This is a genomic window from Pseudomonas salomonii (assembly GCF_900107155.1).
Classification (GTDB): domain Bacteria; phylum Pseudomonadota; class Gammaproteobacteria; order Pseudomonadales; family Pseudomonadaceae; genus Aquipseudomonas; species Aquipseudomonas salomonii.
The window spans coordinates 57,554-115,224 of record NZ_FNOX01000006.1 but is presented as its reverse complement, the minus strand read 5'-3'; the positions used below and the strand labels follow the sequence as shown (position 1 = coordinate 115,224).

The window sequence follows — 57,671 nt, the reverse complement described above, 5'->3', positions numbered from 1 at the left end:
AGCAAAGCATTGGTCGGGCCGCCAATGGAGACTTGTCGTGCCCAAAAAACACCCTGCCATCCCTCGTCCCCAGGCCTTGACCGAGGGCGCACTGTCGGCTCTTGAGCGGTTTTCACGCATCGAGGCGGTCAGCGGCATCGTCCTGCTGCTGGCGGCCATTGCTGCGCTGATCTGGGCCAACAGCCCCGCCGCCGCGTCCTATGAACACTTCTGGAACACCCCGATCACCCTCGGGCTGGGCGACTTCAGTGTGTCGCGATCACTGCACTTTCTGGTCAACGACGGCCTGATGACCATCTTCTTCCTGGTGGTTGGCGCCGAGATACGCCAGGAAATAAAGGACGGCGCACTCGCCAACCTGAAACTTGCGACCCTGCCGCTGGGCGCCGCACTGGGTGGCGTATTGATGCCCGCCATCCTCTACACTGCGCTCAATCATGGCACCGCCGCCGCCAGTGGCTGGGCCGTGCCTACCGCCACCGACATTGCCTTTGCCGTCGGCGTGCTGGCGCTGTTGGGCAAATCGATCCCCAGCGGTGTGCGTGTGTTGCTGCTGGCACTGGCCATCATCGATGACATCGTGGCGATCCTGATCATTGCCGTGTTCTTCACTGCCAGCCTGGACTACATGGGCCTGGTGGTGGCCGCAGGCGGTTTGGCCTTAGTGCTGGTGTTCCAGCGGATGGGCATCAGCAAGGCGGCGATCTATCTGCTGCCGGGGGCGATTGTCTGGTTCGGCCTGCTCAAGACCGGCGTGCACCCGACCCTCGCCGGGGTGATCCTGGGCCTGATGACGCCGGTGAGTTCCAAACCGACCACCGAACGCCCCCTGGACACCATCGGACGTACCTTCAACGAGCTGATGGATCGCCTTTCGCAACCGTCCGACGACGCGCACCAGGTCGCCAGGCCGCTCAAGCAACTGCGCGAAGCCCAACGTGAGCTGATGCCGCCGGTGCAGCGCGTGCAATCGGCGTTGCACCCGTGGGTCGCGTTCGGCGTGATGCCGCTGTTCGCCCTGGCCAATGCCGGTGTGAGCCTACAGGGCTTGAACCTTGAGCACCCGCTGCCCCACGGCGTGTTTATGGGCGTGATCGTCGCCTTGGTGATCGGCAAGCCGTTGGGCGTGATGCTGGCGAGTGTCACGCTGGTCAAACTCAATATCTGCAAGCTGCCCGACGGTGTCACCTGGAGCGGTGTCGGCCTGGTCGGCCTGCTGGCGGGGATTGGTTTTACCATGTCGATCTTTATCTCGTCCCTGGCCTTCTCCGACCCGGAACTCCTGGCAGCGGCCAAACTGAGTGTGCTGACGGCGTCGACCGTGGCAGCGGTGATTGGGTTGAGCTGGGGCAAACTGAAGTTCTGAGCCGGTCTGCGCGGCCCGCTTTCTGCACTTGCGTGCGGGTGACGCAGAGCGTCACGGGATGCATTACCACGCAGAGCGTGGGAACGATCAGTTCTGAGCTGGACATTGCGCAAAAAAAAGCCCCCGGTCTTTCGGACCGGGGGCTTTTCTATTCAAACCAACATCAGAACTTCTTGATGTCAGCCTTGGTTTCCAACTGCTTGCGGTAGGCAGCAAAGTCCTGCTGGCCAATACGCGAGGCGAGGAAGCGGCGGTATTGCGCCTTTTCGTCGTCGGTAGGGGCTGCAGCTTCGTTGACGCCGTTCAAGCGCACGATCACCAGGCTACCGTCAGCCAGGGTCACGGTGGTGAAGGTCGGCTTGTCCTTGGCCGCAGGCTTTGGCATGCGGAACAGGGCTTGCAGCACGGCCGGCTCGATCGCTTCAGCGTTACGGGTCGCCGCTTCAGTCACCTTCCAGGCCTGGCCGTCGATCGGCTGGTTCAACGGGGTCTTGCTGTCACGCAGGCTGGCGATCAACTCGTCGGCATGGGTTTTGGCAGCCGCGATGGCGCGCTCTTTGGTCATCTGGGTGCGGATCGCAGCCGACACGCTTTCCAGCGGCAGTTGCGCAGGCTTCAGATGCTCTTTGGCACGCAGCACGATGACGGTTTCCGGGTCCAGCTCGATAGCGCCGCTGTTGGCACCTTCATCCAGCACTTCCGGGCTGAACGCAGCAGTGACCACGGCACGGTTGGCCGCAACACCTTCGCCACCTTCACGGCCAAACGGCGCGGACGTGTGCACGGTCAGCTTCAGGTCGGACGCCGGCTGAGCCAGGTCGGAGGCTTCGAATGCCGCGTCTTCCAATTGCTTGGTCGCCTCGACATAACGCTGCTCGACCTGCTGGGTCTTGAGTTCACGGGTCAGCTTGTCTTTCAGGCTGGCAAACGATGGCACTTCTGGTGCTTCAACGCCCAACAGCTTGATCAAGTGCCAACCGAAGGTGGTTCGCACCGGCGCCGACACCTGGTCCTTGTTCAAGGCATACAGGGCGGTTTCGAAGTCCGGGTCGTAGACGCCAGGGCCGGCAAAGCCCAAGTCACCGCCATTGTTGGCCGAACCTGGATCCTGGGAGAACTCCTTGGCCAGGGCTTCGAACTTCTCACCCTTGGCCAGGCGTGCCTGGATGTCTTCGATCTTGGCCTTGGCTTGCGCGTCGGTGGTCTTGTCGTTGACTTCAATCAGGATGTGCGCGGCACGACGCTGTTCAGCGAGGTTGGCGGTTTCTTTCTGATAGGCCGCCTGCAGCTCTTCGTCCTTGACGGTGACCTGGTCGAAGAAGGACGACTTCTTCAGTTCCAGGTAATCGATGACCACTTGATCGGGAGTCATGAACTCTTTGGCGTGCTGGTCGTAGTAAGCCTTGACCTCATCGTCGGTAAGCTTCACCGCCGCAGGGTCGGTCTTGATCTTGACGGTGGCAAAATCGCGGGTCTGTTTTTCCAGACGGGCGAAAGCCAGCACTTCGGCGTCGGTGACGAAACCGCTGCCGGCGATGCCTGCGCGAACCTGGCCGATCAGCATTTCCTGGGTCAGCATCTGACGGAATTGCATACGGGTGTAGCCCAGCTGACGGATCACCTGGTCAAAGCGTTCGGCACTGAACTTGCCGTCCACCTGGAATTCCGGCGTCTGCAGGATCACTTGGTCCAGCGCAGCTTCAGAGAAGCCGAACTTGGAATCCGCGGCGCCTTGCAGCAACAGCTTGCGATCGATCAGGCCCTTCAGAGCGGCTTCGCGCAGCAGTTTTTCGTGCAGCAGCGAAGCATCGAAATCCTTGCCCAACTGTTGCATCAGCTGGCGACGTTGCATATCGACGGCCTGGCCCAGTTCGGTCTGGGTGATTTCTTCACCGTTGACCTTGGCCACGTCCTGCTTGTTGTTACCCGAAGCCTGGAAAATGGCCTCGATACCGGTGAACGCCATCAATGCGACGATGATCCCGATAATGGTCTTGGCAATCCAGCCTTGTGAATTGTCCCTGATATTTTGCAGCATGCGTCCCCCAGAAACGGTTGATCTTCAAAAATTAGGCAACCGTGGAGCGTGGGTAGAGTCCGGATAGAAGAAAGGCGCATCCGAGGATGCGCCTTCTCGTAACTGGCGGAGCGGACGGGGTTTTGAACCACACCCCAGGCCCTGGCGACCCGATGGATACGCGGGTCAGCTGCCGCTCCGCTGCCAGGTCAGACCTGCGTCTGACCCGGGTAAGCAAGGCTTGAACGAAGCTTAGTTAACCGCTTCTTTCAGGGCTTTACCGGCTTTGAAACCTGGTTTTTTGGCAGCAGCGATTTGCAGTGCTTTGCCAGTCTGTGGGTTACGGCCAGTGCGAGCTGGGCGGTCAGTCACAGAGAAAGTACCGAAGCCTACCAGTACCACGGAGTCGCCGGCCTTCAGAGCGCCAGTGACGGATTCGATTACTGCGTCCAGCGCACGGCCGGCAGCAGCTTTCGGGATATCAGCGGATGCGGCGATAGCATCAATCAGTTCCGACTTGTTCACTCTAAGTCCCCTTATATATCTATTGAGTATGATTCTAAGTTTTTTGGTGAAAGCAAAAACCAGTGCTGAATGGCCTACAGACACTTAAGAGCCGCTTTATAACAAGGGCTCTAAAAAGCTGTCAAGGAAGCCCCCAGGCTTAATCGCATTAATGCGTGCTAATTCTTTCCTTGGAATCGGACTCGCGTTTTTCGTCCTTCGCGACAATCTCCGGAGCCACATCCGGCAAGGGCTCCGGCGCGTATTGCAGCGCAATTTGCAGGACCTCGTCAATCCATTTAACCGGTTTAATCTGAAGATCCTGCTTGATATTGTCCGGAATTTCCTTTAAGTCGCGAACATTCTCTTCAGGAATGATCACGGTCTTGATACCACCCCGGTGTGCAGCGAGCAATTTCTCTTTCAGACCACCGATGGCCAATACCTGACCACGCAGGGTAATTTCCCCGGTCATCGCCACATCGGCACGCACAGGAATGCCAGTCAGAGCCGACACCAGTGCCGTGCACATGCCTACACCCGCGCTAGGCCCGTCTTTGGGGGTCGCCCCTTCCGGCATGTGGATGTGGGTGTCGTGCTTCTCGTGGAAGTCCAGGGGGATCCCCAGGCTCTTGGCGCGGCTGCGCACTACGGTCTGCGCGGCGGTGATCGATTCGACCATCACATCACCCAGCGAACCCGTCTTGATAAGCTGGCCTTTGCCCGGGATCACCGCAGCTTCGATGGTCAGCAGTTCGCCGCCCACCTGGGTCCACGCCAGGCCAGTTACCTGCCCTACCTGATCCTGCTGCTCAGCCAGGCCGTAACGGAATTTCTTCACGCCCAGGAAGTGCTCCAGGGAATCGGCAACCACCTTCACCGAGAAGCGTTTTTCCAGCGAGTGCTCCTTGACCGCTTTGCGGCAGATCTTCGCAATCTGACGCTCAAGGCCACGCACACCGGCTTCGCGGGTGTAGTAACGCACGATGTCGCGGATCGCTTCGACCTCAAATTCGATCTCGCCTTTTTTCAGGCCATTGGCCGAAATCTGCTTGGGCGCGAGGTATTTGACGGCGATGTTGATCTTTTCGTCTTCGGTGTAACCCGGCAGACGAATCACCTCCATCCGGTCCAGCAGGGCTGGCGGGATGTTCATGGAGTTGGAGGTGCACAGGAACATTACGTCGGACAAGTCGTAGTCGACTTCCAGGTAATGGTCGTTGAAATTGTGGTTTTGCTCGGGGTCGAGCACTTCGAGCAACGCCGAGGCCGGATCGCCACGCATGTCGCTGCCCATTTTGTCGATTTCATCGAGCAGGAACAGCGGGTTGCGCACACCCACCTTTGTCATTTTTTGAATCAATCTTCCTGGCATCGAACCGATGTAAGTACGGCGATGGCCACGAATTTCCGCTTCATCACGCACACCGCCAAGGGCCATGCGCACAAATTTACGGTTGGTCGCACTGGCAATCGACTCGGCCAGGGAGGTTTTACCCACACCCGGAGGCCCGACCAGGCACAACACCGGGCCACGAATTTTCTTCACGCGCTTTTGCACGGCGAGGTATTCGAGGATGCGTTCTTTAACTTCTTCGAGGCCGTAGTGGTCGGCGTCAAGGATCTCTTCGGCACGGGCCAGGTCCAGGCGCACCTTGGTCTGAGCCTTCCACGGCACCTGCACGAGCCAGTCGATGTAGGAACGCACCACGGTGGCTTCGGCCGACATTGGCGACATTTGCTTGAGCTTGTTCAGCTCAGCCATGGCCTTGGTCAGGGCGTCTTTAGGCAGGCCGGCGGCGTCGATGCGCTTTTTCAGCTCTTCGACTTCGTTGTGGCCTTCTTCGCTGTCGCCGAGTTCTTTCTGAATGGCCTTCATCTGCTCATTCAGGTAGTACTCGCGCTGGCTGCGCTCCATTTGTTTCTTCACGCGGCCACGGATGCGCTTCTCAACCTGCAGCAGGTCGATTTCACCATCCAGCAGCGCCAGCACGTGTTCGACACGGGCCGGCAGGTCGATGATTTCGAGGATGTCCTGCTTCTGCTCGATCTTGAGCGCCATGTGCGCGGCCATGGTGTCGACCAGGCGGCTTGGCTCATCGATGCTGTTGAGAGAAGACAGCACTTCAGCCGGGACTTTCTTGCCCAACTGCACATACTGCTCGAACTGCGAGAGCAGGCTGCGCACAAACACTTCGGATTCGCGCTCAGGGGCTTCGACTTCATCGATCAGCGCCACTTCGGCGCGCAGATGCCCGTCCACCTCCATGAAGCGCTCGACCGCACCACGTTGCTCGCCTTCGACCAGCACCTTGACGGTGCCATCGGGCAACTTGAGCAATTGCAGAACAGTCGCAACGGTGCCGACGCGATACAGGGCGTCTTCGCCTGGATCATCATCAGCAGGATTCTTCTGGGCCAACAGCAGGATTTGCTTGTCGCCCGTCATCGCAGCCTCGAGGGCTTCGATAGACTTCTCGCGCCCCACGAACAGCGGGATAACCATGTGCGGATAGACGACGACATCACGCAACGGCAGGAGAGGCAATTCAATGGTTGTCTTCATGATTTCGCCTCTATGACAGTTGAAAAATTAGCTTGAAACCAAGATGGGGGCTGTACGCAAAAAAAACAAGCTCAATGCCAGCAGTTAAACGCATGAATAAACGCGAATTTAACCGCAGAACACAAACCGCCCCGAAAAACCGCCACATAAAAAGAAAGGGCCTCGAAAGGCCCTTGCTTGTACTGCGACGGCTTGACGCTTACGCGTCAGGTGCAGCCTTGGCAGCCGGCTCACTGTTTTCGTAGATATACAGTGGCTTGGACTTGCCTTCGATAACGCTTTCGTCGATCACCACCTTGCTCACCTCGGATTGCGAGGGGATTTCGTACATGGTGTCGAGCAACACGCCTTCGAGGATCGAACGCAGGCCACGTGCACCGGTCTTGCGCTCCAGTGCCCGCTTGGCCACTGATTTGAGCGCGTCGGTACGGAACTCGAGGTCTACACCTTCCATCTCGAACAGCTTGGCGTATTGCTTGGTCAGGGCGTTTTTCGGCTCGGTGAGGATCTGAATCAAAGCCGCCTCATCCAGTTCGTCCAACGTGGCCAGGACCGGCAGACGGCCAACGAATTCCGGGATCAGACCGAACTTGACCAAATCGTCAGGTTCGACTTCACGCAGGGACTCGCCCACCTTCTTGCCTTCTTCCTTGCTGCGCACTTCTGCACCAAAGCCGATGCCGCCACGGGTGGAACGTTGCTGAATAACCTTTTCCAGCCCCGAGAATGCACCGCCACAGATGAACAGGATGTTGCGCGTATCAACCTGAAGGAATTCCTGCTGCGGGTGCTTGCGGCCGCCTTGTGGCGGTACGGAAGCAACCGTGCCTTCGATCAGTTTCAACAGGGCTTGCTGCACGCCTTCACCGGAAACGTCCCGAGTGATCGACGGGTTGTCGGACTTGCGCGAAATCTTGTCGATTTCGTCGATGTAGACAATACCCATCTGGGCCTTCTCTACGTCGTAGTCGCACTTCTGCAGCAGTTTCTGAATGATGTTCTCGACATCTTCACCCACGTAGCCAGCCTCGGTGAGGGTGGTGGCGTCGGCGATGGTGAACGGAACGTTCAGCAGGCGAGCGAGGGTTTCTGCAAGCAGGGTTTTACCCGAGCCTGTAGGACCAATCAGCAAGATGTTGCTCTTGCCGAGTTCGACTTCGTCGCCTTTCTTGTCACGCTGGTTCAAGCGCTTGTAGTGGTTGTACACCGCTACCGCCAGAACCTTTTTTGCACGCTCTTGACCAATCACATACTGATCAAGGATGCCGCTGATTTCTTTAGGCGAAGGCAATTTATGCGCGCTGCTCTCGGCCTGGGCTTCCTGCACCTCCTCGCGGATGATGTCATTGCACAGGTCGACGCACTCGTCGCAGATAAACACCGAGGGGCCGGCAATCAATTTGCGTACTTCATGCTGGCTTTTGCCGCAGAAGGAGCAATAGAGCAGCTTGCCGTTGTCCTCGCCGTTGCGGGTGTCAGTCATTCGTTCGATCCAAATCCGATAGGCTTGCAACACAAGATGAAGGCTTATGCGGGCTTTTTCAAGCCCGCCGGTGGTCGGACATGCCGACCAGCCTTATTTTGAGGTGCTTATATTAAGCGGGGCGCTTTTCGATCACTGCGTCGATCAACCCGTATTCACGAGCAGCTTCAGCGCTCATGAAATTGTCGCGGTTGGTGTCACGCTCGATTTCTTCCAGGGTGTGCCCGCTGTGCTTGGCCATCAGCGTGTTCAGACGCTCACGAATAAACAGGATTTCCTTGGCGTGGATTTCGATGTCCGATGCCTGGCCCTGGAAACCGCCCAACGGCTGGTGAATCATCACGCGCGAGTTCGGCAGGCAGTAACGCTTGCCCTCGGCACCTGCGGTCAGCAGGAACGCGCCCATGCTGCAGGCCTGGCCGATGCACGTGGTCGACACGTTTGGCTTGATGAACTGCATGGTGTCGTAAATCGACATGCCTGCAGTGACCGAGCCGCCCGGGGAGTTGATGTAAAGATGGATGTCCTTGTCCGGGTTTTCCGCTTCAAGGAACAGCAGTTGCGCGCAGATCAGGTTGGCCATGTAGTCCTCTACCGGGCCGACCAGAAAAATCACTCGTTCCTTGAGCAGGCGCGAGTAGATGTCATAGGCGCGTTCGCCACGAGCAGATTGCTCGACAACCATCGGGACCAGGCCGCCGGCGGCCTGGATATCAGAGTTCTGCTGAATATAGGAATTACGGAACATGCTCTGCAGTTACTCCCAAATAGTCATGTCTTGAAAACGCATAAGCCAGCGCGAGGCTGGCTTATGGTTATATTTCGAACGAGTTGGACAATCAGTCGGCTTGTGCTGCTTCCGCCGGTTTGACTGCTTCTTCGTAAGAGACCGCTTTGTCGGTCACCTTAGCCTTCTGCAGAACAGTATCCACAACTTGTTCTTCCAGCACAACCGAACGTACTTCGTTCAGTTGCTGGTCGTTCTTGTAGTACCAAGCCACGACCTGCTCAGGCTCCTGGTAGGCCGAAGCCATTTCCTGGATCATCTCGCGAACGCGATCTTCGTCAGGCTTGAGGTCGAATTGCTTGACCACTTCAGCCACGACCAGACCCAGTACAACGCGGCGCTTGGCTTGCTCTTCGAACAGCTCGGCCGGCAGTTGGTCAGGCTTGATGTTGCCACCGAACTGCTGAACCGCTTGAACGCGCAGGCGATCCACTTCGTTGGACAGCAGGGCCTTGGGCACTTCGATCGGGTTGGCGGCCAGCAGACCATCCATTACCTGGTTCTTGACCTTGGACTTGATGGCCTGACGCAGTTCACGCTCCATGTTCTTGCGAACTTCGGTGCGGAAACCGTCGATGCCGGTTTCCTTGATACCGAACTGGGCGAAGAACTCTTCGTTCAGCTCAGGCAGCTTAGGCTCGGAAACGCTGTTGACGGTCACGGTGAACTCGGCGGCTTTGCCGGCCAGGTCCAGGTTCTGGTAGTCAGCCGGGAAAGTCAGGCTCAGAACGCGTTCTTCACCGGCCTTGGCGCCAACCAGGCCGTCTTCGAAGCCCGGGATCATGCGGTTGGAACCCAGTACCAACTGGGTGCCCTTGGCGGAGCCGCCAGCGAATGCTTCGCCGTCAACCTTGCCAACGAAATCGATGTTCAGCTGGTCTTCGTTCTGGGCGGCACGCTCGGCCACTTCGAAACGAGTGTTCTGCTTGCGCAGGATTTCCAGCATGTTGTCCAGGTCGGCATCCGCCACGTCAGCGCTCAGGCGCTCAACGGCGATGTCTTCGAAACCGGCAACGGTGAATTCCGGGAACACTTCGAATACGGCAACGTATTCCAGGTCTTTACCGGCTTCCAGGGATTTAGGCTCGATCGAAGGCGAACCCGCCGGGTTCAGCTTGTGCTCGACAACAGCTTCGTAGAAGGAAGCCTGGATCACGTCACCCACAGCTTCCTGACGCGCATCGGCACCAAAACGACGCTTGATTTCGCTCATCGGCACTTTGCCTGGACGGAAACCAGCGATCTTGGCCTTTTGGGCAGTCTGCTGCAGACGCTTGTTGACCGCAGTCTCAATACGCTCTGCCGGAACGGTGATGCTCAGGCGGCGCTCGATGGCAGTAGTATTTTCAACAGAAACTTGCATGGATATTCCTCGTTGCACAGACGTTAGCCGGCCGTTTCCGACCCCAGAATCAAGGGCATGCATTCTAGTGGGTCAAACTCAAGAAGTCACCCTACTGAAAACGGGTGGAAAAACAGCAGGCCATTTATAGGTTCAAGTGCACGCATGCACCTCATCCCGTTAGCAAATACAGCGCATCCCGCCAGGGCTCTAGGCCAGCCCTTCTATATATAGAAGAGCCGGATGCACACCCCGGCGAGCGACCCTGCAAGCAAGGTCGAAGGGTGTGGCGGCAGCATCGAGAAACACAAATACGATGAAACGCCCTACCCCGGAAACTCAAAACACTCAAACAAAAACGGCACAGCCCTTTTTCAGGTACTGCGCCGTTATTCGCTATTAAATAGCTGTACTGACCCTTATATAGCCGCGGATCAGTTCTACACGCTCAAAACCGGCAACGATTCTAACGCCAAGGCATTGAGAATGCTTGTTTTTTCTTGACGTCAATCAAGGCCGCAGGCCTGGTGCCGGTCGATGGCGGCAAAAACCCGACTGCGCGCCCGGTGCAGCAGCACCCGCGCGTTGCACAGACTCACGCCCAGCAACTCGGCAATTTCCTCAAGCTCAAGCCCTACACGCTCACGCAGCACAAGCGCGGCGCTCTGAAGCGTCGACAGTTCCTGCAGCGTGCGCTCGATACAGGCACGCAGCTCATCCTCACTGGCCAGCGCCTCGGGCGTATCTTCATGCCAGCCCACCGGCACCGACAACCACTGGCCGCTGGCGGCGCAAAAGCGCTCCTGACCCAGCGCGTCGTCGAAAAACACTTCGCGCCGATTCCGACCATAGCGGCCCTTGGCTTTATTGGCCGTAATGGTCAGCACCCAGGTCTTGAGGCTGGAGCGCCCCTGAAAACCACTCAACCCGCGCACAATCGCCAACCAGGCATCCTGCACCACGTCATCGACATGCCGATGCCCGGCAATCGCCGAAGCCACCGCGCGCATGGCGCCCTGATGGGTGTTGACCAGGTCGCAATAGGCCGCTTGCTCCCCCAACAGCAGGCGCCCGAGCAAGTATGCTTCGCCAACCGCCATTCCCTGATTGCGATCCTGCTGTTGTGCCAACATTTTTCAGACCCTCCACGTAGCAGCGGATGAGGATCCAGGCCCGTCCACGGCCATCCTCGTCAATACATACGCGGCCGGGCATTGTTCGGATGCAAAAAAAAGCGCCAGATCATTGATCTGGCGCTTTTTAGAATATGGGGTGGACGAAGGGGATCGAACCCTCGACAACGGGAGTCACAATCCCGTGCTCTACCAACTGAGCTACGCCCACCATATTGCATCAACAAGGAACTCGAACACCTTCCTTGTCTGGCCTCACCCTGCCTGATGGCCGGATGACGCTTAATTGGTGCGGATGAAGAGACTCGAACTCTTACGCCTCGCGGCGCTGGAACCTAAATCCAGTGTGTCTACCAATTCCACCACATCCGCGCTTGAAGCTCTTAAAGCAAAGGCGCCAGACGATTAATCTGGCGCCTTTTTTAAATATGGGGTGGACGAAGGGGATCGAACCCTCGACAACGGGAGTCACAATCCCGTGCTCTACCAACTGAGCTACGCCCACCATCTAGCGCTACTTGTGCCAAAGCTGCCTAATGGCGCACCCGGCAGGACTCGAACCTGCGACCATCCGCTTAGAAGGCGGATGCTCTATCCAGCTGAGCTACGGGCGCCTTATTAATCTGTACTCGTTGAAGATTACAAACTAAGTGCTTCCAGCCTTGCAGAACAGCTCTATCTGCTCGACCTTCTTAACCAGTGCTAGGCTGTGCCCGACAAGTGCGACGAATAGTATAGACGGCCTTGATACCCGTCAAATCTTTTTTGAAAAAAACTGATTTTATTTAAGGGGTTAGGGCAATTTGCAGACCAAGCGCCTTTGCCCTCACGTCATGGCGTGCGAGAATGCGCGCACTTTTCTTCCCCCTCTCGATGGTTAATCACGCGTAATGACTGCACAACTTATCGACGGCAAATCAATCGCCGCCAGCCTGCGCCAGCAGATCGCCAAACGAGTCACCGAGCGCCGCCTGCAAGGCCTGCGCACGCCTGGCCTCGCGGTGATCCTGGTCGGCAGCGATCCTGCCTCTCAGGTTTATGTCTCGCACAAGCGTAAAGACTGTGAAGAGGTCGGCTTTATTTCCAAGGCCTACGACTTGCCTTCCGAGACCACCCAGCAGGCGCTTACCGACCTGATCGACGGCCTCAACGACGACCCGGCCATCGACGGCATCCTGCTGCAATTGCCGCTGCCCGAGCACCTGGACGCCTCCAAACTGCTGGAGCGCATCCGCCCGGACAAAGACGTCGACGGTTTCCACCCGTATAACGTCGGCCGCCTGGCCCAGCGTATTCCGCTGCTGCGCCCGTGCACCCCGAAGGGCATCATGACCCTGCTGGAAAGCACCGGCGTCGATCTGTACGGCCTCGATGCGGTAGTGGTCGGTGCCTCCAACATCGTCGGTCGCCCGATGGCCATGGAACTGCTGCTGGCCGGCTGTACCGTGACTGTCACCCACCGTTTCACCAAGGACCTCGCCGGCCACGTCGGCCGCGCAGACCTGGTGGTGGTTGCCGCCGGCAAGCCGGGCCTGGTCAAGGGCGAGTGGATCAAGGAAGGCGCCATCGTCATCGACGTAGGCATCAACCGTCAGGATGACGGCAAGCTGGTCGGCGACGTGGTGTACGAAACCGCCCTGCCCCGCGCCGGCTGGATCACCCCGGTACCCGGCGGTGTCGGCCCGATGACCCGTGCGTGCCTGCTGGAAAATACCCTGTACGCAGCAGAAACCCTGCACGACTAATAACCAGCGGTACTGAAAAAGCCCTGCCTTATCGCAGGGCTTTTTATTGCGCGGCTAAAAACCCTTTTTTTCTTAGTTTTTAAGTACTTTCGTCTGGTTCTAGAAGAACATTCGACAGTTCTTCGTCCATACTCCTAAAATGTAACGGCATTTATCAAAAAACCGTTCTCGAACGGCATTTTCCTTACTTTTTTAGCGAGTTCACCCGCGTGAAAATTCGTCTCTCTCTTGTCAGCCTATTGTTTGCATTTACAGGCACCTTCGCGCACGCCAGCGAAACCACTATCGCCCCGCGTGATACTTCCAAACTGCAGATCGCTTCCGGCAGCGCCATCCTGGTCGACCTGCAGACCAATAAAGTGATCTACGCCAGCAACCCCGATGTGGTGGTGCCGATTGCCTCCGTCAGCAAGCTGATGACCGGCCTGATCGTGCTCGAAGCCAAACAGAACATGGATGAGTACATCGACATCAACATCAAGGACACGCCGGAAATGAAAGGCGTGTTCTCCCGGGTGAAAATCGGCAGCGAAATGCCGCGCAAGGAAATGCTGCTGATCGCCCTGATGTCCTCGGAAAACCGCGCCGCCGCCAGCCTGGCCCACCACTACCCGGGCGGCTACCCGGCGTTTATTGCAGCAATGAATGCCAAAGCCAAGGCGCTGGGCATGACCAGCACGCATTACGTGGAACCTACCGGCCTGTCGATTCACAACGTGTCCACCGCCCGCGACCTGAGCAAGCTGCTGGCCGCTGCGCGTAAATACCCGATGCTGAGCCAACTGAGCACCACCAAGGAAAAGACCGTGGCGTTCCGCAAGCCCAACTACACCTTGGGTTTCTCCAACACCGATCACCTGATCAACCGCGCCAACTGGGATATCAAGCTGACCAAGACCGGCTTCACCAACCAGGCCGGCCATTGCCTGGTGCTGGTGACCAGCATGGGCAACCGCCCAGTCTCGCTGGTGATCCTTGATGCGTTCGGCAAGTTCACCCACTTCGCCGATGCCACGCGTATCCGCAACTGGGTCGAAACCGGCCGCAGTGGCTCGGTGCCGGATGTGGCGTTGCGTTACAAGGCCGACAAGAACCTGAAGAGTCGCCCGAACGCGGCTGAAGTACGCCGCTGAATAGTGTGGGAGCCAGCTCCCACACTAGCAAGCTCCCACAGGCATTGACCTTCAGTGCCTTCTACTTTCTTTCCGCCAGCACCTTGAGTGCCTGCGCCGCCGCCTGTTCCTGCCCGGCCTGCGCCGTGGCATTGGCAGAATCACGCCAGCGCTGCACATCCACATTCGCCGGCAACTGGCTAGGGCGCTGGGTCAAAATCGCCCAGTGCCCTGCACTCTTCCACGCCGATTCAAAATCACTGAAGCTCATCAACAACCGCCGGTCCATGCCCGAGCGCAGCAACACCGTGCTCTTCTGCTGATTGAACCCCACCACCACCACATAACGCGTCCCCGACCACATGCTCGGATTAATCCGCGCCATCACCGGGTAACCCGCCGCCACTTGCGCCAGCACGGCCGTCAACTGGCTGTCCAGCGGGTACACCATCAGCCCGTATTCACGCGCCAGCACCTGCATGTTGCGCTCAAGGTTCGCCTCGCCGCCCGGCAAGTGCAGCGGTTTGTCGAGCAAGCCGGGTGTCATGACAATGCCTTGTTGCGACAGCATGCTGGCTAATGCTGAAGGACCGCTCTGATAGGCCTCGCTGCGATACGCCGGCACGCCCGTGAGTTCAACGCGCTCCGGCAAGCCCGCCAGTTTCGACGGGTGCCCGGAGCACGCCGCCAACCCGAGGGCGCACGCCAGCAACAAGGAGGTTTTAACGTTCGAGCGTAAGCGCAATTTTTTACTCTCTTGATCAACGGCCGGTAAGGGCCCAGATCATAGCCCAATCGCATTCAGGGAGCAGTGACGGCGCGCTGATATAGCCAACAAGTTGGACCGATTCGACCATTGGTCAATAGCACGCAACCGTCAGCTGACTAGACTGTCCATTGAGAAGACTGTGTGTGCCCCCAGCGGGGCGAAAGGAGGCCGGAATGAGCCTTGCAACAACGATTTTCATGTTGGTCTGCGGTTGGCTGGCAGTAGCAGCCGCGATGTTGTGGGGCGTGATGCGCATAACGCGTCGGCATCACCACCCCCATGTCACACCTGCTGCACCGGCCAAGCCGCACAAGGCCGAGGTGCATCACGCCTAGCCTGGCATGCAACTGAAGTCTTGAGTCGCGGCCACTTCCTTGCCGCGACCGTCCTTGAGCACGGCACGCACAGTAGTGCCCAGGCTGGATTCCACCAGCGTGTAGTGCTCACCCGCCTTGAAATTCCTGTACTCGACCCGGCCCTGGCAGTCTTGCTGGTTGTCGTCGCCCGGCTCTTCTTCAAACAGTGTCACATCCAAACGATGGTCCCCCGGGGTCACTTCAAAATAACGGCCGTCGTCCACGCGGTGGCCGTCGACGCGCTCGGCCATCAGGTCATTTGGCGCTTCTTCCTTCAAACCAATCCACGCTTCGCTCGGGTCAGCTTTAGGGAGGGGGCCGGCGCAGGCCGACAACAACAAAACAACACCCAGTGCGGGGATCAATAACAAAGGTTTGAGTGACATGGCAGGGCTCCAAAGGGCTTCAGTAAAAATGGTTGGAAGCGATTCAACTGTATCGCCGCCGATGGGTGACAAGCTTGGAGAGCGGCCTTATGTAGAACAAATGAATACATATGAAACGATCTTCAGCCGTTAACTAAATGTTCCTTCACCTGGCTGAAAGGTGCGTGTTAGGTGGGTCGGGCAAGACTGCCGGGGTTTGCAATCCTGCTCCCTCGGAGGTTCACGCATGCTCGGGCTGGTAAAGACCGCACTGCAAAAGCCCTACACGTTTATTGTGTTGGCCATATTCATCTGCATCATCGGGCCGATGGCGGCCCTGCGAACCCCCAAGGATGTTTTTCCCGATATCGGCATCCCCGTCGTCGCTGTGGTCTGGCAGTACAACGGCCTGTCACCGGACGCCATGGCCGGTCGGGTGATCTACACCTACGAACGCTCCTTGAGCACCACCGTTAACGACATCGAACACATCGAATCGCAATCGCTGCCCGGCATGGGCATCGTCAAGATCTTCTTCCAGCCCGGCGTGGATATCCGCACCGCCAACGCCCAAGTAACGGCCGTGTCACAAACCGTGCTCAAGCAGATGCCACCGGGCATCACGCCGCCGCTGATCCTTAACTACAGCGCTTCCACGGTGCCGATCCTGCAACTGGCGTTTTCCAGCCCCAGCCTCTCGGAAGCCAAGATCCGCGACCTGGTGCAGAACAATATCCGCCTGCCCCTGAGCGCCCTGCCCGGCCTGGCCATGCCCACGCCAATGGGCGGCAAGCAACGCCAGATAACCCTCGACCTCGACCCCCAGGCGCTGGCCGCCAAAGGCTTGTCGGCCCAGGACGTGGGCAACGCGCTGGCGCTGCAAAACCAGATCATTCCAGTGGGTACCGCCAAACTCGGCCCCAACGAATACACGATCCTGCTCAACAACAGCCCCAAGGCGATTGATGAGCTCAACGACCTGCCGATCAAGACGGTCGACGGCGCAATCATCACCATCGGCCAGGTGGCCCATGTGCGTGACGGCTCACCGCCGCAGACCAACATCGTGCGCGTCGACGGCCACCGTGCAGTGCTGATGCCAGCGTTGAAAAACGGCAGCATCTCTACCCTGTCGATCATCGACGGCATCCGCCAGATGCTGCCGCGCATCAACGAAACCCTGCCGCCGTCGCTTAAAACCTCATTGCTGGGCGACGCCTCGGTGTTTGTTAAACAATCGGTGGGCAGCGTGGCCCAGGAAGGCATCATCGCGGCGCTGCTGACCAGTGCGATGATCCTGCTGTTCCTCGGCAGCTGGCGCTCTACCTTGATCATCGCCGCCTCGATCCCTCTGGCGGTGTTGTCGGCCATTGCATTGCTGGCAGCCACCGGGCAAACCCTCAACGTGATGACCCTCGGCGGGCTCGCGTTGGCGGTGGGGATTCTGGTGGATGACGCCACGGTGACCATCGAAAACATCAACTGGCATCTGGAACAAGGCAAGGCGGTGAAGACCGCGATCCTCGACGGCGCCGCGCAGATCGTCGGCCCGGCGTTTGTGTCGCTGCTGTGTATCTGCATCGTGTTTGTGCCGATGTTCCTGCTGCAAGGCATTGCCGGTTACCTGTTCCGGCCGATGGCGCTGGCGGTGATTTTCGCCATGGCCAGCTCGTTCATTCTCTCGCGCACCCTGGTGCCGACCCTGGCGATGTTTTTGCTCAAGCCGCACGTGCCGGAGCAAGGGCCTGGGCATCACCCGGAAGATGAGTTCATCAACCATCACGAAGGTGAACAGCACAAGAAACCGCGCAACCGCGTGCTGCAATCGGTGCTGAACTTTCAGCAGGGTTTCGAGCGGCACTTCTCGAATATCCGCGACACCTACCACGGCCTGCTGACCCTGGCGCTGGGCGCACGCAAGCGCTTTATCGTCGGCTTCCTGGCCTGCGTGCTGGCCTCGTTCCTGCTGTTGCCAAGCCTGGGCCAGGACTTCTTCCCGGCCACCGACGCCGGCGCCCTGGCCCTGCACGTGCGCTTGCCATTGGGCACGCGTATTGAAGAAAGCGCGGCGGCGTTCGACCGCATTGAAGCGCGGATTCGCGAAGTGATCCCCGCCGCAGAGCTCGACACCATCGTCGACAACATCGGCATCCCGCTCAGCGGCATCGACATGGCCTACAGCAGCAGCGGCACCATCGGCCCGCAGGACGGCGACATCCAGGTCAGCTTGAAAAAGGACCATGCGCCGACCGCCGACTACGTGAAAAAACTGCGAGAAACCTTGCCGCAAAGCTTCCCCGGCAGCCACTTTGCGTTCCTGCCTGCCGACATCAGCAGCCAGATCCTCAACTTCGGTGCCCCCGCGCCGCTGGACGTGAAAATCTCCGGGCGCAGCGATGCGCAAAACCGCGCTTACGCCATCGAACTGGAACGCCGCCTGCAGCATATTCCGGGCATTGCCGACCTGCGCATCCAGCAGTCCACCGGCTACCCATCATTGCAGGTGAACGTCGACCGCATGCGCGCCAATGGCCTGGGCATCACCGAGCGAGACGTCACCAACAGCATGGTCGCCTCGCTGGCCGGCAGCTCCCAGGTGGCGCCAACGTTCTGGCTTAACCCGGCCAACGGCGTGTCCTACTCCATCGTCGCCGCCACCCCGCAATACCGCCTCGACAGCTTGCCGTCACTGGAAGCCTTGCCGGTGACCGGTGCCGATGGGCAATCGCAAATCCTTGGCGGCCTGGCGAGCGTCTCCCGCGTGCAAAGCCCGGCGGTGGTGACCCACTACAACATCGAACCGACCCTGGACCTGTACGCCAACGTGCAAGGCCGCGACCTCGGCGGCGTGGCCCGTGACGTGCAAAAGGTGCTGGATGACACCGCCTCCATGCGCCCCAAAGGCGCGGTGATCAGCCTGCACGGGCAGATCGATGCGCTGCATGAAGCCTTCAGCGGTTTGAGCTTCGGCTTGCTCGGCGCCGTGGTGCTGATCTACCTGCTGATCGTGGTCAACTTCCAGTCGTGGGCTGACCCGTTTGTGATCATCACTGCACTGCCGGCGGCGCTGGCGGGGATTGTGTGGATGCTGTTCCTCAGCGGCACCTCATTGTCGGTACCGGCGCTTACCGGCGCCATCCTCTGTATGGGCGTGGCCACCGCCAACTCGATCCTGGTGGTGAGCTTCTGCCGTGAACGCCTGGCCGAACATGGCGATGCGTTAAAGGCCGCCATGGAAGCCGGTTACACGCGCTTCCGCCCGGTGTGCATGACCGCCCTGGCGATGATCATCGGCATGTTGCCGCTGGCGATTTCCGAGGAGCAAAACGCTCCGCTCGGCCGCGCCGTCATCGGTGGCTTGATCTTCGCCACCATCGCCACGTTGTTGTTTGTACCCGTGGTCTTCAGCCTGGTCCACGGTCGTCACCCTACTCGCGAAGTTGCTGGAGAAACCCCACATGTCGTCTGATCACAAACCCTCGCGCAAGCGTCTGATGCTCCTGGGTGTCGGCGGCCTGACATTGGCCGCCCTGTTGGTCGCCAACGGCCTGCACGCCCGCACCACCCACGAAGAAGCGGTGACGGCCTGGACCGAAACCGCCGCCATCCCCCAGGTGATGGTGTTCCAGCCCAAGCTCAACGCGGCCGGCGATACCCTGCGCCTGCCCGCGCACCTTGAGGCCTGGAGCAAGGCGCCGATTCATGCGCGGGTGAGCGGCTATTTGAAAGACTGGAAAGTCGACATCGGCAGCCAGGTGAAAGCCGGGCAAATCCTCGCCGAAATCGACAGCCCGGACCTCGACCAGCAGCTGGCGCAAACCCACGCCCGCCTGCTTCAGGAACAGGCCAATGCACGCCTGGCCGCAACTACCGCCACACGCTGGCAGAACCTGCTCGCCAGCCATTCGGTGTCGCGTCAGGAGGCGGATGAAAAAACCTCCAACGCCGCCGCGGCCAAAGCCAACGCCGAGGCGGCGGCTGCCGACTATGCGCGGCTGTCGGCGCTGGAAAGCTATAAGACTATTCGTGCGCCGTTCGCCGGTACCATCACCGCGCGCAACACCGATATCGGCCAGTTGATCAAGGCCGACACCGACAGCGACCCGGAACTGTTCAACATCGCCGACACCCACCAACTGCGCCTGTATGTGCCGGTGCCGCAGAACTACGCGTCGGTGATCCACCCTGGGCTTGAGGCCGAACTGACCGTGCCCGAGCACCCTGGCGAACACTTCAAGGCGCGCCTGATCGGCGACTCCACCGCCATCGACCGCCGTTCGGGCACCCTGCTTGCGCAATTCGTCGCCGACAACCCCAACGGCGAACTGCTGCCCGGTGACTACGCCGAAGCCACCCTGCCAATCCCGGCCGACACCCATGGCGTGAGCATCCCGGCCAGCGCCTTGATCTTCCGCGCCCAAGGCACCCAGGTGGCGGTGCTGGATGCGCAGAATCACGTGCACCTGCAAGACATCCACATCGGCCTGGACCTGGGCGAGCGCCTGGTGATCGACCAAGGCCTCAAACCCGCCGACCGCGTGGTCGACAACCCGCCCGACGCCCTGCGCGAAGGCGACCCCGTCCAGCTTGCCCAAGCCGGAGGTGCCCATGCGCATAAGGTTTAAGCCCCTCGCGGCGTTAGTGCTGCTGGCCTTGCAGGGTTGCTCGATGGCGCCCACCTACAAGGTGCCCTCGGTTGACTTGCCGGCCGGCTACCGCGAACAGACCAGCGATGGCCCGTGGCACAGCGCGCAACCGTCCGACCAACTGGCACCCCAATGGTGGACGCTCTACAACGATTCGCAGCTCAATGACCTGCAACAGCAACTGCTCAAGGCCAACCCGGACCTGGCGGCGGCGCTGGCGCACTTTGATGCGTCCCAGGCCTATGCCAGCCAATTGCATGCCGGGCTATTCCCGCAAATCACCGCCAGCGCGCAGCCGCTACGCCAGCGGCAATCGGATTCGCGGCCACTGCGCGGCGATACGCAGCCGTCGGTGTACAACAGCAATACCGCCGCGTTTTCCCTGAGCTACGACCTGGACCTGTGGGGCAAGATTCGCAATCAGGTCGCAGCCGGTGACGCCCAGGCACAAGCCTCCGGGGATGACCTGGCAGTGGCGCGCCTGAGCCTGCAGCACCAGTTGGCGACCTTGTATGTGCAGCTCAATGGGCTGGATGCGCAGAGCCGGATCCTCAATAGCTCGCTGGAGGATTTCAGCCAGGCGCTGCAGCTGACGCGCAGCCGATACGAAGGCCAGATTGCTTCGGAGCTGGACCTGACCCGTGCGCAAAGCCAGTTGGCCGAAGCCAAGGCTCAACTGGATGAAGTGCGCGGGCAACGCAACCTCACCGAGCACGCCATTGGTGAATTGGTGGGCGTGGCAGCCAGTAACTTCACGCTGCCGCCGAGGCAGCAGTTGATTGCCTTGCCGGGCATCCCCTCGCAGCTGCCGAGCCACCTGCTGCAACGTCGCCCGGACATTGCGGCGGCGGAACGGCGGGTGTTTGCGGCCAATGCCAATATTGGCGTGGCCAAGGCGGCGTGGTACCCGGATTTCAGTCTCACCGGGCTGATCGGCGGGCAGACTCAAGGGGTCGGCAACCTGCTGTCTGCCGGTAACCGCTATTGGGCGCTGGGGCCGCTGGTGAATCTGCCGATCTTTGAGGGTGGGCGGCTGAGCGCCAATGAGCGGCAGGCCAAGGCCGAGTTTGAAGAAGCGTCGGCGCAATACCGTAGCCATGTGCTCAAAGCGGTGCGCGAGGTGGAAGATAACCTGGCGCAGCTGCGGGATTTGCAGCAGCAAGCCCAGGATGAGCAAGCGGCGGCGGACGCAGCAGAACATACACAGGCGTTGGCGATGAACAGCTATCAGGCCGGGGCCGTGAGTTATCTGGATGTGGTCACCGCGCAAACGGCAGCGTTGCAGGCGCAGCGAACCTTGCAGGCCGTGCAGACCCGGCAGTTGCAGGCGAGTGTGGGGTTGGTCACCGCGCTCGGCGGCGGCTGGCAACCCGGCGTCTGAATCTCCCCTGTAGATCGTTCCCACGCTCCGCGTGGGCATGCAGCCCGTGACGCTCCGCGTCACGACTTTAAGGGCGGACGCAGAGCGTCCAGAGCGGCATTCCCACGCAGAGCGTGGGAACGATCTGCAACCTTGCAGGCCGTGCAGACGCGGCAGTTGCAGGCGAGTGTGGGGTTGGTCACGGCCCTCGGCGGCGGCTGGCAGCCCGGTGCCTGAATCTCCCCTGTAGATCGTTCCCACGCTCCGCGTGGGCATGCAGCCCGTGACGCTCCGCGTCACGACTTTAAGGGCGGACGCAGAGCGTCCAGAGCGGCATTCCCACGCAGAGCGTGGGAACGATCTGCATGAACATATTTTCGTTAACTGATACGCCAGGCGGCGGCTTAGGGTTTGCCATTGCATGCTTCCTTTGCATTAGGTTTTTTCGAGGCGAAACCTAGCACTGGAAACGAAGAGTTTTGAGCGCCGCAAGATGTAAAAGAAACTTCGTACGATAGATTAGGACACGCCCTGCACCAGCCCCTCAAAACGGGCTTTTTCTTACAGGTTTTTAGGGTTGTAGCGCGGAACGGCTGTCACTAGTCTTCGCTAGTCGCTGCTAACTCAGCGACCGGACGTGAGAAATCCGAACAACTCCATTGGCGCGAACGCGCTCACCATATACAGTGCAGACGCTTTTTTGTGCTCGCTGTAATGGCGGCTGTGCGCGGGCATGCTTCGGCGTGGCCGAGTTCCTGGAGACTTGGTTTTCTCACTCCGCGTACAGCTGCCACCCACAGTCCGTGAGAAAGATTTGGGGGTAGCCAGCCCTTAATTCTCCAGGAGTTACCTCATGATCAAAGAAAGTCCAAACCCACCTTCGGACTCAAACCTGCTCTTCACCCTCCGCCCCAACCTCGACACCGAAACCCTGCTGGTCAATGCCTCTCAGGATCTGGAATCCATCACTGCCATCGCGGCGAACCTGGCTTTTGAAGTTGAAGGTCCGCAGCGCAGCGTGGTGCTGGGAATTTGTCGGATGGTGGAGGGTGTGCAGTTGCTGGTTGATCGAGTCGTACAGGGAAGCGGCGAGGCACGTGTGCAGTAACGGCGTCGCCTGTCAGGGCCTCTTCGCAGGCAAGCCAGCTCCCACATTTGGAATGTATTCACAGACCAAAAGGTGGGAGCTGGCTTGCCTGCGGTGAGCATAGGGATCTACCCACCTTTTTAAAGCTGCCACATTCCTCTGTGGCGAGCAGGCTTGCCCTGCGTTGGGCTGCGCAGCAGCCCCAATGTAGACACCGAGATACTCCTGAAAGAACTCTGCGTCGGTTTTTTGGGGCTGCTGCGCAGCCCAACGCAGGGCAAGCCTGCTCGCCACAACAGCCCGCTTGCCACAGACTTTGTATTCAACAGAAGTTGCTTAGATACCTGTACTGCGATAGCACCCTATCAGGCAGCGAGCTTCCCACTGGCAATCGCCGCCGACGCCGCCACCATCGCCCGCAACAACACCGCACATCCCGCAGCCAGATCATCCGGCGCGGCATTCTCGATTTCGTTATGGCTGATGCCGCCTTCACACGGCACGAAGATCATCCCGGCCGGGCCCAGTTCAGCGACAAAGATAGCGTCGTGCCCTGCCCCGCTGACAATATCCATGTTCGACAAGCCCAACCCATTCGCCGCATCACGCACGGCGTCCACGCAACCTTTGTCGAAGTACAACGGCGGGAAGTCAGCAGTGGGCTCCAACTCGAACGTCAGCCCGTGCTTGGCACAGGTCTCGTCGATCACCGTGCGCACCTGGGCAATCATCGAATCCAGCCGCGCAGGTTCCAGGTGACGGAAGTCCAGGGTCATACGCACTTCACCGGGGATCACATTGCGTGAGCCTGGGTAGGCTTGCAGGCAACCGACAGTGCCGCACGCATGCGGCTGATGCCCCAACGCCGCGGCATTCACCGCCGCCACCACGGCGGCCGCGCCCACCAGCGCATCCTTGCGCAGGTGCATCGGCGTCGGCCCTGCATGCGCTTCAACGCCACGCAGTTTCAGGTCAAACCACTTTTGCCCCAATGCTCCCAGCACCACGCCGATGGTTTTCTTCTCGTCCTCAAGAATCGGGCCTTGTTCGATATGCGCTTCAAAATACGCGCCCACCTTGTGGCCACTGACAGCACGCGTGCCCGCATAGCCAATCGCGTTCAACGCATCGCCCACGCTGACGCCATCCACATCGACCTTGGCCAAGGTATCGGCCAGGGTGAACTTCTCGGCAAACACACCCGAGCCCATCATGCACGGCGGGAAGCGTGAGCCTTCTTCGTTGGTCCACACCACCACTTCCAGCGGCGCTTCAGTTTCGATCTTGAGGTCGTTGAGGGTGCGCAGCACTTCCACACCTGCCAGCACGCCGAAGCAGCCGTCGAACTTGCCGCCGGTGGGTTGGGTGTCGATATGGCTGCCGGTCATCACCGGTGGCAGCTTGGGGTCGCGGCCAGGGCGCCGCGCGAAAATATTGCCGATGCCGTCGATGGTCACGGTGCAACCCGCGTCCTCACACCACTGCACAAACAGGTCGCGGGCCTTGCGGTCGAGGTCGGTGAGGGCCAGGCGACACACGCCGCCCTTGGGCGTGGCACCGAGTTTGGCCAGGTCCATCAGCGACTGCCACAGGCGGTCGCGGTTGATGTGCTGATGGGTCGATTGCAGAACGTCCAGGGCAGCGTTCATGGGGATCTCCTCAGGCTGTATTTTTTATGAATTGACGCGGTTCCAGCAGTGAAATGAGGTCAAAAATGTGGGAGCGGGCTTGCTCGCGAATGCGGTGTATCAGTCGCCGCACATGTCGCCTGACACGACGCATTCGCGAGCAAGCCCGCTCCCACATTTGATTGGATTCCAACCTTTTACAGCGGTGTTTTTACCGCCAGCGGCAGAGCTCGGCGCTTGGCATTCAAGCCGTAATACAACAACCCACCCAACGCCGAGCCGGTGAACCAGCCGTAGCTGTAAAACCAGCTGAACGCATCACTGCCCAGCGACAGTAAGGTCAGCACCACCGGCACGCCGAAGGCCACAAAGCCGCTCCAGTTCCATGCCGGGTACACGTCGTCGCGGTACAAACCGGCCAGGTCCAGCTGCTGTTTGCGCGTGATGAAATAGTCCACCACCATGATCCCGGCAATCGGGCCGAGCAGGCTGGAGTAGCCCAGCAACCAGTTGGAATACACGGTTTCCAGGCTCACATCCGAGACGATCAACCCAAGCTTTTTCAGCAGTTCGTGGGCCATCAATGCCAGCCCGACCAGGCCGGTGAGGATCACCGCCGTGGTGCGGTTGATCAGCTTGGGCGCGATGTTCTGGAAGTCGTTGGTGGGCGAGACGATGTTCGCGGCGGTGTTGGTGGACAAGGTGGCGATGATGATCAGCGCCATGGCGATGGCGACCCACACCGGGCTCTGGATATGCCCGATCAAGGTGACCGGGTCGGAAACACTCACACCCACCAGCTTCACCGATGCGGCGGTCATGATCACGCCGAGGGCGGCGAACAGGAACATGGTCAACGGCAGGCCGAAAATCTGCCCGAGAATCTGGTCCTTCTGGCTTTTGGCGTAGCGGCTGAAGTCGGGAATATTCAGCGACAAGGTGGCCCAGAAGCCCACCATGGCCGTCAGCCCGGCCATAAAGTAACCGGTAAGGCTTGCGCCTTCGGGGCGCTTGGGTGGGATTGCCATCAACTCGCTGAGGGACACATTGGGCATTGCCCACACCAGCAAGCCAATCCCCACCGCCACCAGCAAAGGCGCCGACAGGGTTTCCAGGCGCTTGATCGACTCGGCGCCACGCAGCACCACCCACAGGTTCAAGGTCCAGAAAATCATGAAACCGATCACTTCACCGGTGCCGCCGAGGGACTTCCAACCTTCGAAAATCGAACCCAGGAACAGGTGAATCGCCAGCCCGCCGAACATCGTCTGGATGCCAAACCAGCCACAGGCCACCAGCGCCCGAATCAGGCACGGCACGTTGGAGCCGAGGATGCCGAAGGACGAGCGCAACAGCACCGGAAACGGAATGCCGTACTTGGTGCCCGGGAAGGCGTTAAGGGTCAGCGGGACCAGCACCACGATATTGGCCAGCAAAATTGCCATCAGCGCCTCGCCCACCGACAGCCCGAAATAGGCGGTGAGCACGCCGCCCAGGGTGTAGGTCGGCACGCAAATCGACATACCGACCCACAGCGCAGTGATGTGCCACTTGTTCCAGGTGCGTTCATGCACCTTGGTCGGTGCCATGTCGTGGTTGTAGCGCGGGCTGTCGAGGACGTCGGGGCCGGCGTCGAGTTCATACAGGCCGTTGCGTTCAATGACTTGCGATCTGTTCTGTTGCATGGCCGCTCCACGGTTTTTTTAAAATTATTGTTGCTCATCCAGCGCGTGGCGCCGGATGGCCGGAGTACCTCGTAAACAACATGACATCACGGGCTCGGCCAGCCGCCACTGCACTCAATAACCGTGCCGACAACCGCACCTTAACCCACACCGCTTATATAACTCACTGATGTTAATCAGCTTTCAGATTGTGCCTACGGTACGTGTCGCCTTACTCAGGCTAAATAACGCGAAAGTTGCCCGAACTGTCAGGACTCAATCTGGTGCAACACAATTATTTTTATTTACCCATGCCGTCAAGCGGCATGTCTCAAGCGTCTGATTTGCAATAAGAAATGTTGCTCAATTTAAGAACCTGTCAAGTGCGTCAAAATGGTGAAGGGGCGCTACATTTTGGTGATTTATAGTTTTTTACTTTTAAAATCATGCAGTTAAAATCGATATAAGCTTAAGAAAAATCTTCTTGCTCATTCGAAAAACTCGGGATAGTTTCTATTCCTGTCACCGATGACAGGATTAAACCGGCCATCGGCAAGCAGCATTACAACACTTAGAACTGGCACAAGCCGGTCAAGCCTGTGAGGAACTCGACATGTCGCTGTTGATCCGTGGCGCCACCGTTATTACCCATGATGAAAGTTACCGCGCCGATGTGTTATGCGCAGACGGTCTCATTCGCGCTATTGGCACGAATCTGGACGTTCCCGCCGGCACTGAAACACTCGATGGCAGTGGCCAATACTTGATGCCCGGCGGCATCGACCCGCATACGCATATGCAACTGCCCTTCATGGGCACCGTGGCCAGTGAAGACTTTTTCAGTGGCACGGCGGCGGGTCTGGCAGGCGGCACCACCTCGATCATCGACTTTGTGATTCCCAACCCGCAGCAATCGCTGATGGAGGCTTTTCATCAGTGGCGCGGCTGGGCGGAAAAATCCGCCTCCGACTACGGTTTTCATGTGGCGATCACCTGGTGGAGCGAGCAGGTGCGCGAGGAGATGGCCGAGCTGGTCAGCCACCATGGCATCAACAGCTTCAAGCACTTCATGGCCTACAAGAACGCGATCATGGCGGCGGACGACACCCTGGTCGCCAGCTTCGAACGCTGCCTGGAACTGGGCGCGGTGCCGACGGTGCACGCAGAGAACGGCGAGCTGGTGTATCACCTGCAACGCAAGCTGATGGCCCAGGGCATTACCGGGCCGGAAGCGCATCCGCTGTCGCGTCCGTCCCAAGTGGAAGGCGAAGCAGCCAGCCGCGCCATTCGCATCGCCGAGACCATCGGCACGCCGTTGTATCTGGTGCACGTGTCAACCCAGGAAGCACTCGACGAAATCACCTACGCCCGTGGCAAAGGCCAGCCGGTCTACGGCGAAGTGCTGGCCGGGCACCTGCTGCTGGATGACAGCGTGTACCAGCACCCCGACTGGCAAACCGCCGCCGGTTACGTGATGAGCCCGCCGTTCCGTCCGCTTGGGCATCAGGAAGCACTCTGGCACGGCTTGCAGTCCGGCAACCTGCACACCACCGCCACCGACCACTGCTGCTTCTGCGCCGAGCAAAAAGCCGCCGGCCGCGACGACTTCAGCAAGATCCCCAACGGCACCGCCGGTATCGAAGACCGCATGGCGCTGCTGTGGCACGAGGGCGTGAACACCGGGCGTTTGTCGATGCAGGAATTTGTTGCGCTGACGTCGACCAACACCGCGAAGATCTTCAATCTCTACCCGCGCAAAGGCGCGATCCGCGTGGGTGCCGATGCAGACCTGGTGCTGTGGGATCCCGAGGGCACGCGCACGATTTCGGCCAAGACCCACCATCAGAAGGTCGACTTCAACATCTTCGAAGGCAAGACCGTGCGCGGCGTGCCGAGCCACACCATCAGCCAGGGCAAGCTGGTGTGGGCCGATGGGGATTTACGCGCCGAGCGCGGTGCCGGGCGGTATGTGGAACGGCCGGCGTATCCGGCGGTGTTTGAGCAGTTGAGCAAGCGGGCCGAGCATTCCAGGCCCACTGCTGTAAAGCGCTGAACATACAGCGCACATGATCGTTCCCACGCTCTGCGTGGGAATGCAGTCAGGGGCGCTCTGCGCCCCAAAAGCGGACGCAGAGCGTCCAGTGAGGCATTCCCACGCAGAGCGTGGGAACGATCGCCCATCAGAGGCAGCACCTCAACAACCGTGAGGCCAAAACCGTGATCCAGACCCTGACCCACCTCCCCCATCCCCATGAAGATGGACCCACTCTCGCCAGCCACTTCACCGACCTGGCGCCGCCTCTCAACGCCCGCCAGGCCCAACTGGAAGCCTCGCGCTGCCTGTATTGCTACGACGCGCCGTGCGTGAATGCGTGCCCCAGCGAAATCGATATCCCATCGTTCATCCGCAATATTCACACCGAGAACGTACAAGGCGCCGCGCAGAAAATCCTCTCGGCCAATATCCTCGGCGGCAGCTGCGCTCGCGTGTGCCCCACCGAGATTCTGTGCCAGCAAGCCTGCGTACGTAACAACGCCGAAGAATGCGCGCCGGTGCTGATCGGCCTGTTGCAGCGCTACGCCATCGACAACGCGCAGTTCAGCGAACACCCGTTCCAGCGCGCGGCACCCACGGGCAAACGCATCGCCGTGGTCGGCGCCGGGCCTGCGGGCCTGGCCTGCGCCCACCGCGCCGCCCTGCATGGCCATGACGTGGTGATTTTCGAAGCCCGGGAAAAAGCCGGCGGCCTGAATGAATACGGGATCGCCAAGTACAAGCTGGTGGATGATTTTGCCCAGAAGGAGCTGGCTTTCCTGTTGCAGATCGGCGGCATCGAGATCCGCCATGGCCAGCGCCTGGGTGGCAACCTGACGTTGAGCGAATTGCACCAGCAATTCGATTCGGTATTTTTGGGCCTGGGCCTCGCCGCCAGCAAACAACTGGGCTTGCCCCATGAAGACGCGCCCGGCCTGCTCGCCGCCACCGACTATATCCGCGAACTGCGCCAGGCCGATGACCTCAGCCAACTGCCCTTGGCCGACCGCTGCATCGTGCTCGGTGCCGGCAATACCGCCATCGACATGGCCGTGCAAATGGCCCGCCTCGGCGCCCGCGATGTGAACCTGGTGTACCGCCGTGGCCTGGCCGATATGGGCGCCACTCACCATGAACAAGAGATCGCCAAGGCCAATCAGGTGCGGCTGCTGACCTGGGCTCAACCGGATGAAGTGTTGCTGGATGATCAAGGCCGTGTGCGCGGCATGCGTTTTTTGCGCACGTGCATGGAAAACGGTCGCCTGCACCCCACTGGCGAAGCCTTTGAACTGGCCTGCGACGCAATCTTCAAAGCCATCGGCCAGGGTTTTGACAACGAGGCGCTACATGATCCGCTGGCCCAGCAACTGCACCGGGTGGGCGAGCGTATCTTCGTCGACGAACAGCTGCAAACCAGCATCCCGGGCATCTATGCCGGCGGCGATTGCGTCAGCCTCGGCCAGGACCTCACCGTGCAGGCGGTGCAACATGGCAAGCTGGCCGCCGAGGCCATGCACGCCCAACTCATGCTGAACGTGGAGGCTGCGTAATGGCCGATCTCTCGATTGTATTTGCCGGTATCAAAGCCCCCAACCCGTTCTGGCTGGCCTCCGCGCCGCCCACCGACAAGGCCTACAACGTGGTGCGCGCCTTCGAAGCCGGCTGGGGCGGCGTGGTGTGGAAAACCCTCGGTGAAGACCCGGCGGCGGTCAACGTCTCGTCACGTTATTCAGCGCACTACGGTGCCAACCGTGAAGTATTGGGTATCAACAATATCGAACTGATCACCGACCGCTCCCTGGAGATCAATCTCAAGGAAATCACCCAGGTGAAAAAGGATTGGCCCGACCGCGCCCTGATCGTGTCGCTGATGGTGCCGTGTGTTGAAGAATCCTGGAAAAATATCCTGCCGTTGGTGGAGGCCACCGGCTGCGATGGCATCGAGCTGAACTTCGGCTGCCCCCACGGCATGCCCGAGCGCGGCATGGGCGCAGCGGTCGGCCAGGTGCCGGAGTACGTGGAACAGGTGACGCGCTGGTGCAAGACCTACTGCTCGCTGCCGGTGATCGTCAAGCTTACGCCGAACATCACCGACATCCGCGTGGCGGCGCGCGCAGCGTATCGCGGCGGTGCGGATGCGGTGTCGTTGATCAACACCATCAACTCCATCACCAGTGTGGACCTGGAGCGCATGGTCGCCCTGCCGGTGGTCGGCACGCAAAGTACCCATGGCGGTTATTGCGGCTCGGCGGTCAAGCCGATTGCGTTGAACATGGTCGCCGAAATCGCCCGCGACCCGCAGACCCAAGGGCTGCCGATCTGCGGCATCGGCGGCATCGGCAATTGGCGTGATGCAGCGGAGTTTGTTGCTCTGGGCTGCGGCGCGGTGCAGGTGTGCACGGCGGCGATGCTGCATGGGTTTCGGATTGTGGAAGAGATGAAAGACGGGCTCTCGCGGTGGATGGACAGCCAGGGCTACGCCAGCCTGCAGGAATTTTCCGGGCGGGCGGTGGGCAATACCACGGACTGGAAGTACCTGGACATCAACTATCAGGTGATTGCCAAGATCGACCAGCAGGCGTGTATCGGCTGTGGGCGTTGCCATATTGCCTGTGAGGATACGTCACATCAGGCGATCGCCAGCTTGAAACAGGCGGACGGCACGCATAAATACGAGGTGATCGATGATGAGTGCGTCGGCTGCAATTTGTGCCAGATCACCTGCCCGGTGGCCGATTGCATCGAGATGGTGCCGATGGAAACGGGCAAGCCGTTTTTGAACTGGACGCAGGATCCGCGTAACCCCTATCGCGAAGCTGTGTAGCCCAGATCGTTCCCACGCTCCGCGTGGGAATGCCTCCCGGGACGCTCTGCGTCCGCGCTTGGGACGCGGAGCGTCCCTGGCTGCATTCCCACGCGGAGCGTGGGAACGATCATCAAGGCTCCAAGCCAATCCCACGCAAAATCACACTGGTGACCGTCTGAATCGCCTTCTCGAACTGCCTGTCCGACAATGGCTGGTGATCATTCAAGATCTTCACCTGATGATCAAAATCCGCATAGTGCTGGGTCGAGGCCCAAATCATATACAGCAGGCTTGACGGCTCCACCGGCAGGATGCGTTTGTCTTCCACCCACTGACGAATTTTCGCCTCCTTCATCTTGGCCCAGTCGTACAGGCTTTCATCCAGCGCCTCACCGAGTGTCGGCGCGCCGTGGATGATTTCATTCGCCCAGACTTTCGAACCATAGGGCCGCGTACGTGAGCGCTGCATCTTGGCGCGGATATAACTGCTGAGCACCACGCGCGGGTCATCGAAAGTTTCAAAGCTCAACGCATCCTGCTTCCACAGGTCCAGCAGGTCGAACAGCACGGCGCTGTACAGTTCGCTTTTGGTGCTGAAGTAGTAATGCAGGTTGGAGCGCGGCAGTTGCACTTCTTCGGCAATGTCGGCCATGGCGGTGCTGCCGTAGCCCTTCTCGGCGAAGACTTTCTCCGCCGCCAACAGGATTTTCTCGACGTTGCTGCGCCGGATGCCGATCTTGTGATTGCCCATGGATGGTGGAGCCCCAGTCACTTTTAAATACAATTCATTTTCAAGCATCACATCATGAACCGCTTCATTAGGCTACACGCCGTTGATCGCCAGATCAGCGCCAGCGCCGTAAAGCCCGCAGTATTCCAAGGCGTCAGCCTGCGTGATCGGGCTATGATCGGCGCATCTGAACCGGACACCCCAGACCTATGGCCGTTGACCTGCACGCCCTCTACCCGAAATTGATCCACCTGATGCTGGACACGGTCTTCGTGGTCGACAGTGACAACCTGATCGTGTTTGTCAGCGATGCCTGCGAAGCCCTGCTCGGCTACCGCGCCGATGAACTGACCGGCACGCCCATTACCGACTACATGCACCCTGAAGACCTGGCGCGCACGCGGGCCTCGATTGTGCGAGTCATGAATGGCCGGCCCCATGTGGACTTTCGCAACCGCTATCTGCGCAAGGATGGCAGCGTGGTGCACATCCTGTGGGCAGCCTTCTGGTCCGAAGAAGTCGGCGCGCGCATCGGCGTGGCGCGGGACGTGACGGCGCTCACCCAGGCCGAGGAGGAACTGCGCTTCCTCGCCCACCATGACCCATTGACGGCCCTCACCAACCGCTCGTTGTTCAACGATGGCCTGGCGTCGGCCCTGCACACCGCACGGCGTGATAACACCCGGCTGGCGTTGCTGTTTCTGGACGTCAATGACTTCAAGGGCATCAACGATGTGCATGGCCACGCCGTGGGCGACCGCGTGCTCTGCGTGATTGCACGGCGGCTGGAACGCTGCGTGCGAGAAAGCGATCTGGTGGCGCGCATGGGCGGTGATGAATTCACGGTGTTGCTGACCGATGTGCAGTCACACGAAGCGGTTAGCAGCAAAGTGGCGCAAATTCTCGCGGCCATGGCCGAGCCGCTGGGCGCTGAGTTTGGCCCGGTCAAGATGCCGTCGTGCAGTGTGGGCGTGGCGTTTTACCCGGCCGACGGCGCAGACGCCGATACCCTGCTCAGCCACGCAGACAGCGATATGTACCGGATAAAAAGGCTGCGGCTGGCCGCCGAGTGATGAAACTTCCTACGCGAACCTTTCCCGCCAAAAACGGATTGGTTAGGATCGCGGTCCACTTGAAGGATCATTGCAATGACTATTCGACCTCGCGCGGCCGCCGACGACCCGGTGCTGGGAGCACTGTGGGAGCGCTCGGTGCGGGCCACCCATGACTTCCTCCCCTCACTTGAAGGTACTGAACAATGTTGATCAAGAAAGCCCTGACCACCGTCACCCTGCTCGCGTCACTGTTGGGTGCGTCTGCGGCATTTGCCCACGCCCACCTCAAAAGCTCGACACCGGCGGCCGACAGCACGGTTGCCGCGCCCGCCGACCTGCGCCTGACCTTCAGCGAAGGCGTAGAAGCCACCTTCACCAAAGTGTCCCTGAGCAAAGACGGCACCGAAGTCGCCATCAAAGGCCTGGAAACCCCGGACGCCGACAAGAAAACCCTGGTGGTCACACCCGCCGCGCCGCTGGCGGCCGGCAACTACAAGGTGGTCTGGAACGCCGTCTCGGTCGACACCCATAAGAGCAACGGTGAATACAGCTTCAAGGTCGGCCAATAACCGATGGCAACCCTGCTGGTGCTGTGCCGCTTCGTGCATTTCATCGTCGTGCTGTTGATGTTCGGGGCCTGTGCCTTCAGGCCCTGGCTGCTCGGCGCGCAACCGGCACTGGACCGGCAACTGCTGCGCATCACCCGTGCGCTGGCCTGGCTGGGGTTGCTCTCCGGCGTGGCCTGGTTGCTGTTGATCACGGCCAGCATGGCGGGCAGTTGGGACGCGGCGCTGCAACCGGCCACGGTGCAGTTGGTGCTGGGCAAAACCTTTTTCGGCCAGGTGTGGGTCTGGCACTTGTTGCTGAACCTGCTGCTGGTAGTGGCGTTGATCAAACCCTGGCCGGCCTTGCGCCTGCCGTTGACCGCACTGCTGTTGGCGACCTTGGCGCCGGTCGGCCATGGCGCGATGCTCAATGGGCTGAGCGGGCAATTGCTGATCCTCAATCAAGTGGTGCACCTGGTGTGCGTCGGCGCCTGGCTGGGCGGGTTGTTGCTGCTGGTGCTGATCCTGCGGCTGTCGCCAAAGCCTGGGCTGGAGCCGATCCTCAAGCGTTTCAGCGGTGTGGGTTATGGCCTGGTTGCCGGTTTGCTGGTGACGGGCTTGATCAATGTTCGGGTGCTGACCGGGCAGCTGTGGCCCACGCCGCTGTTTAACGGGTTTGCGCTGATTCTGTTGATCAAGGTGCTGCTGGTGCTGGGTATGTTGGCGCTGGCGCTGTTGAACCGGTTGCGTATCGAGCGTTGTGAGGAGCGAGTGGGCAGTTTGAAGGCCAGTGTGATGCTCGAATGGGTGCTGGGTATTTCAGCAGTCGCCGCGGTGTCCCTGCTGGGTACCTTGCCACCGATGGTGATGGCTGGCTAAACCCACGCAAAGCTCAAGTCGAACCCGCTCCCACATGGCCCGTGCTCACTTTTGACCGGTACAGACCTAGTCATCGTATAACTTCTGCTTGACAGACCCCGAAAACCCCGCAAATATCCCTCGCAATGTTGTACGACAACGTATAACAAATAATAAAAACAACAAAACGAAAGGGAGCTTCACTGTGCCTCAATTCGCCCGCAATTCCTCCTCGCGTCTCGGTCTTATCAGTTTCAGCAGCCTGGCACTCGCCCTGCCCCTCTGTGCCCAGGCCGAGGGTTTTCTCGACGACGCCAAAGCCACGCTCAACCTGCGCAACGCCTACTTCAATCGCAACTTCACCAACCCCACGTACCCGCAGGCCAAGGCCGAGGAATGGACGCAGAACTTCATTCTCGACGCCAAATCCGGCTTTACCCAAGGCACCGTGGGCTTCGGGATTGACGTGCTGGGCCTGTATTCGCAGAAGCTCGACGGCGGTAAAGGCACGGGGGGCACCCAGCTATTGCCGATCCATAGCGACGGCCGCCCTGCCGACAATTTCGGACGCCTGGGCGTAGCGCTGAAAACCCGGCTGTCCAAAACCGAACTGAAGGTCGGCGAATGGATGCCGGTGCTGCCGATCCTGCGCTCGGACGACGGCCGCTCCTTGCCGCAAACCTTTCGTGGCGGCCAGGTCACCTCCAATGAAATCGCCGGGCTGACCCTCTACGGCGGCCAGTTTCGCGGCAACAGCCCGCGCAACGACGCGAGCATGGAAGACATGTTCATGAACGGCAAAGCGGCGTTCACTTCCGACCGTTTCAACTTCGGCGGCGGCGAATACGCCTTCAACGACAAACGCACCCAGGTCGGCGTGTGGTACGCCGAACTCACCGACATCTACCAGCAGCAGTACCTGAACCTGACCCACAGCCAGCCGGTCGGCGACTGGACCTTTGGCGCCAACCTCGGGTTCTTCAATGGCAAGGAAGACGGCAGCGCCCTGGCCGGCAACCTCGACAACAAAACCTATTCCGCCCTGCTCTCGGCCAAATACAAAGGCAACGCCTTCTATGTGGGCCTGCAAAAACTCACCGGCGACAGCGTGTGGATGCGGGTCAACGGCACCAGCGGCGGCACCCTGGCCAACGACAGCTACAACGCCAGCTACGACAATGCCAAGGAAAAATCCTGGCAGATACGCCATGACTTCAACTTCGTGGTGCTCGGCATTCCGGGGCTGACCATGATGAACCGCTACATCAGCGGCAATAACGTGCACACCGGCGCCATCACCGATGGCAAGGAATGGGGCCGCGAGTCGGAACTGGCCTACACGGTGCAGAGCGGCACACTGAAGGATTTGAATGTGCGCTGGCGCAACTCGACCATGCGTCGGGATTTCAGCAACAACGAGTTTGATGAAAATCGGATCTTTATCAGCTATCCGATCTCGTTGCTCTAGGGCTGGATCCATAAGCAGAAGAAGATCCACGGTGGGAGCGGCGGTGCGACGATTCGACTTGCCCGCTCCCACATTTGATCTGACTTGCCTGCAAGAATGTTGACAACCTCGGGAATCCCTAACACTATTTCCACATAGTCATACGACAACCTACAACAACAATGGAATTCCCATGACCACCACCACGCCTGCTCCCTTCAACCGCCTGCTGCTTACCGGCGCTGCCGGCGGCCTGGGCAAAGTCCTGCGCGAACGCATGCGCCCTTATGCCCAGGTATTGCGCCTGTCGGACATCGCCAACATGGCCCCGGCGGCCGACGAGTTCGAAGAAGTGCAACCCTGTGACCTGGCCGACAAACACGCCGTGCACCAGTTGGTGGAAGGCGTCGATGCCATCCTGCATTTCGGCGGTGTGTCGGTGGAGCGCTCTTTTGAAGAGGTGCTCGGCGCCAACATCAGCGGCATTTTCCATATCTACGAGGCCGCACGCCGCCATGGGGTTAAACGCGTGATCTTCGCCAGCTCCAACCATGTGATCGGCTTTTACAAGCAGGACGAACACATCGACGCCCACTCTCCACGTCGCCCCGACAGCTACTACGGCTTGTCCAAATCCTACGGCGAAGACATGGCCAGCTTCTACTTCGACCGCTACGGTATCGAGACCGTGAGCATCCGCATCGGCTCCTCGTTCCCGGAACCCCAGAACCGCCGGATGATGCACACCTGGCTGAGTTTCGATGACCTGACCCAACTGCTCGAGCGCGCGCTGTACACGCCGAATGTCGGCCACACCGTGGTCTACGGCATGTCGGATAACCTCGATACCTGGTGGGACAACCGCTACGCCGCGCACCTGGGTTTTGCGCCCAAGGACAGCTCCGAAGTGTTCCGCGCCAAGGTCGAAGCCCAGCCGCCAGTGGCCGCCGACGACCCCGCCGCGATCTACCAGGGCGGCGCGTTCTGCGCGGCGGGGCCGTTCGGTGACTGAACGCACATCAACCCAAGGGAATGAGTTGCCATGACCGCTGAACTGATCGTCGATGCCCGCAATGCCGTGGGCGAATGCCCGGTGTGGGTGCCGCAGGAAAACGCGCTGTACTGGGTGGACATCCCCAACGGCGGCCTGCAACGCTGGAACGCCGCCACCGGCCACGTCGCCGCCTGGAAAGCCCCGCAGATGCTTGCCTGTATTGCCCGCACCGACGCGGGCAATTGGCTCGCGGGCATGGAAAGCGGGTTTTTCCAACTCATCCCGCATCACGACGGCAGCCTCGACACCACGCCTGTGGCGAGCATCGAGCACCCGCGCACTGACATGCGCCTCAACGATGGCCGCTGTGATCGCCAGGGCCGCTTCTGGGCCGGCAGCATGGTGCTGAACATGGGCTTGAATGCGGCCGAAGGCACCCTTTACCGCTATGCGTCAGGCGCCGCGCCCCATGCACAACTGAACGGGTTCATCACCCTCAACGGCCTGGCCTTCAGCCCGGACGGCCGCACGATGTACGCCTCGGACTCACACCCGCTGGTGCAGCAAATCTGGGCTTTCGATTACGACATCGACACCGGCACGCCGTCCAACCGCCGGGTATTTGTCGACATGCATCAATTCCTCGGGCGCCCCGATGGCGCGGCGGTCGACGCTGACGGCTGCTACTGGATCTGCGCCAACGACGCCGGGCTGATTCACCGCTTTACCCCGGATGGCCGCCTGGACCGCTCCCTCAGCGTGCCGGTCAAAAAACCCACTATGTGCGCCTTCGGCGGCAGCCGGCTGGACACCTTGTTCGTCACCTCGATCCGTGATGACCACAGTGAGCAGTCGGTCGCCGGCGGCGTGTTTGCCCTCAACCCCGGCGTCAGCGGATTGCCGGAGCCCACGTTCACCCTCTAGCTGCATCGCTGTGCCTTGAATACAACAACAATAAGACAGGAGTGACACCCCATGGACTTCAAACGCACCTTGCTCGCCGCTGCATTCTTTACCCTCAGCACCGCCGCCCACGCGCTGGAAATCAAATTCGCCGACATCCACCCCGCCGGCTACCCCACTGTCGTTGCCGAAGAGAACATGGGCAAGGCCCTGACCAAAGCCAGCAACGGCGAACTGACCTTCAAATACTTCCCGGGCGGTGTGCTGGGCTCCGAAAAAGAAGTGGTCGAACAGGCCCAGGTCGGCGCGGTGCAGATGACCCGCGTCAGCCTCGGCATCGTCGGGCCGGTGGTGCCGGACGTGAACGTGTTCAACTTGCCGTTCGTGTTCCGCGACCAGGCGCATATGCGCAAAATCATCGACGGCGAAATCGGCGATGAAATCCTCGCCAAGATCACCGACTCCGAGTTCGGCCTGGTGGCCCTGGCCTGGATGGACGGCGGCACCCGCAACCTCTACACCAAAAAGCCGGTGCGCAAGATCGAAGACCTCAAGGGCATGAAAATTCGCGTTCAGGGCAACCCGATCTTCATCGAAGCCTTCAACGCGATGGGCGCCAACGGCATTGCCATGGACACCGGCGAAATCTTCAGCGCCTTGCAGACCGGCGTCATCGACGGCGCAGAAAACAACCCGCCGACGATGCTGGAGCACAACCACTTTCAGAATGCCAAGTTCTACACCCTCACCGAGCACCTGATCCTGCCCGAACCCATCGTGATGTCGAAAATCACCTGGAACAAACTCACGCCTGCCCAGCAAGACCTGGTGAAAAAAGCCGCCAAGGTCGCCCAGGCTGACGAGCGCGCGCTGTGGGACGCCAAGTCCGCCAGCAGCGAGGAAAAGCTCAAGAAGGCTGGCGTCGAGTTCATCACCGTCGACAAAAAACCCTTCTATGACGCCACCGCAGCGGTTCGCGCCAAATACGGTGCGGCTTACGCCGACATCATCAAGCGCATCGACGCGGTCGAGTAATCACCCTTCCCTCTAGTCAGGCCCGGCGCGGTCCGCATTGACGCGCCCGGTTACGGTGAACGCCATGAAGAATTTAGTGTTGCGCATCAACGACCGCATTTACATGACCTGCATCTGGGTCGCCGGCCTCTCGGTGCTCGGGGTCGCGCTGATCATTCCCTGGGGCATCTTCGCCCGCTACATCCTCGGCACCGGCGCAAGCTGGCCGGAGCCCACCGCCATTCTGCTGATGCTGGTGTTCACTTTTGTCGGCGCGGCGGCCAGTTACCGTGCCGGCGCGCATATGTCAGTGGCCGTGGTCACCGACCGCCTGCCAGCGCGCCAACGGCAAATCGTCGGCGTAATCACGCAACTGCTGATGGCCACCATCTGCCTGTTCATGGCCGTCTGGGGCAGCAAGCTGTGCCTGTCCACCTGGAACCAGTTCATGAGCGCGATCCCCACCCTGCGCGTGGGCATCACCTATATGCCGATCCCGATTGGCGGGCTGCTGACGCTGGTGTTCGTGCTGGAAAAACTCTTGCTCGGTGACCAGAGCCAGCGCCGTGTGGTGCGCTTCGACTTGGTTGAAGAAAACGAAGGGGCTGCCTGATGGACGCATTGATGCTGCTGGGCAGTTTTATCGCCTTGATCCTGATCGGCATGCCGGTGGCCTACGCCCTCGGGCTATCGGCGCTGATCGGCGCGTGGTGGATCGACATCCCGTTCCAGGCCCTGATGATTCAGGTGGCGGGCGGGGTGAACAAGTTTTCGCTGATGGCGATTCCGTTCTTTGTGCTGGCCGGGGCGATCATGGCCGAGGGCGGCATGTCGCGCCGCCTGGTGGCGTTTGCCGGGGTGCTGGTGGGGTTTGTGCGCGGTGGCCTGTCGTTGGTGAACATCGTGGCGTCGACGTTTTTTGGCGCGATTTCCGGCTCGTCGGTGGCCGATACCGCATCGGTCGGTTCGGTGTTGATCCCGGAAATGGAACGCCGTGGCTACCCGCGTGAGTTCTCCACCGCCGTCACGGTAAGCGGTTCGGTGCAGGCCTTGCTGACGCCGCCCAGCCATAACTCGGTGCTCTACTCCCTGGCGGCCGGCGGCACGGTCTCGATCGCCTCGTTGTTCATGGCCGGCGTGGTGCCTGGGTTGTTGATGAGCGCGTGCCTGATGGTGCTGTGCCTGATCTTCGCGAAAAAGCGCAATTACCCCAAAGGTGACGTCATCCCCTTGAAGCAGGCGCTGAAGATCGCCGCCGATGCACTCTGGGGCCTGATGGCCATGGTGATCATTCTCGGCGGCATCCTCTCGGGTATTTTCACTGCCACCGAGTCGGCCGCGATTGCCGTGCTATGGGCATTTTTCGTGACCATGTTCATCTACCGCGACTACAAATGGCGCGAGCTGCCCAAGCTGATGCACCGTACGGTGCGCACCATTTCCATTGTGATGATCCTGATCGCCTTCGCGGCCAGCTTCGGCTACATCATGACCCTGATGCAGATCCCGGCAAAAATCACCACGCTGTTCCTGACCCTGTCGGACAACCGCTACGTGATCCTGATGTGCATCAACGTCATGCTGCTGATGCTCGGCACGGTGATGGACATGGCGCCGCTGATTTTGATCCTCACCCCGATTTTGCTGCCGGTGGTGCTGGGTATCGGCGTCGACCCGGTGCACTTCGGCATGATCATGCTGGTGAACCTCGGCATCGGCCTGATCACGCCGCCAGTGGGCGCAGTGCTGTTTGTGGGCGCGGCGGTGGGCAAGGTCAGTATCGAGAAAACCGTGGCGGCGCTGCTGCCGTTTTATGCGGTACTGTTTCTGGTGTTGATGGCGGTGACGTACATTCCCGCGCTGTCACTTTGGTTGCCGCATCTGGTGCTCTGATGATTGAACTTGAAGACAACCTGACTCAGCTCACCCTGGCCCCGGACGTGGGTGGCAGCCTCGTCAACTGGACGGTGCGCGCCACCGGCCAGCCGCTGTTACGCCCTAGCGACGAAGCTGCGCTGAACACCGGGCTGCCGGGCAAGCTGGCGTGTTACCCGCTGGCGCCGTGGTCCAACCGGGTTGCCCAAGGTGGTTTCGATAACCCGGGCGGCTGGCTGGCACTCACGCCCAACAGCCCGCTCGACCCGCTGCCGATTCACGGTTCGGCCTGGCAACAGGTGTGGCAGGTGGTGCGCCAGACGGCGGATGAAGTGGTGCTGGAGGTGGTGTGTGAGACGCCGTTTGCCTACCGCGCCGAGCAGCGGTTGCGCTTGAGCGGCGGCGAGCTGAGTATCCAGTTGCGCGTAACGCATCTGGCCGAAAAAGCCGCGTGGCACGGCCTGGGGTTGCATCCGTATCTGCCGCGCAGGCCGGGCACGCGGTTGCAGGCCAAGGCGGATCAGGTGTGGATGAGTGATGCGTCCAAGCTGCCGACCGGTTTGGCGCCGGTGCCTGCCGAATGGGATTTCACTCAGCTCAAAGGGCTGCCGCACGCCCTGGTGGACAATGGGTTTTGCCAGTGGGATGGGCGTTGTCGCATCGAACAGCCGGAGCTGGGCTATGCACTGGAGTGCCAGGCGAGCGGCGCCGATTACTTCCTGCTGTTCTGCCCGCCGGGGTTGGGGTTCTTTTGCATCGAGCCGGTGAGTCATCCGGTGAATGCGCATCACCTGCCCGGGCGGCCGGGCTTGAAGCTGCTAGAGCAAGGCCAATCAACCCAACTCGATTTCAAGCTGAAATATATTCCAACTGTGGGAGCGGGCTTGCTCGCGAAAGCGGAGTGTCAGTCAATTCATCTGTAACTGACCCACCGCTTTCGCGAGCAAGTCGAATCGTCGCACCGCCGCTCCCACATATTTGATCGGCGTGGTGTCAAGGCGGGCTGTTTTTCAGGCGGCCTGCCGTGTCGATACTCACCACCACCGACAACCCCGGCCGCAGGCGCTCGCTCTCGGCCTGATCCGGGTCCACCGTAATCCGCACCGGCACCCGCTGGGCGATCTTTACAAAGTTGCCGGTGGCGTTATCCGCCTGCAACAGGCTGAACTCCGAGCCGGTCGCCGGGGAAATATGCTGCACCGTGCCGTGAAACTTGCGGTGGTTGAGCGCGTCCACGGTGAACGTCACCGGCTGGCCGACCTGCACATTGTCCATCTGGGTTTCTTTCATGTTGGCGATCACCCACAACTGCGGCGGCACCAGCGCCATCAACTGCGCGCCGGAGTTGACGTACGCGCCCAGGCGCACGCCGATTTGCCCCAGCTGGCCGTCACGCGGTGCAATGATGCGGGTGTTGGACAGGTCGATACGCGCCAGCTCCACGGCCGCATCGGCACTGGCCACCGCCGCTTCCAGGGAGCCGCGATTGACGATCACGGTTTGCAAATCTTGCCGGGCGATTTCCAGGTTGGCCTGGGCCTGCGCCACCGCTGCGATGGTCTGCGCGTTTGCGGCGCGGGTCACGTCCAGCTCGCGCCTGGACACCGAACCATCGCTGATCAGTTCTTCATTGCGGCGCAAGTCGGCGGTGCTTTTGCGCGCCTGGGCCTGGCTGTCCACCAGCGCGGCCTGGCGCAGTTTGATGGTGGCTTCGGCGCTGTTGCGCTGCTGCACCACATTGGCCAAGGAGGCTTTCTGCACCGCCAATTGTGCCAGCGCCTGGTCGAGCCGCTGCTTGTAGATGCGGTCATCCAGGCGCACCAGCAGGTCGCCGGCCTTGACGTACTGGAAGTCCTGCACCGGCACTTCATACACATAGCCGCTCAGTTGCGGGCCGATAATCGTCACCTGGCCGCGCACCAGGGCGTTCTCGGTGGTTTCCACCGCGCTGCTGAAGGGCGGCAATTGCCAGGCATACAGCACGATCAACACACCGACGATGGCAATCGCGGCAAAGCCCAACGACGAGACGATGCGCACCCGCAACGAGCGCGGCTCCGTTACGCTTGAGCCCGGTGGTGGCGTGCCTTCCGGGGTGGAGGCGATGGCGTTGGTGGTAGTGGTGGTGGTTTCGGTCATGAAGTAACGCCGCTGGGTTGAACGGGAGGGGCTGCTGCTTTGGTGGTACTCATCAGCCACAGGCTGCGGGTGAAGATCCAGAGCATGGTGAGGATTGCGATGATCGCGATCAACATGAACACATCGTTGTAGGCCATCACATTCGCCTCGCGCGTGGCCGCCGTGGCCAGGCTGCGAATGCCCATGAGGTTGCGCAGTTCCGGGTCGGCAATCACGCCGCCGTAGGCCGAGCCGCCGCTCTGTACCCGCGCCGCCACGCGTGGGTCGAGCAAGGTCAGGTGTTCGACGATCATGCTGGAGTGGTATTTCTCCCGCACGATCTGGAACGTGCCCAGCAACGCCGCACCAATCAGGCCGCCGAGGTTCTGGCAGATGCCGAACATCACCGAGAAACTCACCAGGTTGCGCGGGTTGGTCAGTACGTTTTTAGTGCCCAGCACCATGGTCGGTCCCAGGAAGAAGGTGCCGCCAAAGCCTAGCAGGAACTGGCTGATATACAGGTTTTGCGGGCGGGTGAGATTGCTGGAGAAACTGTCCATCACCGAGCCTGTGGCCATCAGCGCCAGGGAGATGATCAACGGCATCAGCAGGTGCGCCGGGTTGATCGTCAGCGCGCTGACCACCAGCCCGGCAATCGCCCCGGCCAGCATCACCACGTAGAGGGTGTGCATCTGCTGGTAGCTCATGTTCAGCATCTGCATAAAGCCCACCGCGCCGGTGGACTGCTCGGACAGCACCATGCGAATCAGCACCACCGCCAGCGCCAGGCGAATCATCGCCCCGCTGCCGAGCCAGCGCGTCATCAGCATGGGGTTGGCGCGGTTATGTTCGATGGCCAGGCCGGCCATGATCAGCACCAGCGAACAGGCCGAGGCCACGCCGATCCAGGGCGCTTCCAGCCACCAGTCGATACGCCCCAACGACAGCACCGCACAGAGCAACGCCACGCCGCTGGCGAGGATGGCAAAGGTGAGGAAGTCGAGTTTTTCAAAGGTTTTGAAACGGTCGCCGGGCGGCAGTTTGAGCATGAACACGCAGCCCAGGCAGATCAGCGCCATGCCCAGCTCGAACAGGTACAGCCCGCGCCATTCGGCAATTTGCAGCAAGTCTTCGGAGAACAAACGCGCCAGCGGCAACGCCAACTGTGCGGTGCCCAAGCCCAGCACCAGGGCTTTGAGCCGCCACTTGGCCGGGAACGCCTGGATCATGTAGTACAACCCCAACGAACTCAGCGCCGCGCCAACCATGCCGTGAGCGGCCCGTACTGCAATCGCAGAACTCAAGTCATTGACGAACAAATGGCCGAAGGTCACCAACGCATACAGCACCAGGAACACCTCGGTAAACGCCCGCAGGCCGAACTGCTGACGAAACTTCACCAGCAGCAGGTTCATGCACACGTTGGTCATCACATAGGCGGCCGGCAGCCAGGCCATTTCTGCGGTGGTGGCACCCAGCGCGCCTTGCAGGTATTGCAGGTTGGCGATCACCAGGGCGTTGCCGAGCCCGCCGGTAATTGCCACCAGGATCCCGACCAACGCAAACAGCCAGCGCTTGTGCGTAGGGTGCAACGGCGTCGACGGCGAGCCCGGCAGGCTCGGCCGCTCGTGGGGTTGCCAGGTGTGGGGGGTGTATTTATCCATTGCATGACCTTGATGAGCCGACGTGCAAGGTCGGTGAATCCGTTACTCAGGGACCAGTAAACCTGAGAGGCGTTCATCTTGCCATGACTCGTGCGGGCACGGTCAAAACTGTGGGAGCGGGCTTGCCTGCGATGCAGGCACCTTGGTACATCAGGTACACCGAGTTGATGCCATCGCAGGCGAGCCAGCTCCCACATGTGGACTGTGTTGCACATCAGGATCAGAGCGCAGCCTTGACCAGCATCCCCGCAGCCACCACCACACACAAGCTGGCAAAGCCCACCTGCAACGCCCGCGCCGGGATCACCGAACACAAACGCCGACCGGCCAGCATGCCGACAATACTCGCACCGATAAACACCCAGCCCATCGGCTCGATGCTCACACCGGCCTGCATCGACCCGGCCACGCCGATCAGCGAAATCAGGCTGATCACCATGAGCGAGGTGGCGACAATCCCGCGCATCTGCACATCGGTCAGTTGCTTGAACGCCGGCACGATCAGGAAGCCACCGCCCACGCCGAGCAAGCCCGACACCGCGCCAGTCACGGCCCCCAAAGCCGCTAACGTGGCACTGCACTTGGCGGTCCAGGCCAGGCGCCCGGTCTGCTGGTTGAGCATGCAGTTTTTCTGGCCCCAGGACGCGGCGCCATGGTCGCTCGGCCCGGCCTCGACCTTTTCGCGTTGCAACATGCGCCAGGCCACCAGCACCATCAAGGCGCTGAACAGGCCCATCAGCAGGTGTTCGGGCAACTGGTGCGCAATAAATACGCCCAGCGGCGAAAACAGCGCGCCCAGCAACGCGATCAATAAGGCCGCGCGGTAGCGCACCAGGCCATGGCGCAACCCGTCAATGGCGCCGACCGCCGCCGCTGCGCCCACGGCGAGCAACGACACCGGGGCGGCCTGGGTCATGGTCAAGCCCAGCCCCAGCACCAACGCCGGCACTCCGAGAATGCCGCCGCCCGCGCCGGTGAGGCCCATGACCAGGCCCATCAATAAACCCAACAGACTTGCCAGCAGCATTTAATCCACCTTGCTCAGGCGGGTCAGCCACTCGCGGCCTTTGAGCATGCCGTTCCAGTAGAACCACGGCAGCAGCGTGGCCTTGAGGAACCACATCGAGCGGCGTGCCTGGGTCGGGTCCAGCGGGAAGGTCGGCAGCAGCTTGCCGCCATAGCCGAACTCGGCCAGCACCACCTTGCCCTTCTCCACCGTCAACGGGCAGGAACCATAGCCGTCGTACTTGAGCGGCAGCGGTGCCTGTTTGCGCAGGGCCAACAGGTTTTCGGCCACCACCACGATCTGCTTGCGCACGGCGGCAGCGGTCTTGGCGTTGGTGGTGCCGCACACATCGCCGAGGCCGAAGATGTGCGGGTAGCGCAGGTGCTGCAGGCTGTGCGGGTTCACCTCGCACCAACCGGCAGGGTCTGCCAATGGGCTCTGGCGGATAAAATCCGGGGCCACTTGCGGCGGGACCACGTGCAGCAGGTCGAAGGACTTTTCTTCGACAGTGACCTTGCCTTCGGCGTCTTTGACTTCAAACCAGGCTTTGCGCGCCGGGCCATCGACCCTGACCAGGTTGGCATTGAACGCCAGGCGAGCGTTGTATTTCTCCACGTACTTCATCAACGGCGGCACAAAGGTCGCGACGCCAAACAGCGCGGCACCGGCCAGGTTGAATTCGACGTCGATGTTTTTCAGGTTGCCCTGCTTGAGCCAGTGATCGCAAGACAGGTACATGGCTTTTTGCGGCGCGCCTGCGCATTTGATCGGCATGGCCGGCTGGGTAAAAATCGCCTTGCCGCTCTTGAGCTGCTGTACCAACTGCCAGGTGTAGGCCGCGTGTTCGTAGCTGTAGTTGGAGGTGACGCCGTTCTGGCCGAGGGTCTGTTCCAGGCCGTCGATTTTTTCCCAGGCCAGCCGCAGGCCAGGGCACACGATCAGGTTGTTCCAGGTCACGCGCTGGCCGTTGTCGAGCACCAGGGTTTGCTCGTCAGGCAGCAACTCGGCGACAGCGGCCTGCACCCAGGCGACGCCATTGGGCAGTACGTCGGCCAACGGCCGTCGGGTCTTTTTCAGCTCGTAGGCGCCACCACCGACCAGCGTCCAGGCCGGCTGATAGCAGTGGTAGTCGTTAGGTTCGATGAGGGTGATGTTCAGCTGCGGGTCGCGTTTGAGCAGGCTGGCCAGCAGGCCGATGCCCGCCGAGCCGCCGCCGATGACTACGATGTCGCCACTGATGGTCGGTCCACAGTGTTGCTCGGTCATGGTCTTTTGCCTTTTATCGTCAATGCACACAAGGGTCGCTGCCGTATGGCGTCACGCCCAGCTTTTTATGACCGCGCCGCAGTACAAGCCGGACAAGGTCTTCATCACTTGAATCACTTCGTGGCTGGCCAGCCCGTAGAAAATGTATTTACCTTCCCGACGGGTGGCGACCAACCCTTCGTCACGCAAAATGCCCAACTGTTGTGACAGGGTGGGCTGACGCACGCCGGTCATGGTTTCCAATTCGCCGACATTGCGCTCGCCCTGGGTCAACTGACACAGGATCAACAGGCGGTCCTCATTGGCCAGTGCCTTGAGCAAGGAACACGCCTTGGACGCCGATGCGCGCAATTGGGCGACTTCGCCTTCACTCAATGTAGATTCCATTTGCCTTGGGTCCTTTACGTCACTTAAGCTCAAAACATTATGTGTAAACGTAAACTGATTGTAACCACTTTTTTCGCTTCCGGGGACCGCCGCCATGCCAGCGTTGATTCAAGCCTTTCTGGACGAGGCATCGTCGACCTTCACCTACGTCATTTATGAACACGAGGGCGGCCCGTGCGCCATCGTCGATTCGGTACTCAATTACGACCCCGCGTCCGGACGCACTGAAACCACCCAGGCCGATAAAGTCATCGCGTTCGTGCGTGAGCACGGTTTGCAGGTGCAGTGGCTGCTGGAAACCCACGCGCATGCCGATCACTTGTCCGCTGCGCCTTACCTGCGCCGCACGCTCGGCGGCAAAATCGCCATCGGCCAATCCATCAGCAAGGTGCAGGATGTGTTCAAGCGCCTGTTCAACCTGGAGCCGGAATTTCGCGTCGACGGCTCGCAGTTCGATCACCTGTTTGCGCCGGATGAAATCTTTCATATCGGCAACTTGAAGGCCCAGGCGCTGCACGTGCCCGGCCACACTCCCGCCGACATGGCGTACCTGATCGACGGTCGCTTGATCCTGGTGGGCGACACGCTGTTCATGCCGGATGTGGGTACCGCGCGTTGCGATTTCCCCGGCGGCGACGCACGGCAGTTGTATGCGTCGATGCGCAAGCTGTTGGCCTTTCCATTGGAGACGGAACTGTACGTGTGCCATGACTACCCGCCTGAAGGCCGCGAGGCCAAGTGCCTGACCACGGTCGCCGAGCAGCGCGCGGGCAATATTCATGTGCATGACGGGGTGGATGAAGCGGCGTTTGTGCAGATGCGCACCCAGCGCGATGCCGGGTTGGGAATGCCGACGCTGTTGCTGCCGGCGATTCAGGTGAATGTGCGGGCGGGGAATATGCCGCCGGCGGAGGAAAACGGCGTGACGTATCTGAAGATTCCCCTTAACCAACTGTAAAAACGCCGACTTCCATGTGGGAGCTGGCTTGCCTGCTCCCACATGGGTTGGTGTGATTCAGTTGCCCAGGCTGATGCCATTGGCCGGCAACGGCAGCGCGGTCTTGTAGCGCACCTGCTTGAGCGCAAAGCTTGAGCGGATATTGGCCACGCCCGGCACCTTGGTCAGAAAGTCCATCATGAAACGCTCCAGCGACTGGATCGTCGGCACCAGTACCCGAATCAGATAATCCGGGTCGCCCGCCATCAAGTAACACTCCATCACTTCCGGCCGGTCCGAGATCGCGCCCTCGAACTGCTGCAATGCCAGCTCGTTCTGCTTTTCCAGGCTCACGTGGATGAACACATTCACGTGCAGCCCCAGCAGGTCGGCGTCCAGCAAGGTGACCTGATCACGGATAAGCCCCAATTCCTCCATGGCCTTTACCCGGTTGAAGCACGGCGTGGGCGACAGGTTGACCGAGCGGGCCAGGTCGGCGTTGGTGATACGGGCGTTCTCCTGCAGGGCGTTGAGAATGCCGATATCGGTACGGTCCAGTTTGCGCATGAGACAAAATCACCTGTTTATTATGTTTATGCAGTTTTTTTATCCGCAAATGGTCGTGAGCGCAATGAAACACAGATAAATATTCTTCTACGCCACGCCTATGATGTTTGTAGGACAAGATTTCTCCTACCCGGAGACTGACTGTCAGCTAGCGCGCCCACTACAAGAAATTCACAAGATCGAGCGTAGAAAGCCATGAACCAACCGTATGCACCATTGCGCCTGCACGTTCCCGAACCCTCGGGCCGCCCAGGCTGCAAGACCGACTTTACCTACCTGCGCCTGACTGACGCAGGTACGGTGCGCAAACCCGCCATCGACGTAGAACCCGCCGACACCGCCGACCTCGCCAAGGGCCTGATCCGCGTGCTCGATGACCAGGGCCAGGCCCTCGGCCCGTGGGCTGAAGGCGTATCCGCCGAGATCATGCGCAAAGGCATGCGCGCCATGCTCAAGACGCGCATCTTCGACAACCGCATGGTGGTCGCCCAGCGTCAGAAAAAAATGTCGTTCTACATGCAAAGCCTTGGCGAAGAAGCCATCGGCAGCGCCCAGGCCCTGGCCTTGAACATTGACGACATGTGCTTCCCCACCTACCGCCAGCAAAGCATCCTGATGGCCCGCGAAGTGCCGCTGGTGGACCTGATCTGCCAACTGCTGTCCAACGAGCGCGACCCGCTCAAAGGCCGTCAGTTGCCGATCATGTATTCGGTCAAGGACGCTGGTTTCTTCACCATTTCCGGCAACCTCGCCACTCAATTCGTACAAGGCGTGGGCTGGGGCATGGCCTCGGCGATCAAGGGCGACACCAAGATTGCCTCGGCCTGGATCGGCGACGGCGCCACCGCCGAATCGGACTTCCACACCGCCCTCACCTTCGCCCACGTGTACCGCGCGCCGGTGATTCTCAACGTGGTCAACAACCAGTGGGCCATCTCCACCTTCCAGGCCATCGCCGGCGGTGAAGCCACGACCTTCGCCGGACGCGGCGTGGGTTGCGGCATCGCTTCCCTGCGTGTGGACGGCAACGACTTTATCGCCGTGTATGCGGCGTCTGCCTGGGCCGCCGAGCGGGCGCGCCGTAACCTTGGGCCAACCCTGATCGAGTGGGTCACCTACCGCGCCGGCCCGCACTCCACCTCGGACGACCCGTCCAAATACCGCCCGGCCGATGACTGGAGCCACTTCCCGCTCGGCGACCCTATCGCGCGCCTCAAACAGCACCTGATCAAAATTGGCCAGTGGTCCGAAGAAGAGCACACGGCGGTCAGTGCCGAGCTTGAGGCCGAAGTGGTCAAGGCGCAGAAAGAAGCCGAACAGTACGGCACCCTGGCCGGCGGCCAGATTCCAAGCGCCGCGACTATGTTCGAAGACGTTTATAAAGAGATGCCGGAGCACTTGAAGCGCCAGCGTCAAGAGTTGGGGGTCTGACATGAACGATCACAACAACAGCATCGAATTGGAAACCGCCATGACCACCACCACCATGACCATGATCCAGGCCCTGCGCTCGGCCATGGATGTGATGCTTGAGCGTGACGATAACGTGGTGGTGTTCGGCCAGGACGTCGGCTACTTCGGCGGCGTGTTCCGTTGCACCGAAGGTTTGCAGACCAAGTACGGCAGCTCGCGGGTGTTTGACGCGCCGATCTCCGAAAGCGGCATCGTCGGCGTTGCCGTGGGCATGGGCGCGTATGGCCTGCGCCCGGTCGCCGAGATTCAATTCGCCGACTACGTGTACCCGGCCACCGACCAGATCATCTCCGAAGCCGCCCGCCTGCGTTATCGCTCGGCCGGCCAGTTCACCGCGCCCTTGACCATGCGCATGCCGTGCGGCGGCGGCATCTACGGCGGCCAGACCCACAGCCAGAGTATTGAAGCGGTGTTCACCCAGGTCTGCGGCCTGCGCACGGTGATGCCGTCCAACCCGTATGACGCCAAGGGCCTGTTGATCGCCTCGATCGAAAACGACGACCCGGTGATCTTCCTCGAACCTAAACGCCTGTACAACGGCCCGTTCGATGGCCACCACGATCGCCCGGTTACACCCTGGTCGAAACACCCGCAAGCGCAAGTGCCGGACGGTTACTACACCGTGCCGCTGGACGTGGCCGCCATCGTGCGCCCGGGCTCGGCCGTGACGGTGCTGACCTACGGCACCACTGTGTATGTATCGCAAGTCGCCGCCGAAGAAACCGGCATCGACGCCGAGGTCATCGACCTGCGCAGCCTGTGGCCGCTGGACCTGGAAACCATCGTCAACTCCGTGAAAAAGACCGGCCGTTGCGTGGTGGTGCACGAAGCCACTCGCACCTGCGGCTTTGGTGCCGAGCTGGTGTCGCTGGTGCAAGAGCATTGCTTCCATCACCTGGAAGCGCCGATCGAACGCGTCACCGGTTGGGACACACCCTACCCGCACGCGCAAGAGTGGGCGTATTTCCCAGGGCCGTCCCGTGTGGGTGCGGCGTTGAAACGGGTCATGGAGGTCTGAATGGGCACGCACGTTATCAAGATGCCGGACATTGGCGAAGGCATCGCAGAAGTTGAACTGTCGGTATGGCATGTCAAGGTCGGCGACCTGGTGGTTGAAGACCAGGTGCTGGCGGATGTGATGACCGACAAGGCGATGGTGGACATTCCCTCGCCAGTGCACGGCAAAGTGATTTCTCTGGGCGGCGAGCCCGGCGAGGTCATGGCGGTGGGCAGTATTTTGATCAGCATTGAAGTCGAAGGCGCCGGGAATGCCAAGGATGCGCCGGTGGTGGCTGAGCCGGTGAAAGCAGCCCCGGTGGTTGAAGCCAAACCAGCGCCGGTGGTTGAAACAAAGCCGGCAGCCAAGCCCGCTGCTGCTCCGGTAGCCCGTGCCGCCGATGAACGCCCATTGGCTTCACCTGCCGTGCGCAAGCACGCGCTGGATGCCGGTATTCAATTGCGTTTGGTGCAAGGTACTGGCCCGGCGGGTCGGGTGCTGCACGAAGATCTGGATGCTTACCTGCAACAAGGTGCAGCCCAGCCTTCGGGCACCGCCAACCCTTACGCCGAACGCAACAGCGAAGAACAGATCCCGGTGATCGGCATGCGCCGCAAGATCGCCCAGCGCATGCAGGACGCCACCCGCCGCGCTGCGCATTTCAGCTATGTGGAAGAAATCGACGTCACGGCGCTGGACGAGTTGCGCGTGCACCTCAATGAGAAGCACGGCGCCACCCGCGGCAAGCTGACCTTGCTGCCGTTTATCGTGCGCGCCATGGTCGTGGCGTTGCGCGAGTTCCCGCAGATCAACGCCCGTTACGACGACGAAGCCCAAGTCATCACCCGCCTGGGCGCGGTGCATGTGGGCGTCGCCACCCAAAGCGATGTGGGCCTGATGGTGCCGGTGGTACGTCACGCCGAAGCCCGCAGCCTGTGGGGCAACGCCGAGGAAATCGCACGTTTGGCCAGCGCCGCGCGCAATGGCAAGGCCAGTCGTGATGAACTGTCGGGCTCGACCATCACCCTCACCAGCCTGGGTGCCTTGGGCGGCATCGTCAGCACGCCGGTGCTGAACCTGCCGGAAGTCGCGATTGTCGGCGTCAACCGCATCGTTGAACGGCCGATGGTGATCAAAGGCCAGATCGTGGTGCGTAAAATGATGAACCTCTCCAGTTCCTTCGATCACCGTGTGGTCGACGGCATGGACGCGGCGCAATTCATCCAGGCCATTCGTGGCTTGCTCGAACAACCCGCCAGCCTGTTTTTGGAGTAAGGCATGCCTCAGACATTGAACACCACGCTACTGATCATCGGCGGTGGCCCTGGCGGTTATGTGGCGGCGATCCGTGCCGGCCAACTGGGCATCCCGACCATTCTGGTCGAGGGCCAGGCGCTGGGCGGCACCTGCCTGAACATCGGCTGCATTCCCTCCAAAGCCTTGATCCATGTGGCCGAACAGTTCCAGCAAACCGTGCATCACAGTCAAGGGTCGCAACTGGGCATTGAAGTGGATGTGCCGACCCTGAACATCCGCAAGAGCGTGGAATGGAAAGACGGCATTGTTGACCGCCTGACCACCGGCGTGGCCGCCTTGCTCAAGAAGCACAAAGTGCAGGTGATCCACGGCTGGGCCAAGGTGGTCGACGGCAAGACCGTCGACGTCGGCGACCAGCGCATTCAATGCGAGCACCTGCTGCTGGCCACCGGCTCGAAAAGCGTCAACCTGCCGATGCTGCCGATTGGCGGGCCGATCATCTCGTCAACCGAAGCGCTGGCGCCGACCCGCGTGCCCAAACGCCTGATTGTGGTGGGTGGCGGTTACATCGGCCTGGAGCTGGGCATTGCCTACCGCAAGCTCGGCGCCGAAGTCAGTGTGGTCGAGGCGCAGGAGCGCATCCTGCCCGCCTACGACGGCGAGCTGACGCTGCCGGTGGCCGAATCGCTCAAGCAGTTGGGGGTCAAGCTGTACCTCAGCCACAGCGTCACCGGTTTCGAAAACAACCGCCTACAGGTACGTGACCCGAATGGGGAGACGCTGTCGCTGGAAACCGATCAGGTGCTGGTGGCCGTGGGCCGCAAACCCAACACCCAGGGCTGGAACCTCGAAGCGCTGAACCTGGCGATGAACGGTGCGGCGATCAAGATCGACAACCGTTGCCAGACCAGCATGCGCAACGTGTACGCCATCGGCGACCTGAGCGGCGAGCCGATGCTCGCGCACCGGGCCATGGCCCAGGGCGAGATGGTCGCCGAACTGATCAGCGGCAAACACCGCGAATTCAACCCGGCCGCCATCCCGGCGGTGTGCTTCACCGACCCGGAACTGGTGGTGGTCGGCAAGACCCCGGACGAAGCCAAGGCGGCCGGCCTGGACTGCATCGTGTCGAGCTTCCCGTTTGCGGCCAATGGCCGGGCGATGACCCTGGAGTCGAAAACCGGCTTTGTGCGCGTGGTAGCACGGCGTGACAACCACCTGATTGTCGGCTGGCAGGCGGTGGGCGCTGGTGTGTCTGAGTTGTCTACGGCCTTTGGCCTGAGCCTGGAGATGGGTTCGCGCCTGGAAGATGTGGCGGGCACCATTCATGCGCATCCGACCCTCGGCGAAGCGGTGCAGGAAGCGGCTTTAAGAGCATTGGGCCACGCGTTGCACCTGTAAACTGCCGCATTCCCCTGTGGGAGCGGGCTTGCTCGCGAATGCGGTATATCAGTCACCTATGTGTTGACTGACACACTGCATTCGCGAGCAAGCCCGCTCCCACATAAAGCAAGAATGAAGTATTGTTGCGCCCATCCAGTAAAAAACCGACAAGCCTGCCTTCGACCAGGCGGTTGACCAGAGATAGAGGGTGTCATGGGTAACGAAAGCATCAATTGGGACAAGCTGGGTTTTGACTACATCAAGACCGACAAGCGGTTTCTCCAAACCTGGAAAAACGGCGAGTGGCAAGCGGGCACCCTGACCGACGACAACGTGCTGCACATCAGCGAGGGCTCGACCGCCCTGCACTATGGCCAGCAGTGCTTTGAAGGCCTCAAGGCCTACCGCTGCAAGGACGGCTCGATCAACCTGTTCCGTCCGGACCAGAACGCCGCCCGTATGCAACGCAGCTGCGCACGCTTGCTGATGCCGCATGTGACCACCGAAGACTTCATCGAAGCCTGCAAACAAGTGGTCAAGGCCAACGAGCGGTTCATCCCGCCGTACGGCAGTGGCGGCGCGCTGTACCTGCGCCCGTTCGTGATCGGCACCGGTGAAAACATCGGCGTGCGTAGCGCACCGGAATTTATCTTCTCGGTATTCGCCATCCCGGTCGGCGCCTACTTCAAGGGCGGCCTGGTGCCCCACAACTTCCAGATCTCCACGTTCGACCGCGCCGCGCCACAAGGCACCGGTGCCGCCAAGGTCGGTGGCAACTATGCCGCCAGCCTGATGCCGGGCGCTGAAGCACGGACATCCGGTTTCGCCGACGCGATCTACCTGGACCCGATGACCCACTCGAAAATCGAGGAAGTCGGTTCGGCCAACTTCTTTGGTATCACCCGCGACAACCAGTTCATCACGCCGAAGTCGCCTTCGGTACTGCCAGGCATCACCCGCCTGTCGCTGATCGAACTGGCCGAGACCCGCCTGGGCCTGAAAGTGGTCGAGGGCGACGTGTTCATCGACAAACTGGACCAGTTCAAGGAAGCCGGCGCCTGCGGCACCGCTGCTGTGATCTCGCCAATCGGCGGCATCCAGTACGACGGCAAGCTGCACGTGTTCCACAGCGAAACCGAAGTGGGCCCGATCACCCAGGCGCTCTACAAAGAGCTGACCGGCGTGCAGACCGGCGACGTTGAAGCGCCAGCGGGTTGGATCGTCAAGGTCTGACTCAGCAAACGCAAAACCCAATGTGGGAGCCAGCTCCCACATTTGATTTCGGTGTGCTCACACGTCCTTGGGAATATTCACCCCAATCTTCTTGCCCATACTGATCCTCGGCTCCACCCCATACCCCAGCGCCTCGTAGAACCCCACCACCGCGTCATTGCCGCCCGTAATCTGCAGGTTGATCTTCATACAGCCCAACGCAGTCAACGCCTGCTCGGCATAGCGCACCAGCGAAGCACCCAGGCCCTGCCGACGATAATCACTGTGCACCGCCACTGAATACAGCCAGCCGCGATGCCCGTCATAGCCGGCCAGAATGGTGCCGATCACGGCCTTTTTATCCGTCGCGACAAAGAACAGCCCATCGTTGACCGCGAGTTTTTTGTCGATTGCCAGGCTTGGCAGGTTATGCGCAGTGTCATAGCCAAACGCCTGCTGCCACAACGCTACCACCTGGGATCGGTGCGGACGATCGCGATACGGCCCAATGGGGTGGCGCGATAACAAGGCCTTTTCCATCACCAGCGTGCGCTCATTGCCATGGTAGACGTCGCGCACCGTGTGAAAACCCAGCTTGGTATAAAACGGCTCGGCGGTCAGCGAGGACGGCACGCTCAGGACCGTCACCCCGGCTTCAACGGCACGCAGTTCAACCTCGATCATCAGCAGCCGGCCAATGCCCTGCCGTTGTAACGCCGGGTTGACGAACACCGAGCGCACCACATTGCCATCGAGGGCGGCGGTGGCGACGATCACCTGATCCTGAATCGCCACCAGCACCACCCGGCGCTGCAGCAACGCCAGTACGGCGTCGGGCGTAAAGTTGCTGGCAACCCGAGCAATCACATCCGCCGGGTAGTCCCGCGCATTGCTGCTGTGCAAGGCCGCCAGGATAACCTGGCTGATGCCCTCGGCATCGGTGGGTTGGGCAAGACGAACAGCGGTAGACATGATTGCTCCTGACTGACAGCGGTTTGGCAAATGCCACAATACCAATGTGGGAGCGGGCTTGCTCGCGGATGCTGAGTGTCAGCCGCTACATATGGCTCGAAGACACCGCCTTCGCGAGCAAGCCCGCTCCCACACTTGATCGCATTTCACTTCAGCAGCCGATTCGGCTGCGCCACCTCACTTTTCAGCTTTCCCGGCTGAGCCGCCCTGCCATATCAGCCGGGATTCACCCACCACAGCGCACAAAATAGCCCCACAGCTCACCCCATGGATTCGTGCCCCCATGCAAACCACCAACACCGTCTTGATGATTCGCCCGGCGCGCTTTGCCTTCAACCCGGACACCGCGATCAACAACCGCTTCCAACGCCAGCCACTCGATCCACTGAGCGCGCAGCAAAAAGCGCTGCAAGAGTTCGACGGCTATGTCGACACCCTGCGCCAACATGGCGTGGAAGTGCTGGTGGTACAGGACACTCCGGCCCCACACACGCCCGACTCGATCTTCCCCAACAACTGGTGGAGCAGCCACGCCGATGGCAGCCTGGTGCTGTACCCGATGGAAGGCCGGAACCGACGACTGGAGCGCAACAAAGGCGTGCTGCAAGTACTGGAGCAGCGTTTCGCGATCCATAGCACCATCGACCTGAGCCACCTCGAACAACAGAACATCTTCCTCGAAGGCACCGGCAGCATGGTGCTCGACCGCCAGCACCGCATCAGCTATGCCTGCCACTCCGGGCGTACCCACCAGGACGCCTTGCGTCAGTTTGCCGAACGCCTCGACTACCAACTCTGCGTCTTCCACGCCGTCGACCGCCACCACGCGCCGATCTACCACAGCAACGTGATGATGAGTGTCGGCCGCGACCTCTCGGTGGTGTGCCTGCAAGCCCTGCCCGATGCCAGCGAACGCCAGGCCCTGGAGCGCTCGCTGCACGACACCGGCAAAGACATCCTCGCCCTCGACTTCGACCAACTTGAAGCCTTCGCCGGCAACATGCTCGAAGTCCACGACCGTGACGGCCAACCGCTGCTGGTGATGTCAGCCAGCGCCTGGAGCGCCCTGCACCCGGCCCAGCGCACGCATGTAGAACGCCACACCCGCCCGGTGGTGGTGAACATCGACAACATCGAACGCATCGGCGGCGGCAGTGCCCGCTGCATGCTGGCGGAAGTACACCTGCCCGCCCGCGCCTCATTTCAATAAGGAGTCTTGCCATGACCCGTTACATCGACGTCAACGACCTCAGCTACCTGGTTTCACAAAAAGGCCTGCAAACCTGCATCAGCGAGATGGCCGAATACATCCGCGCCGACTACCTGCGCTGGCAGGACTTCGAAAAATGCGCGCGGCTGGCCAACCATTCGCCGGACGGCGTGATCGAGTTGATGCCGGTATCGGATGCCTCGCTGTACGCCTTCAAATACGTTAACGGCCACCCGAAAAACACCCTGGCCGGTATGCTCACGGTGATGGCTTTCGGCGCCCTGGGCGACGTCGACACGGGCAAGCCGGTGCTGCTGGCCGAAATGACCCTCACCACCGCGATCCGCACCGCCGCCACCTCCGCCCTGGTGGCCCGCTACCTGGCGCGCGACAACAGCCGCAGCATGGCGTTGATCGGCAACGGCTCGCAAAGCGAGTTCCAGGCCCTGGCCTTCCACGCCATGCTTGGCATCACCGAAATCCGCCTGTTCGATATCGACGCCAAGGCCACTGCCAAGCTGGCGGCCAACCTCAAGGCGTTCCCGGCGATCAAGGTGATCCTGGCCGCCAGTGTGGCCGAAGCGGTCAAAGGCGCGGACATTGTCACCACCGTGACCGCCGACAAGGCGTACGCCACCATCCTCACCGACGACATGATCGAACCGGGCATGCACCTGAATGCCGTGGGTGGCGACTGCCCCGGTAAAACCGAGCTGGACCGCCGCATCGTCGAGCGCGCCCGGGTAATCGTCGAGTACGAACCGCAAAGCCGTATCGAAGGTGAAATCCAGCACATGCCGCACGATTCGCCGGTCACCGAACTCTGGCAGGTCATCAATGGCCAGCAGCCCGGCCGCGAGAACCCGCGCCAAGTCACGCTGTTCGACTCGGTGGGCTTTGCCATCGAAGACTACTCGGCCCTGCGCTACGTGCTGGACGTGGCCAAGGCGCTGGATGTGGGCAGCACACTTGAACTGGTGCCGGACCTCGCCGACCCGAAAGACCTGTTTGCACGCCTGGCCCAACAGCC

49 protein-coding genes, 4 tRNA genes and 1 pseudogene (1 of these 54 cut by a window edge) are annotated in these 57,671 nt (G+C 60.6%); 31 read left to right on the top strand and 23 right to left on the bottom strand.

The genetic code is table 11. From position 1 onward, the window contains the following. The first annotated feature begins 37 nt into the window (after positions 1-37). Positions 38-1,366 (top strand): Na+/H+ antiporter NhaA, encoded by a 1,329-nt coding sequence (nhaA, locus tag BLV67_RS15035; protein WP_069788298.1) that lies wholly within the window; start codon positions 38-40, stop codon positions 1,364-1,366. A 163-nt stretch (positions 1,367-1,529) separates the two neighbouring features. On the opposite strand, the gene BLV67_RS15030 is transcribed toward nhaA, so the two are convergent. The 6 genes from BLV67_RS15030 to tig all read right to left on the bottom strand — a co-directional run bounded on the left by BLV67_RS15030 (position 1,530) and on the right by tig (position 10,086). Next, positions 1,530-3,404 (bottom strand): SurA N-terminal domain-containing protein, encoded by a 1,875-nt coding sequence (locus tag BLV67_RS15030; RefSeq protein ID WP_069788299.1) that lies wholly within the window; start codon positions 3,402-3,404, stop codon positions 1,530-1,532. 231 nt (positions 3,405-3,635) lie between these two features. Continuing rightward, positions 3,636-3,923 (bottom strand): HU family DNA-binding protein, encoded by a 288-nt coding sequence (locus BLV67_RS15025; protein ID WP_221034285.1) that lies wholly within the window; start codon positions 3,921-3,923, stop codon positions 3,636-3,638. 133 nt (positions 3,924-4,056) lie between these two features. After that, positions 4,057-6,453 (bottom strand): endopeptidase La, encoded by a 2,397-nt coding sequence (gene lon, locus BLV67_RS15020; protein WP_065931108.1) that lies wholly within the window; start codon positions 6,451-6,453, stop codon positions 4,057-4,059. 199 nt (positions 6,454-6,652) lie between these two features. Continuing rightward, entirely contained in the window at positions 6,653-7,936 is a 1,284-nt protein-coding gene (gene clpX, locus BLV67_RS15015) for an ATP-dependent Clp protease ATP-binding subunit ClpX (RefSeq protein ID WP_017136464.1), read from the bottom strand. Between the two features lie 112 nt (positions 7,937-8,048). Next, positions 8,049-8,684 carry an ATP-dependent Clp endopeptidase proteolytic subunit ClpP gene (clpP, locus tag BLV67_RS15010; protein WP_003174822.1) on the bottom strand — a complete coding sequence of 212 codons (636 nt, stop codon included), beginning with the start codon at positions 8,682-8,684 and terminating at the stop codon, positions 8,049-8,051. Between the two features lie 91 nt (positions 8,685-8,775). Continuing rightward, entirely contained in the window at positions 8,776-10,086 is a 1,311-nt protein-coding gene (gene tig, locus BLV67_RS15005; protein ID WP_056861394.1) for a trigger factor, read from the bottom strand. Positions 10,087-10,308: 222 nt separating this feature from the next. Between tig and BLV67_RS15000 the strand changes: the two genes are divergently transcribed. Beyond that, complete coding sequence (locus BLV67_RS15000) at positions 10,309-10,569, top strand: hypothetical protein (protein WP_058420897.1); 261 nt, start codon at positions 10,309-10,311, stop codon at positions 10,567-10,569. 2 nt (positions 10,570-10,571) lie between these two features. Here the strand turns inward: BLV67_RS15000 and BLV67_RS14995 are convergent, their stop codons facing one another. The 5 genes from BLV67_RS14995 to BLV67_RS14975 form a co-directional block, all read right to left on the bottom strand. Beyond that, positions 10,572-11,165: an RNA polymerase sigma factor gene (locus BLV67_RS14995; protein ID WP_065931187.1), complete on the bottom strand. Its 594-nt coding sequence runs from the start codon at positions 11,163-11,165 to the stop codon at positions 10,572-10,574. Between the two features lie 168 nt (positions 11,166-11,333). Then, positions 11,334-11,409, bottom strand: a tRNA-His gene (locus BLV67_RS14990). Positions 11,410-11,485: 76 nt separating this feature from the next. Beyond that, a tRNA-Leu gene (locus BLV67_RS14985) sits at positions 11,486-11,570 on the bottom strand. Between the two features lie 57 nt (positions 11,571-11,627). Next, positions 11,628-11,703: transfer RNA gene (locus BLV67_RS14980), tRNA-His, on the bottom strand. A 32-nt stretch (positions 11,704-11,735) separates the two neighbouring features. After that, a tRNA-Arg gene (locus BLV67_RS14975) sits at positions 11,736-11,812 on the bottom strand. Positions 11,813-12,088: 276 nt separating this feature from the next. On the opposite strand from BLV67_RS14975, the gene folD reads away from it, so the two are divergent. Both folD and pbpG read left to right on the top strand, forming a co-directional pair. Then, the gene (gene folD, locus BLV67_RS14970; protein WP_056861391.1) at positions 12,089-12,943 is read left to right on the top strand and encodes a bifunctional methylenetetrahydrofolate dehydrogenase/methenyltetrahydrofolate cyclohydrolase FolD; all 855 of its coding nucleotides are present in this window, start codon (positions 12,089-12,091) and stop codon (positions 12,941-12,943) included. 209 nt (positions 12,944-13,152) lie between these two features. After that, positions 13,153-14,076 carry a D-alanyl-D-alanine endopeptidase gene (gene pbpG / locus BLV67_RS14965; RefSeq protein ID WP_065931109.1) on the top strand — a complete coding sequence of 308 codons (924 nt, stop codon included), beginning with the start codon at positions 13,153-13,155 and terminating at the stop codon, positions 14,074-14,076. 61 nt (positions 14,077-14,137) lie between these two features. Here the strand turns inward: pbpG and BLV67_RS14960 are convergent, their stop codons facing one another. Further along, positions 14,138-14,800 carry a peptidase C39 family protein gene (locus tag BLV67_RS14960; protein WP_069788300.1) on the bottom strand — a complete coding sequence of 221 codons (663 nt, stop codon included), beginning with the start codon at positions 14,798-14,800 and terminating at the stop codon, positions 14,138-14,140. 197 nt (positions 14,801-14,997) lie between these two features. Here BLV67_RS14960 and BLV67_RS32955 point away from each other — a divergent pair, with 197 nt between their 5' ends. Then, entirely contained in the window at positions 14,998-15,159 is a 162-nt protein-coding gene (locus BLV67_RS32955) for a hypothetical protein (protein ID WP_163005485.1), read from the top strand. On the opposite strand, the gene BLV67_RS14955 is transcribed toward BLV67_RS32955, so the two are convergent. Further along, entirely contained in the window at positions 15,156-15,566 is a 411-nt protein-coding gene (locus tag BLV67_RS14955; RefSeq protein ID WP_065931111.1) for a PA0061/PA0062 family lipoprotein, read from the bottom strand. The two genes, BLV67_RS32955 and BLV67_RS14955, sit on opposite strands and share 4 nt — an antisense overlap. 226 nt (positions 15,567-15,792) lie before the next feature. Between BLV67_RS14955 and BLV67_RS14950 the strand changes: the two genes are divergently transcribed. The 4 genes from BLV67_RS14950 to BLV67_RS14935 all read left to right on the top strand — a co-directional run bounded on the left by BLV67_RS14950 (position 15,793) and on the right by BLV67_RS14935 (position 22,659). Then, positions 15,793-19,014, top strand: a complete 3,222-nt coding sequence (locus BLV67_RS14950; RefSeq protein WP_069788301.1) for an efflux RND transporter permease subunit — start codon at positions 15,793-15,795, stop codon at positions 19,012-19,014. After that, positions 19,004-20,170 (top strand): efflux RND transporter periplasmic adaptor subunit, encoded by a 1,167-nt coding sequence (locus BLV67_RS14945; protein ID WP_069788302.1) that lies wholly within the window; start codon positions 19,004-19,006, stop codon positions 20,168-20,170. Before BLV67_RS14950 ends, BLV67_RS14945 begins: the two co-directional genes overlap by 11 nt. Then, on the top strand, positions 20,154-21,572 hold the full coding sequence (locus BLV67_RS14940; protein ID WP_069788303.1) for an efflux transporter outer membrane subunit: 1,419 nt from the start codon (positions 20,154-20,156) through the stop codon (positions 21,570-21,572). Before BLV67_RS14945 ends, BLV67_RS14940 begins: the two co-directional genes overlap by 17 nt. An 832-nt stretch (positions 21,573-22,404) precedes the next feature. Continuing rightward, entirely contained in the window at positions 22,405-22,659 is a 255-nt protein-coding gene (locus BLV67_RS14935; RefSeq protein WP_069786282.1) for a DUF6124 family protein, read from the top strand. Between the two features lie 344 nt (positions 22,660-23,003). Here BLV67_RS14935 and BLV67_RS14930 read toward each other — a convergent pair whose 3' ends face one another. Both BLV67_RS14930 and BLV67_RS14925 read right to left on the bottom strand, forming a co-directional pair. After that, complete coding sequence (locus BLV67_RS14930; RefSeq protein ID WP_069786283.1) at positions 23,004-24,287, bottom strand: Zn-dependent hydrolase; 1,284 nt, start codon at positions 24,285-24,287, stop codon at positions 23,004-23,006. A 176-nt stretch (positions 24,288-24,463) separates the two neighbouring features. Continuing rightward, a complete protein-coding gene (locus BLV67_RS14925; protein WP_065931119.1) occupies positions 24,464-25,951 on the bottom strand; it encodes an NCS1 family nucleobase:cation symporter-1 in 1,488 nt (495 codons plus the stop codon). A 592-nt stretch (positions 25,952-26,543) separates the two neighbouring features. Here BLV67_RS14925 and hydA point away from each other — a divergent pair. The 3 genes from hydA to preA all read left to right on the top strand — a co-directional run bounded on the left by hydA (position 26,544) and on the right by preA (position 30,789). Beyond that, a complete protein-coding gene (gene hydA / locus BLV67_RS14920; protein WP_069786284.1) occupies positions 26,544-27,983 on the top strand; it encodes a dihydropyrimidinase in 1,440 nt (479 codons plus the stop codon). Positions 27,984-28,147: 164 nt separating this feature from the next. Next, the gene (locus tag BLV67_RS14915; RefSeq protein ID WP_065931188.1) at positions 28,148-29,515 is read left to right on the top strand and encodes an NAD(P)-dependent oxidoreductase; all 1,368 of its coding nucleotides are present in this window, start codon (positions 28,148-28,150) and stop codon (positions 29,513-29,515) included. Next, positions 29,515-30,789: an NAD-dependent dihydropyrimidine dehydrogenase subunit PreA gene (gene preA / locus BLV67_RS14910; RefSeq protein ID WP_069786285.1), complete on the top strand. Its 1,275-nt coding sequence runs from the start codon at positions 29,515-29,517 to the stop codon at positions 30,787-30,789. The genes BLV67_RS14915 and preA overlap by 1 nt, the downstream gene beginning before the upstream one ends. Positions 30,790-30,901: 112 nt before the next feature. Here the strand turns inward: preA and BLV67_RS14905 are convergent, their stop codons facing one another. After that, positions 30,902-31,522, bottom strand: a complete 621-nt coding sequence (locus tag BLV67_RS14905) for a TetR/AcrR family transcriptional regulator (protein WP_065931121.1) — start codon at positions 31,520-31,522, stop codon at positions 30,902-30,904. Positions 31,523-31,710: 188 nt separating this feature from the next. On the opposite strand from BLV67_RS14905, the gene BLV67_RS14900 reads away from it, so the two are divergent. The 11 genes and pseudogenes from BLV67_RS14900 (at position 31,711) to BLV67_RS14850 (ending at position 41,115) form a co-directional block, all read left to right on the top strand. After that, a complete protein-coding gene (locus BLV67_RS14900) occupies positions 31,711-32,574 on the top strand; it encodes a GGDEF domain-containing protein (RefSeq protein WP_065931122.1) in 864 nt (287 codons plus the stop codon). Between the two features lie 75 nt (positions 32,575-32,649). Next, positions 32,650-32,739 (top strand): annotated as a pseudogene (locus tag BLV67_RS14895) (GNAT family N-acetyltransferase); the annotation flags it as partial. Between the two features lie 20 nt (positions 32,740-32,759). After that, complete coding sequence (gene copC, locus BLV67_RS14890; RefSeq protein ID WP_056861375.1) at positions 32,760-33,125, top strand: copper homeostasis periplasmic binding protein CopC; 366 nt, start codon at positions 32,760-32,762, stop codon at positions 33,123-33,125. Between the two features lie 3 nt (positions 33,126-33,128). Then, positions 33,129-33,980: a copper homeostasis membrane protein CopD gene (gene copD, locus BLV67_RS14885; RefSeq protein WP_065931123.1), complete on the top strand. Its 852-nt coding sequence runs from the start codon at positions 33,129-33,131 to the stop codon at positions 33,978-33,980. 184 nt (positions 33,981-34,164) lie between these two features. Beyond that, positions 34,165-35,427, top strand: coding sequence for an OprD family porin (locus BLV67_RS14880; RefSeq protein ID WP_065931124.1), 1,263 nt, complete (start codon positions 34,165-34,167; stop codon positions 35,425-35,427). A gap of 172 nt (positions 35,428-35,599) precedes the next feature. Then, positions 35,600-36,418: an NAD-dependent epimerase/dehydratase family protein gene (locus tag BLV67_RS14875; protein ID WP_069788304.1), complete on the top strand. Its 819-nt coding sequence runs from the start codon at positions 35,600-35,602 to the stop codon at positions 36,416-36,418. 30 nt (positions 36,419-36,448) lie between these two features. Beyond that, a complete protein-coding gene (locus BLV67_RS14870) occupies positions 36,449-37,324 on the top strand; it encodes an SMP-30/gluconolactonase/LRE family protein (RefSeq protein ID WP_069788305.1) in 876 nt (291 codons plus the stop codon). Positions 37,325-37,375: 51 nt separating this feature from the next. Next, positions 37,376-38,338, top strand: coding sequence for a TRAP transporter substrate-binding protein (locus BLV67_RS14865; RefSeq protein WP_065931127.1), 963 nt, complete (start codon positions 37,376-37,378; stop codon positions 38,336-38,338). Between the two features lie 64 nt (positions 38,339-38,402). Beyond that, positions 38,403-38,930 carry a TRAP transporter small permease gene (locus BLV67_RS14860; protein ID WP_069788306.1) on the top strand — a complete coding sequence of 176 codons (528 nt, stop codon included), beginning with the start codon at positions 38,403-38,405 and terminating at the stop codon, positions 38,928-38,930. Then, a complete protein-coding gene (locus BLV67_RS14855; protein ID WP_065931129.1) occupies positions 38,930-40,210 on the top strand; it encodes a TRAP transporter large permease in 1,281 nt (426 codons plus the stop codon). The genes BLV67_RS14860 and BLV67_RS14855 overlap by 1 nt, the downstream gene beginning before the upstream one ends. Next, positions 40,210-41,115 carry an aldose 1-epimerase gene (locus tag BLV67_RS14850; protein WP_069788307.1) on the top strand — a complete coding sequence of 302 codons (906 nt, stop codon included), beginning with the start codon at positions 40,210-40,212 and terminating at the stop codon, positions 41,113-41,115. Before BLV67_RS14855 ends, BLV67_RS14850 begins: the two co-directional genes overlap by 1 nt. A gap of 70 nt (positions 41,116-41,185) precedes the next feature. On the opposite strand, the gene BLV67_RS14845 is transcribed toward BLV67_RS14850, so the two are convergent. The 5 genes from BLV67_RS14845 to BLV67_RS14825 all read right to left on the bottom strand — a co-directional run bounded on the left by BLV67_RS14845 (position 41,186) and on the right by BLV67_RS14825 (position 46,633). Further along, the gene (locus BLV67_RS14845; RefSeq protein ID WP_069788308.1) at positions 41,186-42,331 is read right to left on the bottom strand and encodes an HlyD family secretion protein; all 1,146 of its coding nucleotides are present in this window, start codon (positions 42,329-42,331) and stop codon (positions 41,186-41,188) included. Continuing rightward, positions 42,328-43,974, bottom strand: coding sequence for an MFS transporter (locus BLV67_RS14840; protein WP_017136435.1), 1,647 nt, complete (start codon positions 43,972-43,974; stop codon positions 42,328-42,330). The genes BLV67_RS14845 and BLV67_RS14840 overlap by 4 nt, the downstream gene beginning before the upstream one ends. 220 nt (positions 43,975-44,194) lie before the next feature. Beyond that, positions 44,195-45,001: a sulfite exporter TauE/SafE family protein gene (locus tag BLV67_RS14835; protein ID WP_017136251.1), complete on the bottom strand. Its 807-nt coding sequence runs from the start codon at positions 44,999-45,001 to the stop codon at positions 44,195-44,197. After that, positions 45,002-46,246, bottom strand: a complete 1,245-nt coding sequence (locus tag BLV67_RS14830; RefSeq protein WP_069788309.1) for an NAD(P)/FAD-dependent oxidoreductase — start codon at positions 46,244-46,246, stop codon at positions 45,002-45,004. A gap of 51 nt (positions 46,247-46,297) precedes the next feature. Then, a complete protein-coding gene (locus BLV67_RS14825) occupies positions 46,298-46,633 on the bottom strand; it encodes an ArsR/SmtB family transcription factor (protein ID WP_017136253.1) in 336 nt (111 codons plus the stop codon). 94 nt (positions 46,634-46,727) lie between these two features. Between BLV67_RS14825 and BLV67_RS14820 the strand changes: the two genes are divergently transcribed. Next, on the top strand, positions 46,728-47,591 hold the full coding sequence (locus BLV67_RS14820) for an MBL fold metallo-hydrolase (protein ID WP_069788310.1): 864 nt from the start codon (positions 46,728-46,730) through the stop codon (positions 47,589-47,591). 57 nt (positions 47,592-47,648) lie between these two features. Here the strand turns inward: BLV67_RS14820 and bkdR are convergent, their stop codons facing one another. After that, positions 47,649-48,137, bottom strand: a complete 489-nt coding sequence (gene bkdR, locus BLV67_RS14815; protein WP_056861361.1) for a Bkd operon transcriptional regulator BkdR — start codon at positions 48,135-48,137, stop codon at positions 47,649-47,651. Positions 48,138-48,332: 195 nt separating this feature from the next. Here bkdR and BLV67_RS14810 point away from each other — a divergent pair, with 195 nt between their 5' ends. From BLV67_RS14810 to BLV67_RS14790, 5 genes are all read left to right on the top strand, one after another. Beyond that, positions 48,333-49,568 carry a 3-methyl-2-oxobutanoate dehydrogenase (2-methylpropanoyl-transferring) subunit alpha gene (locus BLV67_RS14810; protein ID WP_017136256.1) on the top strand — a complete coding sequence of 412 codons (1,236 nt, stop codon included), beginning with the start codon at positions 48,333-48,335 and terminating at the stop codon, positions 49,566-49,568. Position 49,569: 1 nt separating this feature from the next. Then, entirely contained in the window at positions 49,570-50,628 is a 1,059-nt protein-coding gene (locus BLV67_RS14805) for an alpha-ketoacid dehydrogenase subunit beta (RefSeq protein ID WP_017136257.1), read from the top strand. Then, positions 50,629-51,882 (top strand): dihydrolipoamide acetyltransferase family protein, encoded by a 1,254-nt coding sequence (locus BLV67_RS14800; protein WP_069788311.1) that lies wholly within the window; start codon positions 50,629-50,631, stop codon positions 51,880-51,882. A 3-nt stretch (positions 51,883-51,885) separates the two neighbouring features. Beyond that, complete coding sequence (gene lpdA, locus BLV67_RS14795) at positions 51,886-53,265, top strand: dihydrolipoyl dehydrogenase (RefSeq protein ID WP_069788312.1); 1,380 nt, start codon at positions 51,886-51,888, stop codon at positions 53,263-53,265. A gap of 195 nt (positions 53,266-53,460) precedes the next feature. Further along, entirely contained in the window at positions 53,461-54,480 is a 1,020-nt protein-coding gene (locus BLV67_RS14790) for a branched-chain amino acid aminotransferase (protein WP_065931138.1), read from the top strand. A 57-nt stretch (positions 54,481-54,537) separates the two neighbouring features. Here the strand turns inward: BLV67_RS14790 and BLV67_RS14785 are convergent, their stop codons facing one another. After that, positions 54,538-55,431 (bottom strand): GNAT family acetyltransferase, encoded by an 894-nt coding sequence (locus tag BLV67_RS14785; protein ID WP_074854476.1) that lies wholly within the window; start codon positions 55,429-55,431, stop codon positions 54,538-54,540. Positions 55,432-55,714: 283 nt separating this feature from the next. On the opposite strand from BLV67_RS14785, the gene ctlX reads away from it, so the two are divergent. Together ctlX and BLV67_RS14775 are read left to right on the top strand one after the other, a co-directional pair. Then, on the top strand, positions 55,715-56,641 hold the full coding sequence (gene ctlX / locus BLV67_RS14780) for a citrulline utilization hydrolase CtlX (protein WP_069788313.1): 927 nt from the start codon (positions 55,715-55,717) through the stop codon (positions 56,639-56,641). Between the two features lie 11 nt (positions 56,642-56,652). Continuing rightward, positions 56,653-57,671 carry the 5' portion of an ornithine cyclodeaminase gene (locus BLV67_RS14775; RefSeq protein ID WP_065931140.1) on the top strand. It continues 28 nt past the right edge of the window, so only the first 1,019 of its 1,047 coding nucleotides appear in the window; it begins with the start codon at positions 56,653-56,655; its stop codon lies beyond the right edge, outside the window.

Bases quoted from the DNA above. Each gene is read 5' to 3' on its own strand.
- BLV67_RS15030 (WP_069788299.1), bottom strand. From the start codon at position 3,404: ATGCTGCAAAATATCAGGGACAATTCACAAGGCTGGATTGCCAAGACC.
- lon (WP_065931108.1), bottom strand. From the start codon at position 6,453: ATGAAGACAACCATTGAATTGCCTCTCCTGCCGTTGCGTGATGTCGTC.
- clpX (WP_017136464.1), bottom strand. From the start codon at position 7,936: ATGACTGACACCCGCAACGGCGAGGACAACGGCAAGCTGCTCTATTGC.
- clpP (WP_003174822.1), bottom strand. From the start codon at position 8,684: ATGTTCCGTAATTCCTATATTCAGCAGAACTCTGATATCCAGGCCGCC.
- tig (WP_056861394.1), bottom strand. From the start codon at position 10,086: ATGCAAGTTTCTGTTGAAAATACTACTGCCATCGAGCGCCGCCTGAGC.
- BLV67_RS15000 (WP_058420897.1), top strand. From the start codon at position 10,309: ATGCACACCCCGGCGAGCGACCCTGCAAGCAAGGTCGAAGGGTGTGGC.
- BLV67_RS14995 (WP_065931187.1), bottom strand. From the start codon at position 11,165: ATGGCGGTTGGCGAAGCATACTTGCTCGGGCGCCTGCTGTTGGGGGAG.
- folD (WP_056861391.1), top strand. From the start codon at position 12,089: ATGACTGCACAACTTATCGACGGCAAATCAATCGCCGCCAGCCTGCGC.
- BLV67_RS32955 (WP_163005485.1), top strand. From the start codon at position 14,998: ATGAGCCTTGCAACAACGATTTTCATGTTGGTCTGCGGTTGGCTGGCA.
- BLV67_RS14955 (WP_065931111.1), bottom strand. From the start codon at position 15,566: ATGTCACTCAAACCTTTGTTATTGATCCCCGCACTGGGTGTTGTTTTG.
- BLV67_RS14950 (WP_069788301.1), top strand. From the start codon at position 15,793: ATGCTCGGGCTGGTAAAGACCGCACTGCAAAAGCCCTACACGTTTATT.
- BLV67_RS14945 (WP_069788302.1), top strand. From the start codon at position 19,004: ATGTCGTCTGATCACAAACCCTCGCGCAAGCGTCTGATGCTCCTGGGT.
- BLV67_RS14940 (WP_069788303.1), top strand. From the start codon at position 20,154: ATGCGCATAAGGTTTAAGCCCCTCGCGGCGTTAGTGCTGCTGGCCTTG.
- BLV67_RS14935 (WP_069786282.1), top strand. From the start codon at position 22,405: ATGATCAAAGAAAGTCCAAACCCACCTTCGGACTCAAACCTGCTCTTC.
- BLV67_RS14930 (WP_069786283.1), bottom strand. From the start codon at position 24,287: ATGAACGCTGCCCTGGACGTTCTGCAATCGACCCATCAGCACATCAAC.
- BLV67_RS14925 (WP_065931119.1), bottom strand. From the start codon at position 25,951: ATGCAACAGAACAGATCGCAAGTCATTGAACGCAACGGCCTGTATGAA.
- hydA (WP_069786284.1), top strand. From the start codon at position 26,544: ATGTCGCTGTTGATCCGTGGCGCCACCGTTATTACCCATGATGAAAGT.
- preA (WP_069786285.1), top strand. From the start codon at position 29,515: ATGGCCGATCTCTCGATTGTATTTGCCGGTATCAAAGCCCCCAACCCG.
- BLV67_RS14905 (WP_065931121.1), bottom strand. From the start codon at position 31,522: ATGGGCAATCACAAGATCGGCATCCGGCGCAGCAACGTCGAGAAAATC.
- BLV67_RS14900 (WP_065931122.1), top strand. From the start codon at position 31,711: ATGGCCGTTGACCTGCACGCCCTCTACCCGAAATTGATCCACCTGATG.
- copC (WP_056861375.1), top strand. From the start codon at position 32,760: ATGTTGATCAAGAAAGCCCTGACCACCGTCACCCTGCTCGCGTCACTG.
- copD (WP_065931123.1), top strand. From the start codon at position 33,129: ATGGCAACCCTGCTGGTGCTGTGCCGCTTCGTGCATTTCATCGTCGTG.
- BLV67_RS14875 (WP_069788304.1), top strand. From the start codon at position 35,600: ATGACCACCACCACGCCTGCTCCCTTCAACCGCCTGCTGCTTACCGGC.
- BLV67_RS14870 (WP_069788305.1), top strand. From the start codon at position 36,449: ATGACCGCTGAACTGATCGTCGATGCCCGCAATGCCGTGGGCGAATGC.
- BLV67_RS14865 (WP_065931127.1), top strand. From the start codon at position 37,376: ATGGACTTCAAACGCACCTTGCTCGCCGCTGCATTCTTTACCCTCAGC.
- BLV67_RS14860 (WP_069788306.1), top strand. From the start codon at position 38,403: ATGAAGAATTTAGTGTTGCGCATCAACGACCGCATTTACATGACCTGC.
- BLV67_RS14855 (WP_065931129.1), top strand. From the start codon at position 38,930: ATGGACGCATTGATGCTGCTGGGCAGTTTTATCGCCTTGATCCTGATC.
- BLV67_RS14850 (WP_069788307.1), top strand. From the start codon at position 40,210: ATGATTGAACTTGAAGACAACCTGACTCAGCTCACCCTGGCCCCGGAC.
- BLV67_RS14845 (WP_069788308.1), bottom strand. From the start codon at position 42,331: ATGACCGAAACCACCACCACTACCACCAACGCCATCGCCTCCACCCCG.
- BLV67_RS14840 (WP_017136435.1), bottom strand. From the start codon at position 43,974: ATGGATAAATACACCCCCCACACCTGGCAACCCCACGAGCGGCCGAGC.
- BLV67_RS14835 (WP_017136251.1), bottom strand. From the start codon at position 45,001: ATGCTGCTGGCAAGTCTGTTGGGTTTATTGATGGGCCTGGTCATGGGC.
- BLV67_RS14830 (WP_069788309.1), bottom strand. From the start codon at position 46,246: ATGACCGAGCAACACTGTGGACCGACCATCAGTGGCGACATCGTAGTC.
- BLV67_RS14825 (WP_017136253.1), bottom strand. From the start codon at position 46,633: ATGGAATCTACATTGAGTGAAGGCGAAGTCGCCCAATTGCGCGCATCG.
- BLV67_RS14820 (WP_069788310.1), top strand. From the start codon at position 46,728: ATGCCAGCGTTGATTCAAGCCTTTCTGGACGAGGCATCGTCGACCTTC.
- bkdR (WP_056861361.1), bottom strand. From the start codon at position 48,137: ATGCGCAAACTGGACCGTACCGATATCGGCATTCTCAACGCCCTGCAG.
- BLV67_RS14810 (WP_017136256.1), top strand. From the start codon at position 48,333: ATGAACCAACCGTATGCACCATTGCGCCTGCACGTTCCCGAACCCTCG.
- BLV67_RS14805 (WP_017136257.1), top strand. From the start codon at position 49,570: ATGAACGATCACAACAACAGCATCGAATTGGAAACCGCCATGACCACC.
- BLV67_RS14800 (WP_069788311.1), top strand. From the start codon at position 50,629: ATGGGCACGCACGTTATCAAGATGCCGGACATTGGCGAAGGCATCGCA.
- lpdA (WP_069788312.1), top strand. From the start codon at position 51,886: ATGCCTCAGACATTGAACACCACGCTACTGATCATCGGCGGTGGCCCT.
- BLV67_RS14790 (WP_065931138.1), top strand. From the start codon at position 53,461: ATGGGTAACGAAAGCATCAATTGGGACAAGCTGGGTTTTGACTACATC.
- BLV67_RS14785 (WP_074854476.1), bottom strand. From the start codon at position 55,431: ATGTCTACCGCTGTTCGTCTTGCCCAACCCACCGATGCCGAGGGCATC.
- ctlX (WP_069788313.1), top strand. From the start codon at position 55,715: ATGCAAACCACCAACACCGTCTTGATGATTCGCCCGGCGCGCTTTGCC.